This window comes from Microbispora sp. H13382 (assembly GCF_014161445.1).
Classification (GTDB): Bacteria; Actinomycetota; Actinomycetes; order Streptosporangiales; family Streptosporangiaceae; genus Microbispora.
Genome location: NZ_JABBXA010000021.1, coordinates 55,085 through 112,152, shown reverse-complemented (window position 1 = coordinate 112,152; position 57,068 = coordinate 55,085). Strand labels below are relative to the sequence as shown.

Annotated in this window: 47 protein-coding genes, 1 tRNA gene and 4 pseudogenes (2 of these 52 running past the window's edge); 26 read left to right on the top strand and 26 right to left on the bottom strand. The window is 73.4% G+C overall.

What is annotated here, in order from left to right; genetic code table 11:
* The 3 genes from HHX41_RS32275 to HHX41_RS32265 all read left to right on the top strand — a co-directional run.
* Positions 1-407, top strand: partial view of an MFS transporter gene (locus tag HHX41_RS32275; protein WP_169981586.1) — the final stretch only. 871 nt of this gene lie to the left of the window's left edge; only the last 407 of its 1,278 coding nucleotides appear in the window; the start codon falls outside the window, past its left edge; it ends in the stop codon at positions 405-407.
* 14 nt (positions 408-421) lie between these two features.
* Positions 422-1,237, top strand: a complete 816-nt coding sequence (locus HHX41_RS39900) for a cupin domain-containing protein (RefSeq protein ID WP_220504612.1) — start codon at positions 422-424, stop codon at positions 1,235-1,237.
* Positions 1,238-1,393: 156 nt separating this feature from the next.
* Complete coding sequence (locus HHX41_RS32265; RefSeq protein WP_182908962.1) at positions 1,394-2,338, top strand: aldo/keto reductase; 945 nt, start codon at positions 1,394-1,396, stop codon at positions 2,336-2,338.
* A gap of 20 nt (positions 2,339-2,358) precedes the next feature.
* Here the strand turns inward: HHX41_RS32265 and HHX41_RS32260 are convergent, their stop codons facing one another.
* From HHX41_RS32260 to HHX41_RS32250, 3 genes are read right to left on the bottom strand one after another with little or no spacing between them, the layout of a single operon-like run.
* Positions 2,359-3,051, bottom strand: a complete 693-nt coding sequence (locus tag HHX41_RS32260; protein ID WP_182908961.1) for a response regulator transcription factor — start codon at positions 3,049-3,051, stop codon at positions 2,359-2,361.
* Positions 3,052-3,067: 16 nt separating this feature from the next.
* On the bottom strand, positions 3,068-4,159 hold the full coding sequence (locus HHX41_RS32255; RefSeq protein WP_169981589.1) for a sensor histidine kinase: 1,092 nt from the start codon (positions 4,157-4,159) through the stop codon (positions 3,068-3,070).
* A 42-nt stretch (positions 4,160-4,201) separates the two neighbouring features.
* A complete protein-coding gene (locus HHX41_RS32250; protein ID WP_169981590.1) occupies positions 4,202-5,083 on the bottom strand; it encodes a UbiA family prenyltransferase in 882 nt (293 codons plus the stop codon).
* A 363-nt stretch (positions 5,084-5,446) separates the two neighbouring features.
* Between HHX41_RS32250 and leuA the strand changes: the two genes are divergently transcribed.
* The 4 genes from leuA (at position 5,447) to HHX41_RS32230 (ending at position 12,508) form a co-directional block, all read left to right on the top strand.
* Positions 5,447-7,177: a 2-isopropylmalate synthase gene (gene leuA, locus HHX41_RS32245; protein WP_169981591.1), complete on the top strand. Its 1,731-nt coding sequence runs from the start codon at positions 5,447-5,449 to the stop codon at positions 7,175-7,177.
* 92 nt (positions 7,178-7,269) lie between these two features.
* Complete coding sequence (locus HHX41_RS32240) at positions 7,270-10,068, top strand: LuxR family transcriptional regulator (RefSeq protein WP_182908960.1); 2,799 nt, start codon at positions 7,270-7,272, stop codon at positions 10,066-10,068.
* Between the two features lie 319 nt (positions 10,069-10,387).
* A complete protein-coding gene (locus HHX41_RS32235; RefSeq protein WP_182908959.1) occupies positions 10,388-11,758 on the top strand; it encodes an APC family permease in 1,371 nt (456 codons plus the stop codon).
* 108 nt (positions 11,759-11,866) lie between these two features.
* Positions 11,867-12,508 (top strand): phosphatase PAP2 family protein, encoded by a 642-nt coding sequence (locus tag HHX41_RS32230; protein ID WP_182908958.1) that lies wholly within the window; start codon positions 11,867-11,869, stop codon positions 12,506-12,508.
* Here HHX41_RS32230 and HHX41_RS32225 read toward each other — a convergent pair.
* The 5 genes and pseudogenes from HHX41_RS32225 to HHX41_RS32205 all read right to left on the bottom strand — a co-directional run bounded on the left by HHX41_RS32225 (position 12,471) and on the right by HHX41_RS32205 (position 17,860).
* Positions 12,471-13,133 carry a response regulator transcription factor gene (locus HHX41_RS32225; RefSeq protein ID WP_182908957.1) on the bottom strand — a complete coding sequence of 221 codons (663 nt, stop codon included), beginning with the start codon at positions 13,131-13,133 and terminating at the stop codon, positions 12,471-12,473. The two genes, HHX41_RS32230 and HHX41_RS32225, sit on opposite strands and share 38 nt — an antisense overlap.
* Before the next feature lie 56 nt (positions 13,134-13,189).
* A complete protein-coding gene (locus HHX41_RS32220) occupies positions 13,190-15,073 on the bottom strand; it encodes a histidine kinase (protein WP_182908956.1) in 1,884 nt (627 codons plus the stop codon).
* Positions 15,074-15,880, bottom strand: a pseudogene (locus tag HHX41_RS42450) (tyrosine-type recombinase/integrase); the annotation flags it as partial. It lies immediately after the preceding gene.
* Positions 15,881-16,192: 312 nt separating this feature from the next.
* Positions 16,193-17,461, bottom strand: a pseudogene (locus HHX41_RS42445) (RNA polymerase sigma factor); the annotation flags it as partial.
* 48 nt (positions 17,462-17,509) lie between these two features.
* Positions 17,510-17,860, bottom strand: coding sequence for a YciI family protein (locus tag HHX41_RS32205; RefSeq protein ID WP_169981597.1), 351 nt, complete (start codon positions 17,858-17,860; stop codon positions 17,510-17,512).
* 356 nt (positions 17,861-18,216) lie between these two features.
* Here HHX41_RS32205 and HHX41_RS32200 point away from each other — a divergent pair, with 356 nt between their 5' ends.
* Positions 18,217-19,113 (top strand): DUF998 domain-containing protein, encoded by an 897-nt coding sequence (locus HHX41_RS32200; RefSeq protein WP_182908955.1) that lies wholly within the window; start codon positions 18,217-18,219, stop codon positions 19,111-19,113.
* 223 nt (positions 19,114-19,336) lie between these two features.
* A complete protein-coding gene (locus tag HHX41_RS32195; RefSeq protein WP_182908954.1) occupies positions 19,337-20,068 on the top strand; it encodes a dienelactone hydrolase family protein in 732 nt (243 codons plus the stop codon).
* 81 nt (positions 20,069-20,149) lie between these two features.
* Here the strand turns inward: HHX41_RS32195 and HHX41_RS32190 are convergent, their stop codons facing one another.
* Positions 20,150-20,788, bottom strand: coding sequence for a DedA family protein (locus HHX41_RS32190; protein ID WP_182908953.1), 639 nt, complete (start codon positions 20,786-20,788; stop codon positions 20,150-20,152).
* A 145-nt stretch (positions 20,789-20,933) separates the two neighbouring features.
* On the opposite strand from HHX41_RS32190, the pseudogene HHX41_RS32185 reads away from it, so the two are divergent.
* A pseudogene (locus HHX41_RS32185) lies at positions 20,934-22,152 on the top strand (RNA-guided endonuclease InsQ/TnpB family protein); the annotation flags it as partial.
* Between the two features lie 142 nt (positions 22,153-22,294).
* On the opposite strand, the gene HHX41_RS32180 reads toward HHX41_RS32185, so the two are convergent.
* The 3 genes from HHX41_RS32180 to HHX41_RS32170 all read right to left on the bottom strand — a co-directional run bounded on the left by HHX41_RS32180 (position 22,295) and on the right by HHX41_RS32170 (position 25,171).
* Complete coding sequence (locus tag HHX41_RS32180; protein ID WP_169981601.1) at positions 22,295-22,585, bottom strand: hypothetical protein; 291 nt, start codon at positions 22,583-22,585, stop codon at positions 22,295-22,297.
* 202 nt (positions 22,586-22,787) lie between these two features.
* Entirely contained in the window at positions 22,788-24,266 is a 1,479-nt protein-coding gene (locus tag HHX41_RS32175; protein ID WP_182908952.1) for an N-acetylmuramoyl-L-alanine amidase, read from the bottom strand.
* Positions 24,267-24,271: 5 nt separating this feature from the next.
* A complete protein-coding gene (locus tag HHX41_RS32170; RefSeq protein ID WP_182908951.1) occupies positions 24,272-25,171 on the bottom strand; it encodes a M23 family metallopeptidase in 900 nt (299 codons plus the stop codon).
* Between the two features lie 100 nt (positions 25,172-25,271).
* On the opposite strand from HHX41_RS32170, the gene HHX41_RS32165 reads away from it, so the two are divergent.
* The 4 genes from HHX41_RS32165 to nrfD all read left to right on the top strand — a co-directional run bounded on the left by HHX41_RS32165 (position 25,272) and on the right by nrfD (position 33,226).
* A complete protein-coding gene (locus HHX41_RS32165; RefSeq protein ID WP_182908950.1) occupies positions 25,272-28,253 on the top strand; it encodes an AfsR/SARP family transcriptional regulator in 2,982 nt (993 codons plus the stop codon).
* A 33-nt stretch (positions 28,254-28,286) separates the two neighbouring features.
* On the top strand, positions 28,287-31,454 hold the full coding sequence (gene fdh / locus HHX41_RS32160) for a formate dehydrogenase (RefSeq protein WP_182908949.1): 3,168 nt from the start codon (positions 28,287-28,289) through the stop codon (positions 31,452-31,454).
* Complete coding sequence (locus tag HHX41_RS32155) at positions 31,447-32,193, top strand: 4Fe-4S dicluster domain-containing protein (RefSeq protein WP_182908948.1); 747 nt, start codon at positions 31,447-31,449, stop codon at positions 32,191-32,193. The genes fdh and HHX41_RS32155 overlap by 8 nt, the downstream gene beginning before the upstream one ends.
* 97 nt (positions 32,194-32,290) lie before the next feature.
* Positions 32,291-33,226, top strand: a complete 936-nt coding sequence (gene nrfD, locus HHX41_RS32150; RefSeq protein WP_259401468.1) for an NrfD/PsrC family molybdoenzyme membrane anchor subunit — start codon at positions 32,291-32,293, stop codon at positions 33,224-33,226.
* 52 nt (positions 33,227-33,278) lie between these two features.
* On the opposite strand, the gene HHX41_RS32145 is transcribed toward nrfD, so the two are convergent.
* Both HHX41_RS32145 and selD read right to left on the bottom strand, forming a co-directional pair.
* Positions 33,279-33,818, bottom strand: coding sequence for a DUF6886 family protein (locus HHX41_RS32145; RefSeq protein WP_182908947.1), 540 nt, complete (start codon positions 33,816-33,818; stop codon positions 33,279-33,281).
* An 86-nt stretch (positions 33,819-33,904) separates the two neighbouring features.
* Complete coding sequence (selD, locus tag HHX41_RS32140; protein WP_182908946.1) at positions 33,905-34,918, bottom strand: selenide, water dikinase SelD; 1,014 nt, start codon at positions 34,916-34,918, stop codon at positions 33,905-33,907.
* Positions 34,919-35,006: 88 nt separating this feature from the next.
* On the opposite strand from selD, the gene HHX41_RS32135 reads away from it, so the two are divergent.
* Together HHX41_RS32135 and HHX41_RS32130 are read left to right on the top strand one after the other, a co-directional pair.
* Positions 35,007-35,100: transfer RNA gene (locus HHX41_RS32135), tRNA-Sec, on the top strand.
* A gap of 233 nt (positions 35,101-35,333) precedes the next feature.
* Positions 35,334-36,284: a hypothetical protein gene (locus HHX41_RS32130; RefSeq protein ID WP_259401467.1), complete on the top strand. Its 951-nt coding sequence runs from the start codon at positions 35,334-35,336 to the stop codon at positions 36,282-36,284.
* Between the two features lie 86 nt (positions 36,285-36,370).
* Here HHX41_RS32130 and HHX41_RS32125 read toward each other — a convergent pair whose 3' ends face one another.
* Entirely contained in the window at positions 36,371-37,513 is a 1,143-nt protein-coding gene (locus HHX41_RS32125) for a pectinesterase family protein (protein WP_182908945.1), read from the bottom strand.
* A gap of 344 nt (positions 37,514-37,857) precedes the next feature.
* On the opposite strand from HHX41_RS32125, the gene selA reads away from it, so the two are divergent.
* Together selA and selB are read left to right on the top strand one after the other, a co-directional pair.
* The gene (gene selA / locus HHX41_RS32120) at positions 37,858-39,147 is read left to right on the top strand and encodes an L-seryl-tRNA(Sec) selenium transferase (protein WP_182908944.1); all 1,290 of its coding nucleotides are present in this window, start codon (positions 37,858-37,860) and stop codon (positions 39,145-39,147) included.
* 122 nt (positions 39,148-39,269) lie between these two features.
* Positions 39,270-41,036, top strand: coding sequence for a selenocysteine-specific translation elongation factor (gene selB / locus HHX41_RS32115; RefSeq protein ID WP_182908943.1), 1,767 nt, complete (start codon positions 39,270-39,272; stop codon positions 41,034-41,036).
* On the opposite strand, the gene HHX41_RS32110 is transcribed toward selB, so the two are convergent.
* Positions 41,028-41,435: a PPOX class F420-dependent oxidoreductase gene (locus tag HHX41_RS32110; protein WP_182908942.1), complete on the bottom strand. Its 408-nt coding sequence runs from the start codon at positions 41,433-41,435 to the stop codon at positions 41,028-41,030. The genes selB and HHX41_RS32110 overlap by 9 nt on opposite strands.
* A 69-nt stretch (positions 41,436-41,504) precedes the next feature.
* Between HHX41_RS32110 and HHX41_RS32105 the strand changes: the two genes are divergently transcribed.
* A complete protein-coding gene (locus HHX41_RS32105) occupies positions 41,505-42,122 on the top strand; it encodes a TetR/AcrR family transcriptional regulator (protein WP_182908941.1) in 618 nt (205 codons plus the stop codon).
* Positions 42,119-43,033, top strand: coding sequence for an NADP-dependent oxidoreductase (locus tag HHX41_RS32100; protein ID WP_182908940.1), 915 nt, complete (start codon positions 42,119-42,121; stop codon positions 43,031-43,033). Before HHX41_RS32105 ends, HHX41_RS32100 begins: the two co-directional genes overlap by 4 nt.
* Before the next feature lie 105 nt (positions 43,034-43,138).
* Here the strand turns inward: HHX41_RS32100 and HHX41_RS32095 are convergent, their stop codons facing one another.
* Positions 43,139-44,428 carry a deoxyribodipyrimidine photo-lyase gene (locus HHX41_RS32095; protein ID WP_182908939.1) on the bottom strand — a complete coding sequence of 430 codons (1,290 nt, stop codon included), beginning with the start codon at positions 44,426-44,428 and terminating at the stop codon, positions 43,139-43,141.
* A 69-nt stretch (positions 44,429-44,497) separates the two neighbouring features.
* Positions 44,498-45,109, bottom strand: a complete 612-nt coding sequence (locus HHX41_RS32090) for a DUF998 domain-containing protein (RefSeq protein ID WP_182908938.1) — start codon at positions 45,107-45,109, stop codon at positions 44,498-44,500.
* A 619-nt stretch (positions 45,110-45,728) separates the two neighbouring features.
* Here HHX41_RS32090 and HHX41_RS32085 point away from each other — a divergent pair.
* Genes HHX41_RS32085 through HHX41_RS32075 form a run of 3 tightly spaced genes read left to right on the top strand, consistent with a single transcriptional unit; the run spans position 45,729 to position 49,805 of the window.
* On the top strand, positions 45,729-48,026 hold the full coding sequence (locus HHX41_RS32085; RefSeq protein WP_182908937.1) for a hypothetical protein: 2,298 nt from the start codon (positions 45,729-45,731) through the stop codon (positions 48,024-48,026).
* 43 nt (positions 48,027-48,069) lie between these two features.
* Positions 48,070-49,050: a MinD/ParA family protein gene (locus HHX41_RS32080; RefSeq protein WP_169981617.1), complete on the top strand. Its 981-nt coding sequence runs from the start codon at positions 48,070-48,072 to the stop codon at positions 49,048-49,050.
* Positions 49,050-49,805: a hypothetical protein gene (locus HHX41_RS32075; RefSeq protein ID WP_182908936.1), complete on the top strand. Its 756-nt coding sequence runs from the start codon at positions 49,050-49,052 to the stop codon at positions 49,803-49,805. Before HHX41_RS32080 ends, HHX41_RS32075 begins: the two co-directional genes overlap by 1 nt.
* Before the next feature lie 345 nt (positions 49,806-50,150).
* On the opposite strand, the gene HHX41_RS32070 is transcribed toward HHX41_RS32075, so the two are convergent.
* Positions 50,151-50,480, bottom strand: a complete 330-nt coding sequence (locus tag HHX41_RS32070; RefSeq protein ID WP_182908935.1) for a hypothetical protein — start codon at positions 50,478-50,480, stop codon at positions 50,151-50,153.
* Positions 50,481-50,727: 247 nt separating this feature from the next.
* Between HHX41_RS32070 and HHX41_RS42440 the strand changes: the two are divergent.
* The 3 genes and pseudogenes from HHX41_RS42440 to HHX41_RS32055 all read left to right on the top strand — a co-directional run.
* Positions 50,728-51,162: pseudogene (locus HHX41_RS42440) on the top strand (PT domain-containing protein); the annotation flags it as partial.
* 324 nt (positions 51,163-51,486) lie between these two features.
* A complete protein-coding gene (locus HHX41_RS41225) occupies positions 51,487-51,873 on the top strand; it encodes a hypothetical protein (RefSeq protein WP_259401465.1) in 387 nt (128 codons plus the stop codon).
* Positions 51,874-51,928: 55 nt separating this feature from the next.
* Complete coding sequence (locus tag HHX41_RS32055) at positions 51,929-52,171, top strand: CDGSH iron-sulfur domain-containing protein (protein WP_259401464.1); 243 nt, start codon at positions 51,929-51,931, stop codon at positions 52,169-52,171.
* 213 nt (positions 52,172-52,384) lie between these two features.
* Here HHX41_RS32055 and HHX41_RS32050 read toward each other — a convergent pair whose 3' ends face one another.
* From HHX41_RS32050 to HHX41_RS32020, 7 genes are all read right to left on the bottom strand, one after another.
* The gene (locus HHX41_RS32050; RefSeq protein ID WP_259401463.1) at positions 52,385-53,524 is read right to left on the bottom strand and encodes a glycosyltransferase family 2 protein; all 1,140 of its coding nucleotides are present in this window, start codon (positions 53,522-53,524) and stop codon (positions 52,385-52,387) included.
* Positions 53,521-54,525 carry an iron-containing redox enzyme family protein gene (locus tag HHX41_RS32045; RefSeq protein ID WP_182908932.1) on the bottom strand — a complete coding sequence of 335 codons (1,005 nt, stop codon included), beginning with the start codon at positions 54,523-54,525 and terminating at the stop codon, positions 53,521-53,523. Before HHX41_RS32045 ends, HHX41_RS32050 begins: the two co-directional genes overlap by 4 nt.
* Positions 54,525-55,262, bottom strand: coding sequence for a class I SAM-dependent methyltransferase (locus HHX41_RS32040; protein WP_182908931.1), 738 nt, complete (start codon positions 55,260-55,262; stop codon positions 54,525-54,527). The genes HHX41_RS32045 and HHX41_RS32040 overlap by 1 nt, the downstream gene beginning before the upstream one ends.
* A gap of 40 nt (positions 55,263-55,302) precedes the next feature.
* A complete protein-coding gene (locus HHX41_RS32035) occupies positions 55,303-55,539 on the bottom strand; it encodes a hypothetical protein (protein ID WP_182908930.1) in 237 nt (78 codons plus the stop codon).
* Between the two features lie 66 nt (positions 55,540-55,605).
* A complete protein-coding gene (locus tag HHX41_RS32030; protein WP_259401462.1) occupies positions 55,606-56,022 on the bottom strand; it encodes a gas vesicle protein K in 417 nt (138 codons plus the stop codon).
* Positions 56,019-56,318, bottom strand: coding sequence for a gas vesicle protein (locus HHX41_RS32025; protein ID WP_182908929.1), 300 nt, complete (start codon positions 56,316-56,318; stop codon positions 56,019-56,021). Before HHX41_RS32025 ends, HHX41_RS32030 begins: the two co-directional genes overlap by 4 nt.
* On the bottom strand, positions 56,315-57,068 hold the 3' portion of the coding sequence (locus HHX41_RS32020; RefSeq protein ID WP_182908928.1) for a GvpL/GvpF family gas vesicle protein. The gene runs 59 nt beyond the window's last position; the window shows 754 of its 813 coding nt (coding positions 60-813); the start codon falls outside the window, past its right edge; its stop codon occupies positions 56,315-56,317. The genes HHX41_RS32025 and HHX41_RS32020 overlap by 4 nt, the downstream gene beginning before the upstream one ends.

Sequence of the window (57,068 nt, the reverse complement as noted above, 5' to 3'; positions counted from 1 at the left end):
CGCTCGTCGCGCACCTGGTGCTGCGCCGGGTGCCCGACCGCGTCCGGATGTACGCCGGGGCCGGGCTGTTCACCGCCGGATACATGGTGCTGGCCGTCAGCGACACCGGCTGGGTCCTGCTCGTGGCCGCGCTGGTGCTCACCGTGGGCGAGCTCATGGACGTGCCGGTCAGGCAGGCGCTGCTCGCCGACATGGTCCCGGCCGCGTCGCGCACCCGCTACATGGCGGTCTACAACCTCAACATCCGGGTGGCCCTGGTCGTCGCGTCGCTGTGCATCACGGTCGGCTCGGTGCTCCCGCCGTGGGGCATGGCCGCGCTGTACGGCGTCTTCGGCCTGGTGATCATCTGGCAGTACCGCGCGATCCTCACCCCCTCCGCCGCCCGCGCCGAACTCGCGCGGGTGTGACCCGGGAGAGCCCGATGAACCTGACCAGACAAGAGACCGGCACCAGGCATGAGACCGGCACCAGGCATGAGACCGGCACGAGGCACGAGGCCGGTGCGGTGCTGCGGGCGGCGGAGCTGGAGTATCGGCGCCACGGCGACTGCTTCGTCAGCCCGGTGACCGGCCCGCACGTCGGCGCGCGGCACGCCGCCGTCGAGGCGGTCCGCATCCCCGCGGGCCGCCAGTGGTCACCGCCCGGCGCGGCGGCGGCCGAGCAGATCGCGGTCGTGCTGGCCGGCGCGGGCGTCGGCACCGTCGGCTACGAGATCAGCCGGATGCGCGCCGCCTCGGCGCTGTACTCGCCCGCCGGCAGTACGTACTCCCTGTCGGCCGGCGACCGGGAGATGACCGTCTACGTCTGGAGCGCCGTGCCGTCCGAGGGCGGCCCGGCAGGCAGCGTCCGGCCCGGCACCGGCCCGGCCCGGTTCCGCTCGCTGTGGAACGGCGAGACCTGGCTGACCCCGCCTGCCGCGAACGTCCTGTTCCGGCCGGGGGCCGGCCGTGCGGGGCTCTGCCTGCGCTGCGGCATCATGCAGCCGGGGGAGACGCTCGGCGTGCGCCCGCACGAGGAGAACGAGGCGGTGTACTTCGTCTTCGAGGGTGAGGGGCAGTTCTACCTGCACGACCGGTGGGTGGACCTGGGGCCCGGCGACGGCGTCTTCGCGCCGCCGGGCGTCCGGCACGGCGCCCGCAACCCCCACTCGGGCCACCTCGCCAGCCGCTTCGTCGTGTTCGGCGGTTCCGTGGCCGGAATTCCGCCATATCTGGCCGATGATTTGCCGGATTTGTAGCACGAACGGTCGTAGCAGTGGGGAAAAATAGGGGTGGAAAATCCGCCTCGTGCAATCCGAGAGGTATCGGGTGCATCCTCGCGTTTCTCATACCTCCATTACTTCCAGCGGTGTCCACGTGAATGACGAAGCGATATCGAAGCCCTTCAAGCGGTCATGGCCACGCCGGTCGCGGGCGGCGTCATGCGGCGCGTGAGCCTGGGCGGGCAGGGACTCGTCGCCACGAGCCTCGGGCTCGGCTGCACCGCGCTGACCGGCGCCTACGGCGCTGCCGACCCCGACGAGGCGATGCGGGTCGTCCGGCGCGCGCTCGACGGCGGCGTGTCGCTGATCGACCTGACCGACGGCGGCGGCGAGGCCGAGCGCCTGGTGGGCAAGGCCGTCGCCCACCGGCGTGACGAGGCCCTGATCGCGGCCGGCCCCGGTGTGGGACCGGGCGGCTGCGTCTCGCGCCCCGAGGACCTCGGCAGGGCCTGCGACGCCTCGCTGTCCCGCCTGGGCGTCGAGCGGGTCGACCTGTTCGTGGTGGACCCCGGCGCCGGGGACGCGCAGATCGAGGAGACGATGGGGGCCGCCGGCCGTCTCCAGGACGCCGGGAAGATCGCGCACATCGGCGTCCGCGGGCTGGACGGAAAGCGGTTGCGGCGCGCGCACGCGGCGCGGCCCGTCGCCGCGGTCGCGGTGGAGTACTCCCTGTGGCGGCGCCGGGCGGAGCGTGAGCTGCTGCCGGTGGCGCGCGAGCTGGGGATGGGCGTCATCGCCGGCAGGCCGCTCGGCAGGGGCTTCCTGACCGGCAGGATCACCTCGCCGGTCCAGCTCGCCGCGGGAGACGTGCGCCGCCGCGACCCGCGCTTCTCACCGGAGAGCCTGGAGACCGAGCTTCTGCGGCTGCGCGAAGCCCAGCGGGTGGCGGCCGATATGGACATCGGTATGGGCCGGCTGGCCATCGCCTGGCTGCTGGCACAGGGCGACGACATCGTGCCGGTGCCGAGCACGCGCGACCTGGTCCATCTGGAGATGAACCTCACCGCGACCGGCATCCTGCTGCCCGAGCCGGTCAAGGCCCGCCTCGCCGGGACGTTTCCCCTGCATGACGACTGAGGATTTCCGGCGCCCGCGGGTCAGGGGACCGACCGCTGCCCCCGCAGGCCGGGGTTGGGGCGGGGCCGGGGCGCGGGCTGGTCGCGGCGCGGCGTGATGAGCGAGGCGGCCACTGCCTTGTTGACCGCGTCGATCCGGGAGACGGCGCCGAGCTTGGTGAAGATGTTGTGCAGGTGCCGCTTGATCGTCGCCTCGGTGAGCGTGAGCCGGGTGGCGATCTGGTAGTTGCTCAGCGCCTGGGCGGCCAGCTCGAGGATCTCCCGCTCTCTGTCGGTCAGCACCACCTTCGACCCGCCCCCCTGCACCTGGGCGAACGAGTCCCGCGAGACGGCGAGCACGAGCCGGTCGGGCTCGGCCCTGACGCTCCTGACGGCCGAGATCAGCTCCTGGCGGTGCACGCTCTTGAGCAGATAGCCGCGGATGCCCGCCGCCAGCAGGCGGCTGAGCAGTTGGGGGCCGTCGTACATGCTGAGGATGATGATCTGCGACTCGGGCGAGATCTGACGCATGCGGGCCACGGTCTGGGTGGCGTCGTCGCCGGGGATCTCGACGTCCAGGAGGACCACGTCGGGCCGCTCCCGCTCGACCAGGGCCACGGCCCCGTCGGAGTCGCCCGCCTCGCCGACGACCTCGAAGTCATCCTGGGCCTCCAGGATCTCGCGCAGGCCCTCACGGAACAGCGCGTGGTCGTCGATGACGGCGATAGTGATCATGTTGTCCCCGATCGGGTCATGCGGTGAGCCCTGAGAAGGGCACGTACAGTTCGACGTGCGTGCCGTGACCCGGCCTGCTCGTGATGGTGGTCGTCCCGCCGATGATCGCGGCGCGTTCCTGCATCGACAGCAGGCCCACGCCGTCCGACCGGCCGCCTCCTCCTTCCGTGAAGCCCAGGCCGTCGTCGTCCACGGACGCGCGCAGCTCGTGCGGGGCGAAGTCGACCCGGATCAGCACCTTGCTGGGGTTGCCGTGGCTGAGCGCGTTCCTGGCCGCCTCACGCAGGATGAGGAAGGACTCGTCGCGGACGGTCGGAGAGGCCCACGTCTCGTCCCCGCTGACCCGCAGCCGGATGTCCACCTCGTCCATGTCCACGGTCTCGAGGTAGTACAGCAGAGCCTTCTCCAGGCTGTTCAGCGGCTCCTGCGGGTGCAGCTCGCTGGTGACCGCGCGCAGGTTCTGCATCGTCTCCAGGATGGCCTGCTGGGCGGTCTCCACCTTGGCGGTCGCCGTCGCGGGCTTGTTCGCCCGGTGCAGGTCGTACAGCTCAAGTTGCCGGTGGGCGACGCTGAGGCCGTGCCCGAGCCGGTCGTGCAGTTCGCGGGCGATCCGGCGGCGCTCCTCGACCTGGGCCTCGTGGACCTTGTCCAGCAGGAAACTCGAGTAGCTGGCCGAGGACTCCCTGATCCGTGTCGTGATGCTGCGCTCCAGCCCCAGCACGACCAGCGTGAGCAGCCGCATCGACTCGGCGTCCCCGGGCATGCGCTCCAGCAGGCAGGTCACGACCGCCTGGAACCACACCGACGCCGCGCGGAGCGACTCGTCCGGGTGGACCCCGCTCGCCGCCCTGGTCGCCCCCACCTCCCAGGCGATGATCTTGTGGGAGTCGCCCACCCTGATGCTGCCGGACCGCAGCGTCTCCGCGACGTCGTCGAGGATCTGCTCGGCGTTCGCCAGCGCCTGCCGCAGGGCGGTCGGGTCGCGGCTGATCGGGCTGTCCAGTGCCGCCAGGTTCCGTGCGTACGCTTCCAGAATCTCGGAGCGATGCGCTTCGAGGAAAGCCTCGAAGTCCGGGACCTGCGGTCCCAGCTCTCCATCTCCCGCCAATGGACCCTCCGAGAGGAAGCGGACGAGTGCCTCCATCCTGGACTAAGCCGCACGCCCAGACAATAAGAATTGTGACACCAGCGGGAGAAGAACAGCCAAATGCACAGCGTATTGCGTCGTCATGAACGCCCGGTAGGGCAGGCGGCGGCGCACCCGGGACCCCCGGGAAAGCGGAGTAAGGGTGACGACGGCGAGCAGCGTGGCGCCGGCGAGCATCGCGGCCGGCGCCATGCCGAGCGGCACCCGCAATAGCAGCGCGACCGCGCAGAAAGCGATCGCGACGGAGGCGGCGACGGCCGACAGCAGCAGCCTGACCGGCCATTCTCCGTGGCTCACCGCGAACGAGGCGCGCCCGGCGGAGCGGTCGCCCGCGATGTCGGGCAGGTCCTTCGCCGGCGTGCCGACCAGGCCCATCCACAGCGAGGCCGCGAGGGCGAACGCGGGCAGCGCGATCGCCTCGCGCCCGGTGGGGCCGGTCCCGCAGGAGGTGTAACCCGCGCAGTAGGAGAGCAGGCCGGCCACGCCGCCGACCACGACGGTGGCGCTCGACCACCTCTTCAGCGGGAAGGGCGGCGCCGAGTAGAGGTAACCCAGCACGAGCACCGCCGTGACCAGCCAGACCATCGCTCCGCCGAGCAGCAGCGCGCCGAGCAGGGCGGCCGCGGCGGCGGTCCAGGCGACGATCAGGGCCAGGCCGGCGTCGAGGTCGCCTCGGGCGATGGGCCGGTGTGAGCCGTTCACGCGGTCCTCCCGCATGTCCGTCACCCCGTTGAAGAGGTAGACGAAGAAGATCGCGCACTGCCACACCAGGGCCCCCGCCACCAGGCGGAACGGGTCGGCGGGGGCGAGGCCGGCGTCCAGGGCCGCTCCCGCGGCGAACCGCAGGAAGAAGATGGCGAGAACGGACGGGCGCGCCTCGGTCACGCACATTCCGAGGATTCGGAAAGGCGAAATCGAAATAGCCGGGAATACCGCTCTATTGATCGACATGATCCGGAGTATGTGTCCGATTCAGGGGGTCGTTAAGGGGGTCGCCCGGGAGGTTGTACCGGATCTACAACTTTCGATACCCCTACCGATCGTCCGGGTGATCCCGGCCGCACTCTAGTTGCTTGTCTCTTGCCCCTTGACCAGCGCGCTTGTAGCTTCGGCGACGTACCGGTCAGCGAATCACCAGGAATTTCGGCGGCCTTCCGGAAGGGAGTCGGCGCGATTCGCGGACAGCTTCTCGGAAAACGGTCGGTCGCGAATTCGGTGACATGGTCGCCGATGAGAAAGGAATTCCTCATGAGCAGCTCTCCTTCCCGTTACTCGGCCTTCACCCCCGTCCGCCTGGCGGACCGGCGCTGGCCGGACCGGACGATCGAGGCCGCACCGCGATGGCTGTCCACCGACCTGCGCGACGGCAACCAGTCACTGGTCAACCCGATGAGCCCGGAGCGCAAGCTCGCGATGTTCGACCTGCTCGTACGGATGGGCTACAAGGAGATCGAGGTCGGGTTCCCGGTGGCGAGCCAGGACGACCACGACTTCGTGCGCATGCTCATCGAGGAGGACCGGATCCCCGACGACGTGCGGATCTCGGTTCTCGTGCAGGCCCGGGACGAGCTGATCCGGCGGACCGTGGAGAGCCTGGCCGGCGCGCCCCGGGCCAACATCCACCTCTACAACGCGACCGCCCCGCTCTTCCGCCGGGTCGTCTTCGGCATGACCCGCGACGAGTGCCGGGACCTCGCCGTCGAGGGCACCCGGCTGATGATGAAGTACGCCGAGGCGACCCTGGGCGACTGCGACCTCGGGTTCCAGTATTCGCCCGAGCTGTTCAACGAGACCGAGCCCGAGTTCGCGCTCGAGGTCTGCGAGGCGGTCATGGACGTGTGGCAGCCGGAGGAGGGCCGGGAGATCATCCTCAACTTCCCGACCACGGTGGAGCGGTCGCTCCCGCACGTCTTCGCCGACCAGATCGAGTGGCTCGACCGCAACCTGTCCCACCGGGAGCACGTCTGCCTGTCGATCCACCCGCACAACGACCGCGGCACCGGCGTGGCCGCCTCCGAGCTGGCGCTGCTGGCCGGCGCCCAGCGGATCGAGGGCTGCCTGTTCGGCAACGGCGAGCGGGCCGGCAACGTCTGCCTGGTCACGCTCGGCCTGAACATGTACACCCAGGGCGTCGACCCCGGCATCGACTTCTCCGACATCACCGAGATCCGCCGCACCGTCGAGTACTGCAACGAGATGCAGGTCAGCCCCCGCCACCCGTACGGCGGCGACCTCGTCTACACCGCCTTCTCCGGCTCCCACCAGGACGCCATCAAGAAGGGTTTCGACGCCCTGGCCGTGGAGGCCGCCGAGGCGGACGTCAGCGTGGACGACCTGCCGTGGCGCATGCCGTACCTGCCGCTCGACCCCAAGGACGTCGGCCGCACGTACGAGGCGGTGGTGCGCATCAACAGCCAGTCGGGCAAGGGCGGCGTGGCCTACATCCTGAGCGCCTGGCACGGGCTGAACCTGCCCAAGGCCCTGCAGGCGGAGTTCGCCCGCGTCGTGCAGGCCCACGCGGACGGCTCCGGCGGGGAGATCACCCCGGCGGTCGTCCGCGGCCTGTTCGACGAGGAGTACCTGTCGCGGACCGAGATCACCGTCCCCCTCGGGCTCGGCGGCCGGCCGCTGCAGACCACGTTGTACGTCGACGGCGCCCGCTTCGACGTCGCGGGTTCGCAGGCCGACGCCATCCGCACCCTCGGCGCCCGTCTGGCGGTCTGGAACGTGGACGTGCAGATGGTCCACCGCACCGGCGTCGAGGCCGCCGGCGGCGCGGGGGACCGGGAGGTGGCGGTCTACGCCGAGTGCGTGATCGACGGGCGGCAGGTCTGGGGCGTGGGCCTCGACCGCGACGTGGTCGCCGCGTCGTTCGCGGCCGTCCGCTCGGCGCTGGCCCGCTCGGGCGAAACGAACGCGGACGGAGCGCAGGAGCGGGCCGGCGACGCCGTTTCCCCGCGAATGTCGCTGGTCGGCTGAACGTCACTCAACTCACGATCTTTACCGAAAGTCACGGCAATTGTGAATCCGGCCGCTCGGCCGCGTATCGAACGGAATTCGGGAGGCTCATTATGGCCCTGGTGGAGCGGGAAGAGGTGTTGGCCTCCCTTGAGGACATGCTGGCCGACGCCGTCACCGGCAGAGGAAAGATCGCGATCGTCGGAGGGCCCGTCGCGACGGGCAAGACCGCACTGCTCAACACGCTCGTCGAGGACGCGCTGGAGCACGGCGCGCTGCCGCTGACCGCCACCTGCTCGCAGGCGGAGTCGGGGCTGGCGCTGGCCGTGCTGTCGCAGATCCTGCACAACGCGCCGCTCACAGCCGAGGAGGAGGAGCGGACCCGCAACCTGCTGCACGAGGGCGCCCGCTGCGCCATGTCGGCCGACCCGCTGGCCGACTACGTCGACCAGGTGGACGCCCACATCGTGCACGCCCTGTGCATGGTGCTGCTCGAACTCGCCGAGCGGCACCCGCTGATGATCGTGGTGGACGACATCCAGCACGCCGACCGCGCCTCGCAGCTCTGCCTGGCCTACCTCGCCCGCAGGCTGCGCTTCGCCCACATCCTGGCGATCTTCAGCCAGTCGGAGGAGGCGTGGAACGCCCCGTCGCTGTTCCAGACCGAGCTGCTGCGCCAGCCGCACTGCCGCCGCCTGCCGCTGTCGGCACTGTCCCGCGAGGGCGTCGAGATCATGGCGGCCGACATCGTGGGCGACGACACCGCCCGGCGGTTCGCCGCGGACTGGCACGTGGTCAGCGGCGGCAACCCGCTGCTCGTGGGCGCGCTCATCGAGGACCACCTCGCGGCGGCCGACGCCGCGGGCGCCCCGGCGGACAGCGAACCGGCGGCGGAGCCGGACGAGATCGCCGCGGGCGACGCCTACCGCCAGGCGGTGCAGTCGTGCCTGCACCGCGGGCACCCGCTCGCGGCCCGCGTCGCGCGGGGCCTGGCGGTCGCCGGCGACCCCGGCCACCTCGACCGGCTGCTCGACCTCGACGCCGGCGTCGTCGTCCAGGCGCTCAACGCGCTGCACAACGCCGGGCTGGTCGGCGCCGACCTGCACCTGCGCCACCCCCAGGCGCGCGCCGCCGTGCTCGCCGACCTCGACCGGCACGAGCGGACGGACCTGCACCGCAGGGCCGCCGAACTGGCGTACGGCCAGGGCGCCCCGGCCGCCGTGATCGCCGAGCACCTGCTGGCCGCCTCGCACAACGGGGGCCCGTGGGCCGTACCGATCCTGGAGGAGGCGGCCCGGCAGGCGCTCAGCGAGGGACGGGTCGAGCCCGCCGTCGACTACCTGCGGCTGGCCGACGGCGCGTGCACCGACGACCAGCGCCGGGCCACCATCAAGACGACGCTGGTGCGCGCGGAGTGGCGGCTCAACCCGAGCGCCCCCGCGGCCCACCTCGACGAGCTCACCGACGCCATGCACCGCGGACACCTGCGCGGCTCCGACGCGGTCGTGCTGGCCAAGGCGCTGCTGTGGCACGGCCGCTTCGACGACGCCCGCGACGTGCTCGACCACCTGGGCAGGATCGGCACGATCATGGACGCGGAGACCGTGGCCGAGATCCGCGCCGCCCGGCCGTGGCTGCGCTGCTCCTACACGCCGTTCCTGGCGCACATCCCGAGGGTCACCGACGTGAGCACGCAGGCGCCGCCGTCCGCGCCGGTCATCGGCCGGCTGGAGGCCGCCACCGCGCTCGCGGCGGTGCTGACCAAGGGCCCGCACCCGCAGACGCTGGCCGACGTGGAACGCATCCTGCGCGGCTCCCGCCTGGACGACATGTCGATGGACGCCGTCGAGTGCGCCCTGCTCGCGCTCATCTACGGCGAGCGGCCCGACCTCGCGGCGCCCTGGTGCGACCTGTTCTTCGAGGAGGCCGCCAGCCGCCGGGCCCCGAGCAGGCAGGCCCGCCTCGCGGCGCTGCGCGCCGAGATCAGCCTGCGGCAGGGCGACCTGGAGGGCGCCGAGGGCCTCGCCCAGATGGCCGTGCGGCTCATCCCGCCCACGAGCTGGGGGGTCGCGATCGGCGGGCCGCTGTCGGTGCTGCTGACGACGGTGACCGCGATGGGCCGGCTCGACGAGGCCGTGCAGCTGGTCAACCAGCCCGTGCCCGAGGCCATGCTCCAGACCAGGTACGGCCTGCACTACCTGAACGCGCGGGGCCGCTACCACCTGGCGACGGGCGACCTCGGCATGGCCCTGCGCGACTTCCAGACCTGCGGCGAGCTGATGGGCTCCTGGAGCCTCGACGCGCCGGGGCTGATCTCGTGGCGGACGGGCGCGGCCGAGGCGCTGATCGGCATGGGCCGCCCGGAGCGGGCCCGGCCGCTGCTGGACGAGCACGTGACCCGCTGCGCCCCCGGCCCGGTCCGCGCCCGGGGGATCGGGCTGCGACTGACGGCCGCCGCGAGCGAGCCACGGCAGCGTCCCCCGCTGCTGCGCCGCGCCGCCGACATGCTGCAGGCGAGCGGCGACCAGTACGAGCTGGCCCGGGCCCTGGTGGACCTGGCCGACGCCTACCAGGCGGTGGGGGAACTGCGGCGCGCCCGTACGGTCGCCAGGCAGGCGCAGCGGATCGCGGAGGAGTGCGAGGCCGTCCCGCTGGTCAACGCGCTCACCCAGGGTGGTCCCGGGCAGCCGGCCGAGCCGCCCAGGACCGAGAGCGGCTCGGGGGCGCTGAGCGAGGCCGAGCGCCGCGTGGCCTCGCTCGCCGCCGTCGGCTACACCAACCGCGAGATCGCCGACAAGCTGTACATCACGGTGAGCACGGTCGAGCAGCACCTGACCAGGATCTACCGCAAGCTCAACGTCACCCGGCGGTCGGACCTGCCCGCCAGCCTCGAGTTCAGCACCTCAGGCTGAGACGGGCGGCTGAGAGGGGCACGGCGACCCCGGCCGGCCGGTCACCCCGGCCGGCCCGTGGTGTCCCGCGAAGCGCGACGCCGGCCGGCATCCGTCCGGCCGGTCCGCGCGTTCCGGCCGCCCGCGCCGCCTGCCGCCCGTGCTCCCTTGCTGCCCGGGCTCCCTTGCTGCCCGGGCCCCCGCTGCCCGTGCTCCCTGCCGCCCGTGTTCCCCGCTGCCTGTGCCTTGGGCCGGTCCGGATCATCCGGCCGGCCGTCTCCCTGACCGGCCACGACTCCCTTGACCGGTCACGACTCCCCCGACTGGAAGGTGTACGCGAATGGCTCGGACGAGCGTCACATCCGGCGTCACCCCTGCCGTCACCCGTGCCGCCCCGCCTGGTGCCGCCCCGCCTGGTGCCGCCCCGGCGGGCCGCCTCACGGCGGCGCAGGGCACCGCCATGTACGTCGGCGCGGTGCTCGGCACGGGCGTCATCGCCCTGCCCGCGCTCGCGGCCCAGGCGGCGGGGCCGGCGTCGCTGCTGGCCTGGCTCGGCCTGGTCGTGCTGTCCGCCCCGCTGGCCGCGGCGTTCGCCGCGCTCGGCGCCCGCCACCCCGACTCCGGGGGCGTGTCGACCTACGCCCGCCTCGCCTTCGGGGACCGGGCCGCCGTCGTCGTCGGCTGGTGCTTCTACTTCGCGATACCGCCCAGCGCCGCCGCCGCGGCGCTGTTCGGCGGCGAGTACGTCGCGGCGGCGGTGGGCGGCGGAACCGGCACCGCGACGCTGACGGCGGCGGGGCTGATGGCGGTCGTGACCGTGTCGAACGCCTCCGGCCTCCGGGTGACCGGCCGGGTCCAGCTCGGGCTGGCCGGGCTGCTCGTCGCCCTGCTCGTCGTCGCCGTCGCGCTGTCGCTCCCGCACGCCGATGTGGCCAACCTCCGGCCGTTCGCCCCGAACGGCTGGGCGGCCATCGCCCCGGCGGCGGCCCTGCTGGTGTGGAGCTTCGCCGGCTGGGAGGCGATCACGCACCTCGCCGCCGACTTCCGCAGGCCCGCCAGGGACCTGCCCAGGGCCGCCGCAGCCGCCGTCGTGCTGGTCGGCGTGCTGTACCTGTCGGTCGCCTTCGCCACCGTCGCCGTCCTCGGGCCGGCCGCCGGAGCGGCGCGGGCGCCCCTCGGCGACCTGCTGGCCCTCGGCCTCGGCGGCAACGCCCGGCTGCTCGCCGCCGTGGCCGCGCTGCTGCTGACGCTCGGCGCGATGAACGCGTACTGGGCCGGGGCGGCGAAGCTCGGCGCGGCCCTCGGCCGCGACGGGGCCCTGCCCGCGTGGCTCTCCCGTGGCAGCGTCGCCGGGGAGGTGCCCCGGCGCAGCCTCGGAGTCGTCGCCGTGCTGTCCTTCCTGTCGCTCGCCGTCGTGTACGCGGCGGGGACGGGCATCCGGCCCCTGGTGCTGATGACCAACGGGTCGTTCGTGGTGGTCTACGCGATCGGCGTGGCGGCCGCCATCCGGCTGCTGCCGCGCGGCCGGGCCAGGGCCGCCGCCCTGCTCGCGCTCGTGGCGGTCGCCCTGCTGGTCGCCGCGTCGGGGGTCTACCTCGTCTGGCCGCTGCTGGTCGGCGGCACCGCTCTGGTGTACGCGCGGTTCACCCGCCGGGAGGCGGCCGTCCCGGCCGGGGTACGGAAGAAGGAGACCGTGCCGGCGGACCATTGACGAAAGTGAAGGGTCACCGGCGACTTTCCGTGAGTGCGCGCCGTGCTGTCCGGTCCCTAGGTTCGAGGGGCCGGACGGACCGGCGGAACACGGCACGGAGGGGAACCGGTGGGCACCGAGATCGAGGACGTCCCGGACATCAGCGCCGAGTGGTACCGGGAGGTCACGGCGTTCGCCCGGAACGCCCCGGAGTGGGTGCGCGACGCGGCGGAGGTCGCGACGGACGCCGTCCCCGCGATCCTCTTCGCCCTCCTCGTCTTCGGCTGGTGGCGGGCGCGGCGGGGGGACGACCGCCGGATGGCGCTCGCGCTGCTCGCGCCGGTCGCCGTGGTGGTGGCGTACCTCGCGAGCGAGGGTGTCAAGAGCCTGCTACGGCTGCGGCGCCCCTGCTGGGACCTGGCCGACGTGGTCACGGTGGCGCCCTGCCCGCCGTACGGCGACTGGTCGCTGCCGAGCAACCACGCGACCTTCGCCGCGGCGGGGGCCGTCGCGCTGGTCGCCCTGTGGCGCGGCACGGCGGTGGCGGCGCCCGTGCTCGCGCTGCTGGAGGCCTTCTCGCGGGTCTTCGTCGGCGTCCACTACCCCCACGACGTGGTGGCGGGGCTGCTGCTCGGCGCGGTGGTGGCGCCGGTGGTCCTGCTGGCCCTGCGGAACCCGGTGACCGCCCTGGTCGGTGCGATGCGGCGGCGGCCCGCGCTGACGGCGCTGCTCGCTACGACTCGCCCGTCAGCCCCGCCTCGTGGGCGATGACCGCCGCGCGCACCCGGTTGGGCACGCCCAGCTTGGCCATGATCGTGCTCACGTAGGTCTTCACGCTGCCCTCGGCGAGGTGCAGCCGGGCGGCGATGCCCGCGTTCGACAGGCCCTCGCCGACCAGGGCGAGCACCTCGCGCTCCCGGTTCGTCAGCGCCGCGACGCGCTCGCGGGCCGCGGCCGAGCGCGTCAGCCGGTCTCCGGCGAGCCCCCGGATGACCCGCGCGGCCACCGGCGGCGACAGGTACGCCCCGCCCTCGGCCGCCGCCCGGACCCCGAGGGGGAACTCGCGCGGGTCCCCGGTCTTCAGCAGGAACCCCGCGGCGCCGTCGCCCAGGGCCCGGGCGACGTAGGCGTCCTCGCCGAAGGACGTCATGATCAGTACGGCGGTGCCCGGGGCGGTTCTGCGCACCTCGGCCGCGGCGGCCAGCCCGTCCAAGCCGGGCATCCGGATGTCGACCAGCGCGACGTCGGGCCGGTGCGCCAGGACGGCGTCCACCAGCTCACGCCCGTCGGCGGCCTCGGCGACCACGTCGATGCCCGGATCCGCCGCCAGGATCGCCCGGACCCCGGCGCGGATCACCGGTTCGTCGTCGGCGAGGACCACCCGGATAACGTGCACGACCCGATGCTACGGAACCGTTGCTACCAAACCGTGGGGGAGCCTCCGGCCGCGGCTCAGGCGGGCAGGTGCGCCTTGCTCACCAGCCGGCCTCCGGCGAAGCACAGCCGGTAGAGCTCCAGCTCGCGGAACGGATCGGGATTGGTGCCGTAGTAGCGGCACCGCGCGCCCGGCGGGATCGGAGGCTCGGGCCAGGACGGGTCGTCGATCCGGGTCCTGACCGGCAGCACCGCCGCGACCTCGGACTCTGCCTGGCCGGCCCGCAGCTTCGCGAACTCGGCCGGCGGCAGGACCGAGGTGGCCGCGTCGTAGACCGTGAACCCCAGCACGAACGCCACCACGCCGGCCGCCGCGGCCAGGGCGGCCAGCGCCGCGGCCAGCCGCGTACGGCGCACCCGCCGCCGGGCCAGCGCCAGATCCAGCTCCACGGGCCGCGCTCCCGCCGGCAGGTCGTCCGCCACACCCGGGCCCGCGTCGGCGGGCCTGTCCGCGGCAACGGCGAGGTCGGTTCCCCCGGTGTCGCCTGCTCCGGGAGGGGAGAGATCCACGGCGGCGGCACGCGCGGCGGAGGGAAGGCCGGTCCGCGAGGGGGCGTCGTGGCGGGACACGTCGTGGCGGGACACGTCGTGTGGCAGACGGACGGTAAGAGTGAATCCACCGTCGGCGCGGCCGCTCCGCAGGGATCCGCCCTGCAGACGGACCCGCTCCGCGAGCGTGCGCAGCCCGTATCCGCCCGAGACGCTCGGCTGGGGTCGTCCCGTGGCCTCGTTCGCCACGGTCACCGTGGTCACCACACTCACCACGGTCTCGCCCGGTGCCTGCGCGAGCCGTACGGTGACCGGGGCGCCGGGCGCGTGCTTGGCCGCGTTGGTGAGGCCCTCCCGGACGACCCGCCGCACGGTGACGAGCGCGGGCGCGGGGATCCGCGCCTCCTCCCGCCCGCCGTGGAGCGTGACCGGCATCCCGGCGGCGGAGGCGCGCCGGACCAGTTCGCCCACGCTCTCCCCGGCCGGGCCTGCGTGCGCGACGTCCCCCTGCCCCGTGTTGCCCTGTTCCGTGCCGCCCTGTTCCGTGCCGCCCTGTTCCGTGTCCCCGTGCGCCGTGTCCCCGTGCGCCGTGTCCTCGCGTGCCGTGTCTCCGTGAGCCGTGCTCCCGTGGGGGATGTGCGCGTGTGCCGGGCCGGGACCGTCGCCGTCTCTGAGCACGGCGACGATGTCGCGCAGACGCTCCGCCGCGGCCGTGACCGCCTCGCGGGCCTCGCCCGCCGCCCGGCGGTGCGTCTCGGGCAGGCCGGCGGCGACCTCCAGAGCGCCGATCCGCAGCGCGACCAGGCTCAGGTCGTGACCGAGCAGGTCGTGCATGTCCCTCGCGATGGCGGCCCGCTCGCGCAGCCTCGCCTGCTCGGCGAGCATGCGCCGCTCGCGCTCCAGATGCCCGGCGCGTTCCCAGCCCGCCCTGGTCAGGGCCAGGCTCTGGTGCCGGGCGTGGCCCGCGAGCCAGGGGACGAGGCCGAACAGCCCGATCCCCGTGACGGCGAAGAACCACGCGCCCAGATCCCACTGGGCCGTGAGAAGCCACCGTACGAGCGGGACGACGGCGGCGGCGATCACAGCGGCGGCGGACAGGCCGAGCAGGGCGGGCCGGGTGCGGGCCATGCGCACCCCGGCCAGGTAGCTCATCACCACCAGGGCCGGGAAGAAGACGGTGGGGTCGCCCCGTACGGCCACCGAGCCCGCCCACAGAGCGGCCGTCACGAGCATCGCCCCCAGCGGCCGGGGCCGGGCGAGCGCGACGGCGGCGCCGATCGCCGCCAGCCCGGCGATCACCTCCGGCCAGGTGTAGCTGTCGGCCAGGGTGTGGGTGAGGCCCGCCCACACCGCCGGCACGCCGAGGACCGCCCACAGCAGGACGTCCTTGAGATATGCCGCTTTCCTCCCCACTCAGGCAACGGTATCCGCAGGTCGCGGGACCCGGACGAATCCGTGCAGGCTCCGGGCGCTGGCGTGGCCGGACAGGGACATCAGCATCGGCGCGGACCAGCCGTCCTCGCCGAGATGCGCCAGGCGCGAGTGGCGCAGGCGGTGGAGCGTGTAGCCGCCGCCTTCCGGGTCGAGGTCCCTGGTGGCCCGTTTGAACAGGTACTCCGCCCGTTCGTACGACAGGCGGCCACGGCCGGTGTGCGGGCAGAGGTCGGCCACCGCCGGCATGCGGCCCGGCCCGGGTCTGCGGTCGGCGAGGAACAGCGGTCCCCGGCGGCGGTCCCCGACGAGGAGGGGCAGGAGCGCCGCCGTCCCGGACTGCCAGCGCAGCCAGTGTCCCCTGGTCCTCACCTCGCCGCGCATGCCGGGCAGGTCGAGGTCCTCCACGTCGAGCGAGAGCGCCCATTCGGCCGGGGCCGCGCTCTCGTACAGCAGCAGCCACAGCGTGCGCTCGCGCAGCGGGGTCTCCGGCCGCTCCCACAGGCCCCGCAGCAGCGACCGGTCGATGGGACGGGTGCGGGCGCGGGGTTCGGGCCGCCGGTCGAGCGGGGCGGCGAGGCTGGCGGCGGCCCAGCCGTGCTCGGCCGCCCACGAGGCGAACGACCGCAGCGCCGCGCGGTGGCGGTTCCAGGTCGCGCCCGCGGCCGTACCCCAGGCGGCGGCGAAGACCTCGGCGGCCAGGTGGGACGTCATGTCCCGCAGCGGGATGTCCTCGCCGAGGTGCCGGCACAGTCGTGACAGGGTCTGGTTGTAGGAGCGGACGGTGTCGGCGCTCAGACCGGGACGCGCGAGGAAGAGCCTCATGGCGGCGCCGAGCGTGACGCCCGCATCCGCCGCCCGCCGGCCTCCGGTCCGCCCGCCCGGAGTGGCGGCGGGTGTGACGCGCTTCGCGGAGTCCGCCCGCCCGGCGGCCCTGGGCGGCTGACCGGCGGTCTCCGCGGGGCCGCCCTCCCCGGCCTCCGCGGTGTCCCCGGACTTCCCGGCCTTTGCGGCATTCACGGTCTCCGCGGGTCCGGCCTGCCCGGTCCGACCGGCATTCACGGCCTTCACGGCCTTTGCGGTGTTCGCGCGTCCGGCCTCCTCGGCGCAGGTCGCGGCGCGGCGCAGCAGCACCGCCCGTTCCGCGGCGTTGCGGGTGAGGGACGCCGCGCGGTCGAACTCCGCCCGGGCCTCGCCGTGCCGCCCGAGCCGGGCCAGCAGGTCCCCGCGTACGGCGGGCAGCAGGTGATACCCCTTCAGCGCCGGTTCCCCGGTCAGCGTCTCCACCAGCGTGAGACCGGCGCGCGGCCCGTAGGCCATGGCGAGCGCGACCGCGCGGTTGAGCTGGACGACGGGTGTGGGCAGCACCCTCACGAGGGCCTCGTAGAGCGCCGCGATCTGCGGCCAGTCGGTCTCCTCCGGCGTGGCGGCCCGCGCGTGGCAGGCCGCGATGGCCGCCTGCAGCACGTACGGGCCGAGGGGGGCGCCGGCCTCCCGGGCGCGCAGCAGCGCCGCGAAGCCGCGCCGGATGAGCAGCGGGTCCCAGCGCCCGCGGCTCTGCTCGTGCAGCGGTACGGGCTCTCCTGACGGGCCGGTGCGCGCGGCCGAGCGCGACTGCTGCAACTCCATCAGCGCGACCAGGCCGTGCACCTCGGCCTCGTCCGGGGTCAGCTCGGCCAGGACGCGGCCCAGGCGCAGCGCCTCCAGGCAGAGGGACGGGCGCATCAGGTCGTCGCCCGCCGTGGCCGAGTATCCCTCGTTGAACACCAGATAGATCACTTCGAGCACCGACGACAGCCGGGCCGCCCGTTCCGGCCCCGACGGAACCTCGAAGGGGACGTGCGCGTCGGCGAGCGCCCGCTTGGCCCGCACGATCCGCTGGGCGACGGCGCTCTCGGAGACGAGAAAGGCCCGCGCGATCTCGTCGGTGCGCAGGCCGCCGATCAGTCGCAGCGTGAGCGCCACCCGGGCCTCGGTGGACAGCACCGGATGACAGGAGACGAACATCAGCCGCAGGACGTCGTCGCCGACCTCCCCGTCGAGCGCGCCCAGAACGTCGTCCACGTCCCGGGCGCCGTCGTCCACGCTGGTGACGAGATCGTGGGCGAGCCGCTCCTGACCGCGGTCGCGCCGCTCCTCCCGGCGCAGGTGGTCGACGGCGCGCCGCTTGGCGATGGTCATGAGCCAGGCGCCCGGGTTGTCCGGGACGCCCGCCTCCGGCCACTGTTCCAGTGCGGCGAGGACCGCGTCCTGGGCCAGTTCCTCCGCCAGGCCGACGTCGCCGACCATCCGGACGAGGCCGGCGACGATCCTCGCGGACTCCATCTTCCAGACCGCGTCGACGACGGCATGGGCGTCCAGGGACGTCATCGGTCGATGACAGCACCGGCCCGCCCGCCGCGCAACCCGGCGCGTACGTCAGCGGGGGCCGGGGCCGGGAGCGTCCTCGGGGCCGAACACCCGCTGGACCGTGCCCTCGCCGTCGCCGACGATCCGCCAGAAGCGGCGGGCCAGTTCCACGGCCTCCTCGCGGGACCGAGCCTCGATCAGGGCGAAGCTGACGATCGCCTCCTTGGCCTCGGTGAAGGGGCCGTCCGTCACGGTGATCTCGCCTGCGGAGGAGACCATCCGCACGCCGCCCGGCTCCAGCCCGCCCGTGGCCAGCAGCACGCCGGCCCTGGTCATCTCCTCGATGAAGGCGCCCATCTCGGCCATCATCGCCGCGTCCGGGTTCGGGTCGGTGCCCTTGGTGGTCATCAGAAACCGCATCGGTCGTTCTCCTTCTTCCTGATCCTGTGGCCGGCGGGAGCCGGTCGCCGGTTCCCGCCGTCACCTACACGTCGTACGGGAGGGGCCGTTATCGACGGACTCCGATCCTGGCACGCCCTGACCAGGGCCTTCGCCGGGATGTGACAGGGAATGCGCATGTGACAGGGAATGCGCGTCACCGGCTCGCGCCGCAGGTGGGCGGGGGAGAGCAGGGGGCGGACGTGACAGGTGGTCGAAGCGCGCGGCGGCCGTTCGACGCGTAAGCGAGGCCGGACGACGTACCGGCCGGGACACCGAAGCCGGGACGGCGAAGACCCAACACCGGCGAAGACCGAACACCGACGAAGGGAACGGCCATGACCACCACGCAGCCCACCGCTCAGCCCGCCCTCCAGCCCGCCCTCCAGCCCACCACGCAGCCCACCACGCAGCCCACCGCTCAGCCCGACGCCCAGCTCCCCGCTCAGTCCGCCGCTCGGCCCACCGCCGGCCGGGCCGCGACCGCCACCGGCCGTCGCGCGGTGCGGGTGACCGGCGGCGTCACCGCGCCGGCGGGGACGGATTCCCGCGGCGGCGACGGCGGCACGGCGGTCGCGCGGCGCGGCGCGGCGGCCTCGACGAGGTCGACGCGTGCGCTGCTCACCTGCGCCGTGCTCACCACGCCCGTCTTCGGGATCGTCTCGCTGGCGCAGGCGTTCACGCGGGAGGGGTTCGACCTGCTCCGTCACCCGCTGAGCATGCTGAGCACCGGCGACCTCGGCTGGCTGCAGATCGGCACCTTCTGGATCACCGCCGTCCTGACGGTCGCCGGGGCGATCGGACTGCGCAGGGCCATGCGCGGCACCCCCGGAGGGACCTGGGCGCCCCGGCTGCTGCTCGTCGAGGGCGCGGGACTCGCGGCGGCCGGGGTCTTCGTCATGGACCCGGGGGACGGCTTCCCCGCGGGCACCCCGCTGGGAGCCCCGGCCGGGATGAGCTGGCACGCGATGCTGCACATGGCGGCCGGGTCGGTGGCCTTCACCGCGCTCATCGCGGCCTGCTTCGTCCTCGGCCGCCACTTCGCCCGCGCGGGGCGGGGCGGGCACGCCGTCGCCTACCGTCTCAGCGGCCTGGCCCTGCTGCTCGGCAACGCCTGGGCCATGTCCGGCGGCCGGGCCGGCTCCCTCACCCTGTGCGTCGGCGTGCTGGTCGCCATGGCCTGGGTCTCGGTGGCCGCCGCGGTCAGGCGCGCGGACCTCGCCCAGGGACGCTGACCACCTCGGCAAGGAAGCCGCCGGAGCCGTACGCGGGCCGGCCGATGCCGGCGGGTGGGAAATCACTGGGAGCTCCGCGCGGTCCGGTGATACGTTCGGCGTCGCCGTGCGCCGCTGCGACCCGAGGAGGTGAGACCGATCAACGCTGTGACAGGTCGGGGCTCCCTCCGTCGCATGGTCTAGGGAGCGCCCGAAGAAGGCATCCCGAAAGGCGTGGAACGCTTTGCGCTTCATCTCCCAGACGTCGTCGGACGGCGTCACCGAACAGCTGTTCGTCCTCGGCGAGACCCCCGGTGTGCTGTGGACGCCGGAAGGCGCCGCCGGGGCTCGGCCCCTGATCCTGATGGGCCATGGCGGCGGGCAGCACAAGAAGGCCCCGGGCATCGTGGCCCGCGCGCGCCGCTTCGTCACCGAGGGCGGTTTCGCGGTCGTCGCGGTCGACGCGCCGGGCCACGGCGATCGGCCGAGAACCGAGGAGTTCGCCCGGGTCGTGGCCGAGCTGCGGGCCGGCATGGTCGCGGGTGGGGACGTCGCCCCGCGACTCGCCGCCATGCACACGTTCCTGGCCGGCCAGGCCGTCCCGGAATGGCAGGCGGTCCTGACCGCGGTGCGGGAACTCGACGTCGTCGGCGCCGGCCCCGTGGGCTACTGGGGGGTGTCGATGGGCTGCGGGCTCGGCCTCCCCTTCGTCGCCGCGGAACCCCGGGTCCGCGCGGCGGTGCTGGGCCTGCACGGCGTGGACGGGCTGGCCGAGGCCGCCGCCCGGGTCACCGTCCCGGTGCGGTTCCTGCTCCAGTGGGACGACGACCAGGTGCCCCGGGCCCGGGGCCTGGCGCTGTTCGACGCTCTGGGATCGGCCGACAAGACGCTGCACGCCAACCCCGGCAAGCACGGGGAGATCCCCGAGTTCGAGACCGGTAGCTCGCTGCGGTTCTTCACACGGCATCTGGGTTAGCGCGGGCCGCCTGGTGATCCGCGACGCGCCGGCCGGGTCTCGTGCCCGGCCGGCGCGCCGGCCCGCGCGGGTAGCGGCCGGTCAGCGGACGTCGCGGTGCTGGCCGCGCCGTTCTCGCAGCCGTACGGCCACGAACCGGACGACGACGAGCACGACGGCCGCCACGACGACCTTGGACACGATGCCCGTGTACTCCTCGACGAGGTGCCAGTTCTCGCCGAGCAGGTAACCCGCCAGCACGAACACGGTGTTCCAGATCAGGCTGCCGAGCGTGGTGAACAGGAGGAAGGTGCCGATCGGCATGCGTTCCACGCCGGCGGGGACCGATATCAGGCTGCGGACAACCGGGATCATCCGCCCGAAGAACACCGCCTTCACACCGTGCCGGTCGAACCACGCCTCCGCCTTCTCGACGTCGGCGGTCTTGACCAGCGGCAGGCGCCGCGCGAGGGCCAGCGTGCGCTCCCGGCCGAGCAGGGCGCCCACGCAGTACAGCGCGAGCGCGCCCACGACGGAGCCCACCGTCGTCCACAGGAGGGCGGCGACCAGGCTCATGTCCCCGCGCGACGCGGTGAACCCCGCCAGCGGCAGGATGATCTCGCTGGGCAGCGGCGGGAACAGGTTCTCCAGGGCGATCGCGACACCGGCGCCCGGCGCGCCCAGGCTTTCGGTGAGCTCCATCGCCCACCCGGCGATCCCTCCGATTTCTGGCGTGTTCATGAGAGAAACGTCCGAGGAAACCCCCGCTTTCAGGTGGGGGAGGAATCGGGCTCCCTTCGGAGTAGGGCAGGGGTAGGTGTTTCGACGCCAGGCTGTACGAACAAACGTGCGGTCCTGACCGTGATCGAGTGGCATGATGTGCGGCATGGCGCGGATCGTGAAGCGGGCCTACAAGTACCGCTTCTATCCGACTCCCGAGCAGGCCGGTGAGCTTGCCCGGACGTTCGGGTGTGTGCGCCTGGTCTACAACAAGGCTCTGGAGGAGCGGGACCCGCGCCTACGCCCACGAGGGTCGCCGCGTCTCCTACGTGGAGTCCTCGGCCATGCTTACGGCGTGGAAGCGTACGGAGGAGCTGGCGTTCCTGGGCGAGGTGTCCAGCGTTCCGTTGCAGCAAGCCCTGCGGCATCTGCAGGCGGCGTTCGCGAGCTTCTTCGCCCAGCGGGCCAAATATCCCACGTTCAAGTCGCGCAAGAAGTCGCGGGCGTCGGCGGAGTACACCCGCAGCGCGTTCCGCTGGCGTGAGGGCCGGCTGTGGCTGGCGAAGATGGACGGCCCGCTGGACATCGTGTGGTCGCGTCCGCTGCCGGAAGGCGCGGAGCCGTCCACGGTGACCGTCTCCCGGGATGCGGCCGGGCGGTGGTTCGTGTCCCTCCTCGTGGAGGAGGAAATCCCGCCCATGGCTCCCATCGAGCACGCGGTGGGTGTGGACGCGGGAATCACCAGCCTGCTCGCCCTGTCCCGCCCGATCGACGGTCTGACCGGCGAGGACGGCAAGGTCGCCATCCCCCGGCTTGAGCGGGTCGACCGCAAGCGCCTGGCCAGGGCGCAGCGGGCGCTGTCCCGCAAAGTCAAGGGGTCGAACAACCGGGCCAAGGCCCGGCTGCGGGTCGCCCGCGTGTACGCGCGGATCAGCGACCGCCGCCGGGATTTCCTGCACAAGCTTTCGACTCGGCTCGTCCGTGAGAACCAAACGGTCGTGATCGAGGACCTGACCGTCCGCACCATGGTCCGCAACCACTGCCTCGCCCGGGCGATCTCCGACGCCTCCTGGCGACACCTGCGGTCCATGCTGGAGTACAAAGCGCAGTGGTACGGGCGGGAGTTGCTGGTTGTGGACCGGTGGTTCCCCTCCTCCAAGCTGTGCTCGGCCTGCGGGGTGCTGGCCGATTCGATGCCGCTGAACGTCCGGACCTGGCGATGCGCCTGCGGCGCGGTCCACGATCGGGACGTCAACGCCGCCACGAACATCCTCGCCGCCGGGCTGGCGGAGAGGTGAAACGCCTGTGGAGCCGGTGTAAGACCTCAACGAGAATCCTCTCGGACGGGGCGACCGGCGGTGAAGCAGGAAGCCCGACCGGCGACGGTTGGAATCCCCCTCGTTCACGAGGGGGAGGATGTCAAGGGAGTGACACTAGAAGCCGGCCGAAGGGCCGTACGGTCGTCCACAGGCTGTGGACAGCCGGCGCCGGTCTCGCCGGCCGGAGAACGCCTGCCGCCCGTACGCCCTAGCGGTCGTCCTTCGGCGTCTGGGTGAGCACCTGGTCGGCGGTCGCCGTCACCACCGCCGCGGCCGCCGAGATGTCCCTGACCTGCTCGGCGGGCAGGGCCCGAAGCACCTTCTCCAGCCCCTCGAGGTCCGCCTGGTAGGCGGCCGCCATCGCCGCCTGGGCCTTGGCGGTGCGCTGTGCCTGCTCCATCGCCTTGCTGAGGGCGCGGCCGGCGCGTTCGACGGCTCTGGCCGCCTCGATGGCCGCTTTCTCAAGATTTCTCGCCCACTCGGGCGGCTGGTCGCTCATCGATGTCCTCTGTGTGAGGGTGGGTCCCGCGGGCATGAGCCGCCCACGAAGAGTGCTGGATCAGGCCCTTAATGCCCGTCCTGCGGGCTCTACACCCCACGGAGCCCAAGCTCTCAGAAATCTCCCAGCTCCGGTGCGAGGGCCCCCGCGCGGTGCGGCGCGCGAGGGCCCAGAACATGCTCCCGGCACGTGCAGGAAGCGGTCAGCCGCAGTGCTCGAAGGGGCTGTCGTAGCCGGACGACCCGGCCCTGCCGCCCCACTTCACGCACTTGCCGGCCGCGGCCGCCCGTACCGGTCCGGCGTAGTAGCCGTAGTCGCCGGAGTCGGTCACCCGGCTCCTGCCCTGGACCTCCAGGTACGCGCTGGTCGCCGTGGCCGTGCCCAGTGACGTCTTCTTGAGCGTGACCACGCAGTTGTTGCCGTCGCCGGAGTTGTAGAGCAGGTAGACCGTGCCCGCCGTGCCGAGGGCGGCCGAGTCGATCACCGAGTAGCCGGCGCCGCACACCTGCTCGGGCGTGTACGGGTTGCCGGTCCCGCCGCCGCCCGTGACGTACTGCATGTACTTGTTCCAGTCCCAGTGCGGCCCGGGATCGGTGTGGTCGCTCCCGGGGACCTGGTTGTGCCCCACGATGTGCGACCGGTCCTTGGGGATGCCGTACCGGGTGGCGATGGAGCGGACGAGGGCGGCCGACGAGCGGTACATCGCGTCGGTGAACCAGGACGCGTCGTCCACGTAGCCCTCGTGCTCGATGCCCACCGAGTGGTGGTTGTAGTCGGAGTTGCCCGCGTGCCAGGCCCGGTCCTTCTCCCGCACCATCTGGGTGACCGCGCCGTCGGAGGACCGTACGACGTAGTGCGCCGACACCTGGGCGGCGGGATTCTGGAACCAGGAGATCGTCCCGGCGTACGAGCCCTGCGTGACGTGGATGACGATGCGGTCGATCGAGTCGCTCGCCGGCCGGTTCGACACCGCGTAGTTGGCGCCGCTGGCCGCCACCCACGTCGCGCCGGGGTAGTCGACGGCCGCCGCGGCGAGCGTGCGGTTCTCCGGCCGGTCCAGGTCGCGGGCGCCCGCGAGGGCTCCCCGGTCCGGGGCGACCGGGCGGGCGGCGACGGTGATCGTCTCGCCCGCCGGAGTCCGCGCGGTGAACCCGGCCGACAGCAGGTCGTAGACGGCGTCCGCGTACAGCCGGGCGACCTCGGGCGTGCTCGCCCCGCCGTACCGCGCGACGGCGGTGTACCAGCGTCCGGCGTCGGCGCGGGCGGCGGCGTCCAGGCCCAGGGCGTCGGCCCTGGCGCGCAGCACGGCCGCCGCGCCCGCGACGTTGGCCGCGTCGTCGGTTCTGAGCGAGGCGACCGGCGCGCCGGTGAGCCGCGCCGCCTCCTCCAGGGTGTGCGCCGTGGGGTTGCTGACCAGGTGCGCCACGCCGTAGCCGCCACTCGCGCTCGGCCGGCCGTCGTGGCCGTCGAGGTGGGTCTCGGCGTAGGCGAGCGCGACGAGCAGGTCGCGGGGGACGCCGTGGTCCGCCGCCGCCCGCGTGAAGGCGGCGGCGAGCGGACCTTCGGCGGCCGAGGCCGGCCCGGCCGGGACGAGCCCGGCCAGGCACAGCAGGAACGTCACGACGCCGGCGGCGGTCAGGGCCGTACGCCGGGACACGCGGACGACCAGGGGTTCGGTCATGACGGTCAGCCGCAGTGCTCGAAGGGGCTGTCGTAGCTGGACGAGCCCGCCTTGCCGCCCCACTTGACGCAGGTGTCGGCGGCCGATGCGCGGACCGGTCCGGCGTAGTAGCCGTAGTTGCCGGAGTCGGTCACCCGGCTCCTGCCCTGGACCTCCAGGTAGGCGCTGGTCGCCGTGGCGGTCCCGAGGGAGGTCTTCTTCATCGTGACCACGCAGTTGTTGCCGTTGCCCGAGTTGTAGAGCAGGTAGACCGTGCCCGCCGTGCCGAGGGCGGCCGAGTCGATCACGGAGTAGCCGCTGCCGCAGACCTCCTGCGGGGTGTAGGGGTTGGCCGAGCCGCCGCCGCAGTTGTGCGAGGTCACGGTCTGCGCCGGATAGCCGAAGGTGACCCCGTTGAAGACCGCCTTCTGGATGTTGGCGGGGTAGGACGTGTCGGTCGTGCGGACCTCGTAGTGCAGGTGCGGCGCGATGTTGTTGCCGGGCTTGCTGGTGTTGCCGACCTCGCCGATCTTCTGGCCCTGGGAGACCTGCGCCCCCTGGCTCACCGACCGGACGCGCAGGTGGGCGTAGTAGGTGGACCACCCACCGCCGTGGTCGATCTTCACGAGGTTGCCGAAGCCGTTGGCCGAGCCCTGGTGGGCCGAGATCACGACCGTGCCGGCCGCCGCCGCCACGACCGTGTCGCCGAGGTCCGCGTCGGCCGTGCCGCCCCGGTTGAAGTCGATCTCGTACGACTGGTGCGCGCTGCTGGCGCTCGAGTTGCCGGTCCACACCTGGCCGCAGGGGAACGGCATCTGGAAGTCCGGGCGCGGACCCGCCGCGGAGGCCGCCGGGGCGGTGGCGGCGCCGAACGCGAGGCCGAGGACCACCGCGAGGCCCGCCGTGACAAGCGATTTGAGTCTCATGACCAAAAAGAGTCGGAATCCGGCGCACAAAAATCATCAAGAGTCGGTACAAAGGGTGGGCGAGTCATGGCGAACCGGTCCTTCGAGGAGCAACGCGGTCATGACAGTCGATCAGCCCATGTTCAGCGTGCTCGGTCCGCTGGAGGTCCGCCTGCCGGGGGCGTCACCACGGCTCGGCGGCCCGAAACCCCGCATGCTCCTGGCCACCCTCCTCCTCCACGCCGGCCACACGGTCGGCGGCGGCGAGCTCGCCGAGGTGCTGTGGCCGGACCATCCGCCGCGCTCGACCGCGGCCAACCTCCGCACGTACGCGAGCGCCCTGCGCGCGGAGCTCGGGCGGACCCCGGCCCGCATCCGGGCCGTCGGCGCGGGGTACGCGATCGAGCTGCCGCCGCAGGAGCTCGACCTGCTGCTGTTCGAGGAGCGGGTGACCGCCGCGCGGGAGTGCCGGGCGCGGGGGCGGCCGGACGAGGCGGCGGAACTGCTGGCGCGGGCGCTCGCGCTGTGGCAGGGCGTCCCGCTGGCCGACCTGCCCGGCAGCCCGCTGTGGGATCGCCGGCTCGACCGGCTCGCCCAGGCCCGGCTGCGCGCCGCCGAGGACCTGGTCGAGCTGCGCATGGCGGCCGGGGAGTACGGCGAGGCGGCCGGGGAGCTGCGCGCCCTGCTCGCCGACCACCCGTTCCGCGAGGACCTGTGGCGCCGGCTCATGCTGGCCCTGCACTGGTCGGGGCGGCAGGGCGAGGCGTTGCACGCCTTCACGGCGATCCGCGAGCAGCTCGTGAACGAGCTCGGCATCGAGCCGGGGCCCGAGCTGCGCCGGGCCCACGAGGCCGTGCTCGCCGGGGAGCCGCCCCCGCGACCGCCCGCCCCGCCCGGTTTCCTCGCCGCCCCCGCGTTTCCGGCCGCTCCGGGTTCTCCCGGCGCCGCGTGGTCTCCCGGTGAGTCCTGTTCGCCCGCCGGCCCGCCGGATCCGTCCGCCGCGCCGGTGGCCGGCAGAGCCCTCGTCGTGCCGCGTCAGCTGCCGCCCGATTTGGTGGACTTCACCGGGCGGGCCGCCGAGGTCGCGGCGCTGTCCCGGGCGCTCGCCCCCGGCGGGGTCGCGGTCGTCACCGGGCCGCCTGGCGTCGGCAAGACCGCGCTCGCGGTGCGGTGCGCGCACGCCGTCCGCGAGGCGTACCCCCACGGCCAGCTCTTCCTGTCGCTGGGCGGCACCGCGCCGCCCGACGGCGCCGCCGGGTCGCCGGCCGGGCCGGGGGAGCTGCTGGCCGAGGCGCTGCGCGCGCTGGGCGCGGCCGAGCCGCTGCCGCCCACCGTCCACGAGCGCGCCGCGCTCTACCGCACGTTGCTCGCCGAACGGCCGATGCTCGTCGTGCTCGACGACGCGGCCGGAGCCGCCCAGGTGCGGCCGCTGCTGCCGGGCGGCGCCAGTGCCGTCGTCGTGACCGGCAGGCGCCGCATCACCGAGCTGCCCGGCGCCGCGCGGATCGACCTGGACGTCCTGCCGCAGGCCGAGGGGCTGCGGCTGCTGACGGCCATCGTCGGCGCGGAGCGGCTGAGGCGGGAGCCGGAGGAGGCCGCCGCCATCGTGCGGGCCTGCGGCCGGCTGCCGCTCGCGATCCGGGTGGCCGGGGCCCGGCTGGCGGCCCGCCCCGGCTGGTCCCCGGCCGTGCTGCGCCGGCGGCTCGACGACGAGACGGTCAGGCTGACCGAGCTGCGCGCCGGCGACCTGGAGGTGCGGGAGTCCTTCGACCGCAGCTACCGCCTGCTGCCGGACGACGCCGCGCGCGCGTTCCGCGCGCTCGGCCTGCTCGGCACCCGGCCGCTGCCCGGCTGGGTGGTCGACGCCGTGCTCGACCGGCACCGCAGCGACGACGTGACCGACGTGCTGGTCGACGCGAACCTGCTGCGCCCGGTCGGGACCGACCCCCTCGGTCAGCCCCGCTACCGGCTGCCCGACCTGCTGCGCGTCGACGCCAGGGACAAGGCGGGGGAGGTGGACATGCCCGCGCTGGCGCGCGTGCTGGCGGGCTGGACGGCCGCCGCCGAACACGCCACGGCCCGGTTGCCCACCACGGTCTTCCGCCTGGCCTCGCCCGCCGCCCGGCGCTGGCGGCTGCCCGAGGACGCCCTGCGCCGGGTGGCCGCCGATCCGGTCTCCTGGTTCGGCGCCGAGCACGAAACCCTCGTCGAGGCCGTACGGCTGGCCGCGCAGGCAGGGCTGGCCGCGCAGGCGGGGCTGGCCGGCGCCGCCTGGGGCCTGGCGGCGGCGCTCGTGCCGTACTTCGACCTGCGCTGCCACCTCGGCGTCTGGGAGGAGACCCACCACGTCGCCCTGGAGGCGGCCCGCTCCGCCGGAGACCGGGCGGGTGAGGCCGCGATGCTGCGGGGGCTCGGCCAGGTGGCCCTCTACCGGGACAGGTACGCCCAGGCGGCAGGCATGTTCCGCCGCTCCCGGGTGATCTTCCGTACGCTCGGGGACGTCAGGGGCGAGGCCGTGTCGGTCTGCGGGCTGGGCGCGGTCGGCCAGTTCCGGGGCGATCCGGCCGCCGCGTCCCGGCACTTCCGCAGGGCCCTCGGGATGTTCGTGTCGCTGGAGGACCGGTCGGGCGAGGCGTACGCGCGGCAGGCGCTCGGGCGCACCTGCCTGAGCACGGGCGACCTGACCGGCGCCGCCGACTGGCTCGGCGGCGCGCTGCGCATGGCGCGGGAGCTCGGCGACGCCCACCGGGAGGGCTGCGTGTCGCTGCAGATGGGCCGCCTGCACGACCTCGCGGGTGAGACCGGCAGGGCGATGCGCGCCCAGGGCCGCGCGCTGACGATATTCGAGGGGTTCGGCGACCGGCACTGCGCGGCGTACGCGATGCAGGGCCTCGGCGGGCTGCAGGCGGCCAGGGGCGACTGGCGGCACGGCTCGGCCAGGCTGGAGAGCTCGCTGGCGATCTTTCGGCAGCTCGGCGACCGAAGCGGGGAGGCCGCCACGCGCCGGCTGCTCGGCGAACTGCACCGTTCGTCGGGACGCCGCGCCCTCGCCCGCGGCTATCTGCGGGCGGTCACCTCTCGCCGAACCGGCGAATTCCCATGATTAGGGCGCGGCGGCAGGGGCAGGACAGGCGTCGTGGGTGGTGGATGGCTCTCCCGCTGGCCGGTGATCCGGCAGCTCAAGGGAGAGGACGGCAGAGGGCGGGCGGCGCGCTCGGCGCGTACGGACGCCCTGCGGCCCCGGGTCGAGGACGCCGAGACCGTCGCCCGTTCCGTCTGCCCGTACTGCGCCGTGGGCTGCGGCCAGCTCGTCTACGTCAAGGACGGCAAGGTCACCCAGATCGAGGGCGACCCCGGCTCGCCGATCTCCCGCGGGCGGCTCTGCCCGAAGGGATCGGCCAGCAAGCAGCTCGTCACCCACCCCGGCCGCCAGACGAAGGTCCTCTACCGCAGGCCGTACGGCACCGAGTGGGAGCCGCTCGACCTCGAGACCGCGATGGACATGATCGCCGACCGGGTCGTGCGGACCCGGCGCGAGACCTGGCAGCAGACGCACGAGGGGCAGGAGGTCAGGAGGACTCTGGGCATCGCCGGCCTGGGCGGGGCGACGCTCGACAACGAAGAGAACTACCTGATGAAGAAGCTCTACACCGCCCTCGGCGCGATCCAGGTCGAGAACCAGGCGCGCATATGACACTCCTCCACCGTCCCCGGTCTGGGGACCAGCTTCGGGCGTGGGGGCGCGACCCAGTACCAGCAGGACCTGGCCAACGCTGACTGCATCGTCATCCAGGGCTCCAACATGGCCGAGTGCCATCCGGTGGGGTACCAGTGGGTGATGGAGGCGCGCGAGCGCGGCGCGAAGGTCTTCCACATCGACCCGCGCTTCAGCCGGACCAGCGCGACTGTGGACAGGTACCTGGCGATCCGCGCCGGCACCGACATCGTGCTGCTCGGCGCGCTGATCAACCACGTGCTGTCGAACGGGCTCGACTTCCGGGAGTACGTCCTCGCGTACACGAACGCCGCGACCCTGGTGAACAGGGACTTCCGCGACACCGAGGACCTCGACGGCCTGTTCTCCGGCTTCGACGAGGAGACCGGCAGGTACGACCCGTCGACCTGGGCGTACGAGGGCGACGTGCCCGAGGAGGAGGAGCTGACCGAGGGCGGCAAGCGCCACGCCGAGGCGGCGGGGTCCGACTCCTACGGCGCGCGCGGCGCGGGCGCCAGCGCGACGCCGCCCGAGGATCCGACGCTGACCGACCCGCGGTGCGTGTACCAGATCCTCAAGCGGCACTACTCGCGCTACACGCCCGAGATGGTCGAGGAGCTGTGCGGCATCCCGCGGGAGCAGTTCGACGAGCTGGCCGAGGCGATCACCGCCAACTCGGGCCGGGAGCGGACCACGGCGTGGGTGTACTCGGTCGGCTGGACGCAGCACTCGGTCGGCGTGCAGTACATCAGGGCCGCCTCGATCCTGCAGCTCCTGCTGGGCAACATGGGCCGGCCCGGCGGCGGCATCATGGCGCTGCGCGGGCACGCGAGCATCCAGGGCTCCACCGACATCCCGACGCTGTTCAACCTGCTGCCGGGATACATCGCGATGCCGCACGCCCACCGGCACGACGGCCTCGACCACTATCTGGAGCGGGAGGGCGCCGACACCGGCTGGTGGGGCAACCGGCGGGCGTACGTCGTCAGCCTGCTCAAGGCGTGGTGGGGCGACGCGGCGACGGAGGCCAACGACTACTGCTTCGACTACCTGCCGCGCCTCACCGGCGACCACGGCCACTACGCGACGGTCATGGGCCAGATCGACGGCACGGTCAAGGGCTACTTCGTCGTGGGGGAGAACCCGGCCGTCGGCTCGGCCAACGGCAAGGCGCAGCGGCTGGGCCTGGCCAACCTCGACTGGCTGGTGGTCCGCGACCTCGTGCTGGTCGAGACCGCGACGTTCTGGAAGGACGCGCCCGAGATCGAGACGGGCGAGCTGCGGACCGAGGAGATCGGCACCGAGGTCTTCTTCATGCCGGCCGCGAGCCACGTGGAGAAGGAGGGCACCTTCACCAACACCCAGCGGCTGCTGCAGTGGCGGGAGAAGGCCCTCGATCCGCCGGGCGACTGCCGCAGCGACCTGTGGTTCTACTACCACCTCGGCAAGCGGGTCAGGCAGCGGCTCGGCGACGACGAGATCGACCGGCCGGTCATGGAGCTGACCTGGGACTACCCGGAGATCGGCGCGCAGCGCGACCCCGACGCCGGGGCCGTCCTGCGCGAGATCAACGGCACGGCCGCCGACGGCCGCCTGCTGGCGTCGCTGCGCGAACTGAAGCCCGACGGCTCGACGAGCTGCGGCTGCTGGATCTACTGCGGGGTGTACGCCGACGGGGTCAACATGGCGGCCCGGCGCAAGCCGCACACCGAGCAGGGACCGGTCGCGCTCGAATGGGGCTGGGCCTGGCCGGCGAACCGGCGCATCCTCTACAACCGTGCCTCGGCCGACCCGCAGGGCCGCCCGTGGAGCGAGCGGAAGAAGTACGTCTACTGGGACGGCACCAGGTGGACCGGACCCGACGTGCCGGACTTCGAGGAGGACAAGGCGCCCGGCTACCGGCCGCCCGAGGGGGCCAAGGCCGAGCACGCGCTGGCCGGCACCGACCCGTTCATCATGCAGTCGGACGGCAGGGGCTGGCTCTACGTGCCGTCCGGACTGTCGGACGGCCCGCTGCCCACCCACTACGAGCCGCACGAGTCGCCGGTGCGCAACGCGTTGTACGGGCAGCAGTCCAACCCCGCCCGTCGCACCGTCGACCGGCCGGAGAACCCGTACAACCCCGCGCTGTCGCCCCGGTTCCCGTACGTCTACACCACGAGCCGGCTCACCGAGCACCACACGACGGGCGCCATGAGCAGGCCCCTGCCGTACCTCGCGGAGCTCCAGCCGGAGGCGTTCTGCGAGGTGTCGCGGGAGATGGCCGAGGAGATCGGGCTGGACAACGGCGGCTGGGCGACGATCGTCACCACGCGCACCGCGATCGAGTTGCGGGTGCTCGTGACCGGCCGGGTGCGCCCGCTGCGCCTGAACGGCAAGGTCGTCCACCAGATCGTCATGCCGTACCACTGGGGATACAGCAGCGGCGGGGTCGTCACCGGGGACGTCGTCAACGACCTGCCGTCGATCGTGCTCGACCCGAACGTCTACATCCAGGAGAGCAAGGCCGGCACCTGCGACGTCCTGCCGGGGCGGCGCCCGCGCGGCAGGGCGCTGCTCGACCTGATCGAGAGGTATCGCGATGGCTGAGCGGATGGGCTTCTTCACCGACACGACCATCTGCATCGGCTGCAAGGCCTGCGAGGTGGCCTGCAAGGAGTGGAACGACGTGCCCGACGACGGGTTCGTGTTCCGGGCCACGTCCTACGACAACACCGGCGCACTCGGCGCGAGCACCTGGCGGCACGTCGCGTTCGTCGAGCAGGACGGCCGCTGGCTGATGATGTCGGACGTGTGCAAGCACTGCACGCACGCCGCCTGCCTCGACGTCTGCCCCACCGGCGCGTTGTTCCGCACCGAGTTCGACACCGTCGTCGTCCAGTCCGACGTCTGTAACGGCTGCGGCTACTGCGTCCCGGCCTGCCCGTACGGTGTGATCGACCGCAGACAGGACGACGGCCGGGCCTGGAAGTGCACGCTCTGCTACGACCGGCTGCGCGGTGGCATGGAGCCCGCCTGCGCCAAGGCGTGCCCGACGAAGTCGATCCAGTTCGGGCCGCTGGACGAGTTGCGGGAGCGGGCCGAGGCGCGGGTCGAGCGGCTGCACGCAGAGGGCGTGACCGAGGCCCGGCTGTACGGCGAGAACCCGGACAACGGAGTGGGCGGCACGGGCGCGTTCTTCCTCCTGCTCGACGAGCCGGAGACGTACGGCCTGCCGCCGGATCCCGTGGTGACCACGCGCGACCTGCCCGCGATGTGGCGCTGGGCGGGCGGCGCGGCGCTCGCCCTCGCCGCCGGCGTCGCCGCCTGCTTCCTGGGACGACGCTGATGCGCGGGCCACGGCGGCGGACGCCGGGCCGGCGGGCTGCCCGCGGTGTCGCGGACGTGACCGGGACGTGCACGAACACTGTTGCGGGGAGGGCCTGATGCCGAGGCGCCGGGACGAGATGGTGCCGGACGCCGAGTTCCGGTCCTACTACGGTCAGCCGGTCATCAAGCAGCCCATCTGGCACGAGCCGCACATGCCGACGTACCTCTACCTGGGCGGGATGTCCGGCGCGGCGTCCGCGATGGCGGCGGCCGCGCGTCTGACCGGCCGCGATCGGCTCGAACTCGCCGCCCGGATGGCCGCCTTCGCCGGGGGAACCGCCGGCGCGGCCTTCCTCGTGGCCGAGCTGGGCAGGCCGATGCGTTTCCTCAACATGATGCGGGTGTTCAAGCCCAGCTCCCCGATGAGCGTCGGGTCCTGGACGCTGGCCGCGCAGGGCGGGCTGACGTCGGTCGCGGTCGGCTCGGCGGTGACCGGGGTCCTTCCCGCGGTGGGCGACGCCGCGACGCTCGCGAGCGGCCTGAGCGGCGTGGCCATGGCCACCTACACGGCCGTCCTGCTGGCCGACACGGCGGTCCCCGCCTGGCACGAGGCGCTGCGCGAGCTGCCGTTCCTGTTCGCCGGGAGCGCGCTCGCCTCGGCGGGCGCGGCCGTCATGCTGACCACGCCGAGGGCACAGGCCGGGCCGGCTCGCGCGGCCGCGGCGGCGGGCGCGATGGCCGAGGTCGTCGCGGGTGGGCTGATGGAGCGCCGCCTCGGGCTCGTCGGCGAGCCGTACCGGCAGGGCAGGGCGGGCAGGCTCATGCGGGCGTCTCGTGTGCTCACGCTGGGCGGCGGCCTGCTCGCCACGGTCGCCGGGCGCAGCCGGGCCCTCACCGCGCTGTCCGGGCTCGCCATCACCGCCGGGGCCCTGTGCACCAGGTTCGGCGTGCTGGAGGCGGGCCGCGTCTCGGCCAAGGATCCCAGGTACACCGTCGTCCCCCAGCGGGAGCGGGTGGACGCCGGCCGCCCCGCCTCCGTCCCCGGTCGCTAGCCGGCGGGCCTGCGTGCCGTGGGCAGGGCGGCGCGCTCTTGTCAGAGCCGCGTCAGGCAGGTCGGGGGCGGGCGTTGCGGAGGCGGATGCCGCTCCAGCCCAGGGAACTGTCGATCACCGAGTCCCAGAACGGCCACAGGTTGTCCAGGAGCCTGAGCTGTATGCCGGCCTCCTCGTGCAGCCGCAGCAGGTCGCCGACGGGTTCGGGCGGGCCGAGAGGCTCGACCGGGCCGGTCGCGACCACCGCGTTCGGCACCGGCTCGCCGAACGGGACGAACTTCTCCGCCGGGAAGCGGTAGGCGTACAAGCGGACGGTCAGGAACGCCTCCAGCCAGCCGTACTCGATGGCGTGGACCCGCTCGCCGCAGCCCGGGCCGATGATGCGTTCCCGGTCGTCGTCCGTGGTCGCCGGGGTCGTCCAGGCCATGGCGCGCGGACATTGGCGGGGAAACCAGTAGTCGGGGCAGCGCTCGGCCGTGACCGCCCAGACGTACGCCTCCGGCTGCCGGGCGGTGGCCGCCACATGCGGGACGAACCGCGTGATCCCGGGGTCCTCGGAGAAATGCAGCACTTCACCGGGCTCAGGTCGCATGTCCCGGGTCTACCACGTGGCCGCCGCCCTCGCCGATACCCCGCACCGCTCGGAGAATCACGGGCGAGCGTGGGCGACGGGCGGCGTCAGGCGAGCCGGATCGCGGCGGCCTCCGCCGGGACGAGTTCGCCGACGACGGGCGCGCCGGGGACCTCGCCGGCGACCAGCAGGCCGCCCGAGGTCTGGGCGTCGGCCAGCAGGAGCAGATCCTCCTCCGCGTACCCCGCCGGGGCGAGGTGGGGCCGCACCCACTCCAGGTTGCGGCGTGTGCCGCCGCTGACGTAGCCGTCGTGGACCGCCTGCCGCGCCCCCTCCAGGTAGGGCACGGCCGCCACGTCGACCACCGCGGTGACGCCGCTGGCCCTGGCCAGCTTGTACAGGTGGCCCAGCAGGCCGAAGCCGGTCACGTCGGTCGCGCACCGGGCCCCGGCCGCCAGCGCCGCCCGGGAGGCGTCCCGGTTGAGCGTCGTCATCACCTCGATCGCCTGCGGGAACACCTCGCCGGTCGCCTTGTGCCTGGTGTTGAGCACGCCGACGCCGAGCGGTTTGGTGAGGGAGATCGGCACGCCGGTCCGGCCGGCGTCGATGCGCAGCAGCCGGTCCGGGTCGGCTAGGCCGGTGACCGCCATGCCGTACTTCGGCTCGGGGTCGTCCACGCTGTGACCGCCCGCGACGTGGCAGCCCGCCGCCCGCGCCACGTCGAGGCCGCCGCGCAGCACCTCCCTGGCGAGGTCCATGGGCAGCGTCTCCCTGGGCCAGCCCAGCAGGTTCACCGCCACGACCGGTTCGCCGCCGACCGCGTACACGTCGGAGAGCGCGTTGGTGGCCGCGATCCGTCCCCAGTCGTACGGGTCGTCCACGACGGGGGTGAAGAAGTCCGCCGTGGCGACGACCGCCCGGCCGCCCTCGATCCTGACCACGGCCGCGTCGTCGCCGTCGTCCAGCCCGATGACGAGTTCGTTCGCGTACGCCGACGGGTCCGGAGCCACGAGCCCGGCCACGATGCGCTCCAGCTCGCCCGGCGGAATCTTGCAGGCGCAGCCGCCTCCGTGCGCCTGCTGGGTCAGCCGGATCCCGGCCCGCTCCGCCGTCTCGGTCATGCCGCCCCCGCTCCGGGTCGTCGTTCGTCCGCCACGCCGCACCGGGGCGTCGGCAGGTCCCTACCCCGTTCCGGCTAGGTTTCTCCCTGGAGGTGTGTGGGCGCCTGGTGGCCCCCGCGGTCTTCAAAACCGACGAGGCCGAGGTCCTCGGCCTGGCGGGTTCGATTCCCGTCCACCTCCGCTCACCTACGTCAAGCCTCCGGCCCCGCCACCGGGAATCCTGCATTCGCCCAGCTCAGGTTGGGTGAGCAGTCATGGCAGTGGTAGATCTGCCGCAAGGTTCGTGGTGGATCTGCCGGACAGGAGAAACGTTTTGCTTAGGCCGGAATAGTCATCGCTTCTGACCGAAATCCGTGACACCGAGCCGAGCGAGACGGCCGTCACTTTCCGCAATGTCCTGCTAACGTTCCGTGGCATGCCGTCCCCCCTGCATGACACGCTCAACCTGCTGTTCCGGCACAGGCCGGAGTTCGCCGTGGAGATGCTGCGCGACCACCTTGGCGTCGACGTGCCCGACGGGCTTCCGGTGCAGGTCGCGAGCAACGACTTGAACGACCGCCCGTCCATCGATCTACGGCCGGATGTCGTGATCACAGTCGGGCCCCGGCATTCTCCACTTCACGCGATCGTGGTGGAGATCCAGCAGAGGGAGGAACCGGGCAAGCTGTCGGCGTTGCCTCGATACGCCGCCGCCCTGTGGCTGCAGTTGGCCTGCCCGATCACCGTGCTGATGATCTGTCCGGGGGCTCGTACCGCGAAATGGGCGGCGGCGCCGATCCGTACCAGCCTGCCCGGCTACACCTTGACCTGCCAGGTGATCGGTCCGGATCAGATCCCGCCTGTCACCGATGCGATGGAAGCGGCGGCCCATCCGGAGTTGGCCGCGTTGTCGGTGATGGCCCACGGTGAATATCCGCCGGTGATGGAGGCGTTCGTGGCTGCGCTGCGACACCTACCCGATGAACACGCACCGCAATACTATGAATACGCATACCGACTCGCTTCGCAGGCCGCCAGACACGTCATGGAGAGAATCATGGAAACCACCACTTGGCCGGTCTACAGCCCCTTCGCCCGGCAGCATTATGGGAAGGGTCTCGAAGCCGGTCTCGAAGCCGGTCGCGAGGAGGGGCGCGAGGAGGGGCGCGAGGAAGGTCGGAGACGGGGACGGGCAGAGGGTGAAGCGAGGGCGGTGCTGACCGTCCTGGAGGCCCGGGGGATCGCTGTTTCCGGCTCCGACCGTGCCTTCATCGAGGCGTGCACCGACCTGGGACTGCTCGATGAATGGATGCGGCGTGCCGTGACCGTCACCCGCACCGACGACCTGTTCGTCGAGCCGCGAGAGTCCGAGCAGTCCGACGGCTGAGGCGCTCGGCCGGTGGGCGCAGGGCCGCTCTGGGGGTGGTGACTGCGAAGTGACCGGTCGCCGCCCTCCGATGCGTCAACGCGGGGTCAGCGGGTGATCGGACGAGGGAGCAGGGCGGGGCCGGGGCGCCAGTCGCCGAGGTAGTTCCCGGGGGTGTGCTCGACGGCCTGCTCGGGGGTGAGCCGCGGCCGGTTCTCGGGGACGGGGACCGCGGCGCCCGGGCCGGTGTTGCGGAACTCGGCGAACCGTGCGTCCTGCCAGTGATACCCCGAGCTCATGTCCACGTACGGCGTGGCCGCGTCGATCGAGGGCCCGATCCAGGTCTCGCGTACGACCAGTGACGGGAGGGCGGTCGGGTCGCTGCTGGGCCGCCAGGGCCGGGCCAGGCCGAAGGACGCGTCGGCCGCCGTCCCGTCGATCACGCAGCGCACCGCCAGGTAGCCGTGGGGGTTGGCGGCCGCCGTGCTCGGCGCGAACACGAAGCCGTACGGACGGAACGTCACGTCCCTGGCCAGAGTGGTCAGCTCGCACCGCTCGAAGACGGCGGTCGCGCGGCCGAAGACGAAGTCGACGTCCCCCTCGATGTGGCACTCGCGGTAGTACTGCCGGGCGAAGGACGCCAGGGTGCGGGTGTCGGCATACAACGTGTCCTGGTGGCCGAGGAACCGGCACCTCTCGAAGTACGACCGGTCGCCCATGACCTTCGCCGCCACCGCCTGGGTGCCCGTGATCTCCGGGTGGCCGGCCCGCAGCCAGTCGTTGGCGAACGTGACGTGGGCGGCGGTGAAGCCGTCGGCCTGGATCGTGGTGGTGGCGCTGCCGCTGGTGCCGTACGTGCCGCCCTCCGGCTTGGGCGTGCCGGCCGCGTTGCCGTAGACGATCACGACGTTGCGCGCGTCGCCGGTCGCGCCGAGGAAGCACAGGCCGGTCTTGGCCTGCGGCACGAGGACGGTCTCCCGGTATGTCCCGGCCGCGATCACGAGGGTCCAGCCCTCGGCCGGCGAGTCCGGGGTCGCGTCGACGGCCGCCTGAACGGTGATGTGGTCCCCTCGGCCCTGGGCGTCCACGTAGAGCGTCCGCGTGTTCAGCCGGCGGCGGGGCGAGCCGTACCGGCCGAAGAGGGGCACGTGGGCGGCGCGCGCGGGTGACGCGACCGTGAAACCGAGGATCGCGGCGGCGGCGCCGGTCAGCGCCTGCCGCCGGCTGATGTGGGGGGTGAGGGACGACATGATGACTCCTGTGGTCACATATATGAACTTCTTCCTCACATGAGAACACCAGCACCGTAAGATCCGCCTCCGGTCATGTCAATGACGCGTCGTGGCCCGAGTCGCAAGACGATGTCAAGTGATCTCCAAGCCGGATCGGACAGCATTGCCGTCTCCCGCCAGGGAGGAAAGGACCCCGACGAGATCGAGGTCCTGAACTGCGCCGACCGGTGGCACAGACGACGTCTCCCGTCCGCTGCCAGAGCCGACAAGCCGGCGCGCCGTCGTGCCCCCGGTCGGCGCGCCCGACGGCGCACGGCTCCGCCCTGCGGGGCGGGCCGTGCGCCGTCGCTGTAATTTGAAGTGTGGATCCACGGAGGCGGGTGCCGCGCACCGACGCCCTGCTGGCCGATCCGCGGCTGGCCGCCGCCATCGGGCGGCTCGGCCGCCCGGTGGTCAAGGACGCGGTCGCGCGGGCGCAGCAGCGGGTACGGCAGGGCGAGATCGAACCGGAGGACGTCGCCGGCGTCGCGCTGGCGGCGCTGCCGCGTCACGCCACGAGCCTGCGTCCTGTGCTCAACATGACCGGCGTGCTGCTCCACACGAACCTGGGCCGTGCGCCGCTGTCCCCGGCCGCCGTCGAGGCGGTGACGGTGGCGGCGGGGGCGACGGACGTGGAGTTCGACCTGGCCACGGGGGCCCGGGCCCGCCGCGGACGCGGCGCGGTCGAGGCGCTCGCGCGGGCCGTGCCCGCCGCCGAGGGCGTGCACGTGGTCAACAACAACGCGGCCGCCCTCGTGCTGGCCGCCACCGCGCTCGCCGCCGGACGGGAGATCGTGATCAGCAGGGGCGAGCTGGTCGAGATCGGCGACGGTTTCCGCATTCCCGACCTGCTCGTGTCCACCGGCGCGCGGCTGCGCGAGGTGGGCACGACAAACCGCACGGCCCTGGCCGACTACCGCGACGTGATCGGGCCGCAGACGGGGTTCGTGCTCAAGGTCCACCCGTCGAACTTCCGCGTCGAGGGCTTCACCGGTTCGGTCGAGGTGGCCGAGCTGACCGGGCTGGGCGTGCCCGTGGTCGTCGACATCGGGTCCGGCCTGCTCGACCGTGATCCGCTGCTGCCCGAGGAGCCCGACGCGACGAGCGTGCTGCGGGCCGGTGCCGACCTGGTCACCGCGAGCGGCGACAAGCTGCTCGGGGGCCCGCAGGCCGGCCTCCTGCTCGGCCGCCGCGACCTCGTCGAACGACTCGGACGGCACCCGCTCGCGCGGGCGCTGCGCGTGGACAAGCTGACGCTGGCCGCGCTCGAGGCGACGCTGCGCGGCCCGGAGCCCCCCGTACGACAGGCTCTCCACGCCGATCCGCTCATCCTCCGCGAGCGGGCCGAGGCGCTGGCGAAGGCGATGTGCCAGGCGCGCGTGGATGCCGTGGCCGTGCCCGCGGACGCGACCGTGGGCGGGGGCGGGGCCCCCGGCGTGCGCCTGCCGAGCGTGGCCGTGAGCCTGCCGGAGCGGCTGGCCGTACCGCTGCGGCGGGGCGAGCCGCCGGTCGTCGGCCGGGTCGAGGGCGGCCGCCTGCTGCTCGACCTGCGCGCCGTGCCGCCGGAGCGGGACGGCGAGGTCCTGGAGGCCGTCCTTGGAGCGGCCGGCTGATGGCCCCCGCCGCCCACGCCCGGCGGTGCGCGCTGAAGCACCCGCAGCAGGTGGCCGGCGACCGGCGGGCGCGCTCCCTCCGGTGCCGTTTGGCCGCCGTACGCGTACTCGGGGAGGGATGAATGCACGTCGTGGCCACGGCGGGGCACGTCGATCACGGCAAGTCGACGCTGGTGCGTGCGCTGACCGGGATGGAGCCCGACCGGCTGGAGGAGGAGCGGCGGCGCGGCCTCACGATCGAGCTGGGCTACGCCTGGACGGCCCTGCCCTCCGGGGAGCGGGTGGCGTTCGTCGACGTGCCCGGGCACGAGCGGTTCCTCGGCACGATGCTCGCCGGGGTCGGCCCGGTGCCCGCCGTGATGTTCGTCGTCGCCGCCGACGAGGGGTGGATGCCCCAGTCGGAGGAGCACCTGGCGGCGCTGCGCACCCTCGGCGTACGGCACGGCCTGCTCGCCGTCACCCGCGCGGACCTCGCCGACCCCGCGCCCGCGCTGAAGGACGCGCGTGACCGGCTGGCGGAGGCCGGGCTGGGCCCGGCGGAGGCCCTGGCGGTGAGCGGGCGCACGGGCGAGGGCCTGGACGGGCTGCGCGCCGCCCTCGACCGGCTGGTGGCGGCGCTGCCCGCGCCCGATCCGCACGCCCCCGTGCGACTGTGGATCGACCGGGCGTTCAGCGTGCGCGGCAGCGGGACCGTCGTGACCGGCACGCTGCCCGCCGGTCGCGTCGAGGCCGGCGACGAACTGGAGCTGGACGGCGAGCCGGTGCGGGTGCGCGCCCTTGAGTCGCTGAAGGAGCACGTCGAGTCGGTCACCGGGGTCGCGAGGGTGGCGCTCAACCTGCGCGGGCGGGTCGCGCCGGAACGCGGGCGCGCCCTCGTCACACCCGGCGCCTGGACGACGACGGACCTGGCCGACGTGCGCGTGACGATGGCGGCGGGCGCCCGCGGGCCGCTTCCCGCGCGGCTCACCGCCCACATCGGCTCGGCGTCGGTGCCGTGCGAGGTGCGTTCGCTCGGGCCGGAGGCGGCCCGGCTGCGCCTGGCCCGGCCGCTTCCCCTGCATCTGGGAGACGCGCTGCTGCTGCGGGACCCGGGCCGCGGGCACGGCGAGCCGCGGGTGCTCGCGCGGGCGACCGTGCTCGACGTGCGGCCTCCGGAGCTGCTCCGCCGGGGGGCGGCCAGGGAGCGGGCCAGGGCGCTGGCGGACGCGTCGGCGGACGCGGTCTCCCTCCTGCGTACGCACCTGCTGCTGCGCGAGGGCGAGCTGGTCGCGATGGGCTGCCCGCCCGGGGGACGGCCGGTGGCCGCCGGCTGGCACGCCGATCCCGATCACTGGTCGGCGCTGTCCGCCCGGCTCCCGGAGGTCGTACGGCGCTACGCCGCCGATCACCCGCTGGAGCCCGGGATGCCGGTGGAGGCCGCCCGCCACGAGCTCGGCCTGCCCGACCGCAGGCTCGTGACGGCGCTCGTACGGCCGCCGCTGGCGGTGGCCGACGGGCGGATCGGCGCGACGGGCGGCGTCCCGACGGGGACCGCGGGGCTGCCCGCTCCGGTCGCCCGCGCGGTGCGGACCCTGCTGGACGACCTGGCCAGGGCCCCCTTCCAGGCGCCGGAGGCCGGGCGGCTGGCCGAGCTGGGGCTCGGGCCACGCGAGCTCGCCGCCGCCGTACGCGCCGGGACGCTGCTGCGCGTCGCCGACGGCGTGGTCCTCGCGCCCGGGGCCGACGCGCGGGCGGCGGCGCTGCTGGCCCGGCTGCCGCAGCCGTTCACGGTCAGCCAGGCCAGGAGCGCGCTCGGCACCAGCCGCCGGGTCGCGGTGCCGCTGCTGGAGCACCTCGATCGCAGGGGCCTCACCGAGCGGGTGGACGAGGTTCGCCGCCGGTCAACGTGAGGGGACGTCGCGCTTGCCGGAGGCGGGGTTGCCGGGGTCGACCCCGAAGCTGATGATCCGCTTCGGGTGCACGCGGATGATCGGGCCGGGCGTCGGGGCCACCGAGTCGGCGGGCTCGGCGATCGCCTCGCCCCACCCGCGAATCTCCAGGCAGCGCACCTGCCAGGGGTCGACGGACGGGACGTCGTCCACGACGAAGGCCACCTTGCCGTTGGCCAGCACGTTGCGGAACTTGCGGCTGGCCGCCATGTCGCGCCCGCCGATGTCGATCGTCCGCAGCTCACGGTTGTAGCGGAACCCGACCGGGCTCACCTGGAGCGTGCCGTCCGGTTGGAGTGTGGCCAGCCGCCCGATCCGCTGACTGTCGAGGTACTCGATTTCGCGCTCCGTGAAGATCATGGCCTCATGATAATCAAATAGTTGATTGATATTTGTCACTCAACCATTTGATTGGCTAGGGTGCGGCGTATGGCTTCACCAGCACGGCGCGCACCACAGGAGCGTGGCAAGGCGGCCGAACAGACCCGCGAGCGGATCCTCAAGGCGGCGGTCGAGGAGTTCGGCGCGAAGGGCTACGCCGGAGCCCGGACGGCCGCCATCGCGGCCAGGGCCGGGGTCAACCAGCAGCTCATCTCGTACTACTTCGGCGGCAAGCAGGGGCTCGTCGAGGAGTTGCGCCGCAGGTGGGCGCGGGCGCAGGAGAGCAGGACGCCGCCGGCCGCGACGTACGCCGAGAGCGTGGCGGCCCACCTCGACGCGACGCTGGACAACCCGGACTGGTCCCGGCTGGTCATCTGGCAGGCGCTGGGCGACGGCCCGGGCGCCGACAGCGACGACGAGTGGGCGCAGGCGCAGCGGGCCCGGCTGCGCGAGGCCGTCGAGCGGACCCGCAGGCGCCAGGAGGAGGGCGAGATCACCGGCGAGCTGGACGCGGAGTTCGTCCTTCTGGTCGCCTACGCCCTGGCCTTCGCGCCCATCGCGCTGCCCCGGATGGTCGAGGGGATCGTCGGCGCCGGCCCGCTGTCGAAGGAATACCGCGAGTGGGTCGCCGGCCAGCTCGCCACGATGACGAGGAGACGCTCATGAGCAGGACGGTCGTGTTCTCCGCCTACGGCGGCCCGGAGGTGCTGCGTGTCGTCGACCTGGCCCCGGACGAGCCCAGCGCGGGGACGATCAGGGTCCAGGTGAGGGCGGCGGGCGTGCAGCCGTTCGACGCGCTGTTCCGCGGCGGGGGAGCCCACGCCTACGTGCCGGCGACGTTCCCGCAGCGGCTGGGCAACGAGTTCGCGGGCGTGGTCGACGCCGTCGGGGAGGGCGTCACGGGTGTGGCCGCCGGCGACGAGGTCGTCGGCTGGGCGATGCTGGCGTCGTACGCCGAGCACGTCGTCGTCCCGCCGGACCAGGTGGTGCGCAAGCCCGCGTCGATGCCGTGGCCGGAGGCCGGAGTGCTGTCCGCGTCGGGGCAGACCGCCGACACCGCGCTGGAGAAGCTGCGGGTCGGCGCAGGGGACACCGTCCTCGTGCACGCGGCGGCCGGCGGGGTGGGCACGTTCGCCGTGCAGATCGCCCGGGCGCTCGGGGCGACGGTCGTCGGCACCGCGAGCGAACGCAACCACGCCTACCTGCGCGACCTCGGCGCGATCCCGGTGGCGTACGGCGAGGGGCTGGCCGAGCGGGTGCGGGCGGCCGCCCCGGACGGCGTGGACGCCGCGCTCGACGCGGCCGGGACCGTGGAGGCGCTGGAGGTCTCGGCGGCGCTCGTGGCCGACCGCACGCGCGTCGGCACCATCGCCTACCAGCCCGCCGCCGACCGGATCGGCGTCCAGCGGCTCGGCACCGAGCGCTCGGCGGCCCGGCTCGGCCGGTTGACCGCGTTGTACGAGAAGGGCGACCTGAAGGTGAGGATCCAGGAGGCGATCCCGGTCGAGGAGGCGGCGCGGGCGCACACCCTGATCGAGTCCGGCCACACCGCCGGCAAGCGCGTCCTGGTCTTCTGAGCAGACCCCATCGAGCTCGCGCGTCGTCGCCGGCCACCTGCCGGCCGCGGACGCGGGGCCGCCCCGACGCCGCACACGCGGGCGGGGAGGAAGCGTCCGGCGGGGTCAGCCTATGAGCTCGCCGCCGAGAGGTGAGGCGGGGTAGCCGGAGACCCCGCCGCGGGCCTTCCACGGCTCGTGGACCAGGCCGCCGGGAAGGGACGCCAGCTCGGGGACGTAGCGCCGCACGTACTCGCCCTCGGGGTCGAACTTCTTCGCCTGCCGGAGGGGGTTGAGCTTGCGGTAGGGCCGGGTGTCGTTTCCCGTTCCGGCGACCCACTGCCAGTTGCCGCAGTTGTTCGGCATGTCGCCGTCGAGCAGCCATTCGGCGAAGTGCTCGAGCCCGGCCCGCCAGTCGATCCCGAGCCGCTTGGTCAGGTAGGAGCCGGTCACCAGGCGCACCCGGTTGTGCATCCAGCCCTCGGCGAGAAGCTGGCGCATGCCCGCGTCCACGATGGGGACCCCGGTCAGGCCCTCCCGCCAGGCGGCCTCCGCCTCCTCGTCGCGCCGCCACTCCACGTTCCCCGGCCGGTAGTCGCGCCGGCCCATCTCGGGGAAGGCGTTCACCACCTGGTAGTGGAAGTCGCGCCAGCACAACTGCCTGACGTACTCCTCGCCGCCCGGCCGTTCGCAGGAGCGGTCCACCACCTCCACGGGCGACACGCAGCCGAAGTGGAGATAGGCGCTGAGCATCGAGGTGCGTCCCGCCATCCGGTCGCGCGTGTCGGCGTAGGCGGCAAGGCCGTCGCCCACCCACTGCCGCAGCCGCCGCCGCGCCTCGCTCTCCCCGCCGCGCACGATCCCGTACGGCTCGGGGGACGCCTCGGGGAGGACGCCGGGGTCGATGCCGGGCGGCAGGCGCATGGGGTGGGGCGCGCCGAGGACCGGCCGTTTCGCGGTGCCCGACCAGGCCCGCCAGTACGGCGAGAAGACCCGGTAGTGGCTCCCGCTGCCGGGTCGCAGTGCGCCGGGGGGCACCACGGTCACACCGGGGAAGAGCCGGAACTCCAGCCGGTGGGCCCGGCACTCGTCCGCGAGGCGCCGCTCCCGGCGCCGTGCCAGCGGGCTGACGTCCTCACTCGCCCAGATCGCCGACGCGCCCGCATCTCCGGCCGCGCGTACGGCCTGCGCCACGGGGTCGCCGTGCCGTACGACGAGGTCGCCGCCGAGCGAGCGCAGGGACGACCGCAGGTCGTGGAGCGACGCGTGGAGGAAGTCGCGGCGGTGCCGGGCCGCGATCGCGGAGTCGAACACGAACAACGGAACGACATGCCGGGCCACGGCACACGCCTCGCAGAGCGCCGGGTGATCGTGAATTCGCAGGTCCCGGTTGAACAGCACGACGACGGTCTCCACGCACGTCTCTTCGTGGTTCCCGGCACCGGTGGTTGCGGGTGGGCGGGTAGATCACGGTGATCGTGACGATCAGGCGCGCAGGGTGTGTACGGCGAGAACCGCAAGCCAGGTCCAGGCGATGGTGACCGAGACGCGCTGGATCAGTCCGCCCACATCGACCAGGCGTTCCTTCTGGGCGAAAGCGGCGGTTGCCAGCGTCATCGTCGCGGCGAAGAGCACACCGCTCGCAACCGAATAGATCGCCCATCCACGCGCGCCCGACCAGGCGAACACGAAGCAGGCCGCGGTCAGTGCCACGAACCCGACCATGGAGAAGAGGGAGTGGAGAATTCCCTGCCGGGTGCTGTGCTCAAGCCGGTCGGGAGTTCCGGGAGGAAAGCCGCTCACCGGATCCGTGGGGAAGATTCCCCCAGAGAGCATGCCGATCGCCCAGACGCCGACCAGAAGTGCGCCCCAGTGTGAGGGTCCGGCACGCCAGAGGCCCACGGCGAAGGCCAGGGAAAGTAGGCCCGCGACGAAGAAATTGGCTGTCTGGGTCCATCCGCGGTCGCCGATGGCGAGGGAGCTGACCGGATGGCGTAGCGGTCTGTAGTGGGCGCGTGCGGCGCCTTCGGTGAGGTACACGACAGTGAAGAGGGGGCCCACCACCAACCCGCAGGCGAGCAGCAGTCGATCAACCATGACGTCAACGTAGGTAGACGCCGACACGAGCGTCAATCCGAATTGGCACGTGCCGGACTGCCTCGCGCCGGGAAATCGCGGAGATCACGTTTCCGTGACCTTCGGCGGCTGTTCCGGGCGACCGCGGCGGAGCTGCTTCACGCCGAGACCGGGCGTGTGCGTGCTGTAATGCCGAAAAAGCATCGAACGCTGGTTATTCCCCGGAGATATGAAGGCTATTCACATCGGATGTGTCTATCGGATGGACGGGGAAAGACGGACGTGGGAACCCGTGCGCCACTGGACGCGCTCGATGCGTGAAAAGAGAATGAAACGCCAGGTCATCCAGCTGTCGGGACGGTCGAGCCAGGTGGAATCCGGCACTTCTCCAGACAAGCGGAGAGAAGGTAACGGGCACCTGTTCTGGGCCCCTTTCGGATGACCATATCGGTGTTATTTGCGGCTTATCCTCAACTCGTGATTTCTATGGTTCTTTTCCTTCCCAACACATCGCAGTCAGTCTAAGATCTCGTTCTATGTATCGGTATGCATCAAGATTTCCTGTTAGGCAAGTGCGACGCCTAAGTCACAGTGATGCTCTGGCCGAACATGCCGCCGTCGCCACCCTCACCCTGTTCCGGTGCGCATGAACCCGCCCCCCGGGGATGTGACGCTCGACCCCGGCCGGGGGATGGCATGGGTGGACGAGCACGGCGCCCACCTCGTCGACTACGCCTCCTGCCACCTCGAGCCCGCCCCCATGCTCGCGGCGGTGATCGCCGCGCTGGAGTCGTGCGGCGCCCGCGAACTGCCCGGGAACGTTTCAGACCGGGCCTGGCTGCTGTCCGCGCTGCGCCGTGAGTGCGCCACCGGCCCGGGGCGGGGCTTCCTGCCCGGGCCCGGTTCCGGCGGACCCGACCCCCGGGCGGTGCGGCGCGCCTGGAGCCTGGCGGATCCCCTGGGCGCCGAGGCGCTGCGCCTGCTCTACCGCCACGAACTCCCGCTGCGGGACCTCGTGTACGTGCTCGCCCTGCCGGTCAAGGAGGCCGGCAGGCTCATCGCGCGTACCCAGGACGTGGTGGAGATCCTCGTGAGCGGCCTGGACGGCCTCGCCCGGGGCCGTCCGATCTGCCCGGAGCTCGGTCCGCTGGCCGCCGCCGTCTTCCCCGACGAGCACGGCGAGGCGGCAGACTTCGGGGCCGCACGTACGGCGCTGCTCCGGCACATCGTGACCTGCGTGGTGTGCAAGCGGCCCATCAACATCCGATACACCGTTCCGCAGATTCTCTCCCGTCCCCCGGTCGCCGACCTCACGGCCGAGACCAGGCAGCGACTCTTGGACGCGCTGAACAGGGCCGCCCCCGCCCGGGCGGAGCGGCCGGCACACAGGCCCCCCTCGTCGTTCGGCATGCCGCTCGCCGCTCCCGTGAACACCGCCCCCGCCCCGGCCGCACGGCAGGAACGCCCGTCGGCGTCCGTCCCGCCGCCCCGGACGGTTGCCCCGGTGACCCCGACGCCACCGGTGCCGCCGCTGGTGCCACCCGACTCCGGTCTGTCGACGGCCGGGCCCCGTGAGCAGCCCGGCCCGCCGTCCCGGGACGACACGGCGGACCGGGCGGACAGGGGGGATCGGGAGCACACGGGGCCCGGCCGCCTGGCCCCGCCCTCGCCACCGGGAACGGCGCGTCCCACCGGCGCTCCCTCCGGCGCGTCTTCCGGCGCCTCTTCCGGCGCTCCGGCCGGCCCCGAACTGCCGGAGCGTCCGGTGCGGGCCATCTCCCAGGAGGACACCCAGCCGGGCCTGGCGTGGCCGCCGAGGACGTCGAAGGCACGCGCCGCGCAACGGCCCGCGCCGTCCTCCGCGCCGTCCTCCGGGTCGCCGGAGGCCGCCGCGACCGGGACGACCGGGGAGGCGCCCCCGGCCCTCGGACCGGCCGACGCACTGCCGCCGGGGCAGGACACGCCTCTGTACAACGCGCTGCTCTCGCAGATCAGGGCCAGGGAGGCCCTGGCGCGCGCCGCCGAGGCCGTTCCCGCCCCAGCCGACCGCGCCCCAGCCGATCGCGCCGGCGTCGGCAACGTCGCGGACGCGCCGGGGGAGACGGACCTCCCCGGCAGGCCGCTCGCCGGTGCGCAGATCAGGGTCGTCGAGGTGCTGGCGCGGGTCGGCTCGCTGTTACGGGCGACCGCCCTGCGGATCGTCATCGTCGTCGTCGCGGGAGCGGCGGGAACCGTGACGGGGATCAACCTCTTCGCTCCCGCCCCCCAGTCCCAGAAAGGGTCGCTGGAGGCGCACGTCGCGCAGACGTCCGCGAACCCCTCGGCAGTCGGCGCGGCAGCCGGTGCCGCGACAGGCGCCGCGGCGGCGGGCGGGGCCGCGGCGGGTACGGCCTCGGGCCCGCCGCACGCCACGGTGACCGCGACCGCCGCGACCGGAGACGCCGCGGAGCCCGGAGGACAGAACCCGGCCGGGGGTGGCACGACCGGCGGCGCCGCGACCGGAGGTGCCGCACAGCCCGGCGGAGACAGCGGGGCCGGGGGCACCGCACAGGCGGGTGGGCAGAACGCGGCCGGGGACGCCGCGAAGCCCGCCGGACAGGGCGCCGCTCAGGACACCCCCCTCTCCCCGGGCACCTTCCTGATGGGGGCCTGGGGTGTTCAGGCGCCGTCCGCCATCACCCTCGACGCGTTCGGGAGAGGGACCCTCACTCTCTCGACAACCTCAGGAAAGCCCGTGAAATGGCGGATTTCGGCTCCCGGCCTGGTGGTCGAGCCGTCCAGCGGAACGCTCAAGCCCGGGCACACCGACGTGCTCACCGTGCGCGCGCTGCGCGTCCGCTACTGGTGCGGGGTCCCCTCGCCCGTGGCGGCGCCGCTCGAACTGCACGGCCCGAAGGGCAAGAAAGGCACCGCCACCGTGCGATGGAGCACCTGCTGATCGCCGCCCCCGTTTCCTCCCGTCCTCGGTGAAAGGACCCGACATGACCGAGATTCACACTTCGGTGCCTACTCCCGCCGAGCAGTTCCCGGAGAGCGTGCCTCTCACGGCCGAACATCTGTTGACCAACCGCCGTGTGGAGCCCACCGGCGGGTGGCGGCGGCTCGTCTACCAGCTCTCCGGCGGCCGGATCATCCCCTCGGAGTCGGCGGCGGAGATGGAGCGCCGCACGCTCATCGCGCATGCCCAGACGCCCGTCGCCAGCGGTCACCACAGGATCGCGGTCATGAGCCTCAAGGGCGGGGTGGGGAAGACCACGACGACGGCGGCGCTGGGCAACACGCTCGCCTCGCTGCGGGGCGACCGGGTGATCGCAATCGACGCCAACCCCGACCGGGGGACGCTCGGCATCAAGGTCAAGTCGGAGACCGCGGCGACCATCCGGACCCTCCTGGCCGAGGCGCCGCACATCGTGCGGTACGCCGACGCCCGCGCGTTCACCTCGCAGTCGTCCGCGCGGCTGGAGGTGCTCGCCTCCGACACCGACCCGGCCGTCAGCGAGGCGTTCAACGCGGAGGACTACCGCACGGTCGCCAATCTGATCGAGCGCTACTACTCCATCTGCATCACCGACTGCGGCACCGGGCTCCTGCACGGCGCCATGGGTGCCACCCTGGAGCTCGCCGACCAGATCGTGCTGGTCACCATGGTCGCGGTGGACGGCGCGAGCTCGGCCGCCGCGACCCTCGACTGGCTCACCGCCCACGGCCACGGCCACCTCGTCAAGAACGCCATCGTCGTGCTGAACGCGGTCGAGCCCAAGTCGCACGTCGACGTCGACCTGCTCGAACGCCACTTCGCCGGGCGTTGCCGCACGGTGGTGCGGGTGCCGTTCGACCCGCACCTGAAAGAGGGCGCGGAGGTCGACCTCGCCCGGCTGCGGCCCACCACCCGCGGCGCGTACCTGCGTCTCGCCGCGGCGGCCGGGCAGGCGTTCGGGCAGCGGCCGGACCGGAGCAAGTAGTGGGACCGGTCATCCCCGATCCGGCGCTCGACTGGGACCTGGGACCACCGCGCCGGTGGGATCCCCGGCACCTGGTCGTCGCCATCGCGGGGGTCGTCACCGTGATCGCCGTCGCGGTGATCGTGCTGCAGACGCGGCAGGCGGAGGCGCCGCCGGCCACGGCGGTGCGCGTCGCGGCGCCGACCGTCGCGCTGGCGGCGCCCGCCGGGCACGAGGGCGACGGAGGCTACCCCGTCGGCTTCCCCCACAACGAGATCGGGGCGGCGTCCGCAGCGGCCGCCGCGTTGGAGGCCGCCTGGACGCTCGACGTCGGCCAGGCCGAACAGGCGGCCGCGCTGTACGCCCCGCCGGACCAGCGTAAGGAGGCACGCGAGGGTGCGCGCGATGCCGTACGCGGCTGGCGGGAGACCCTCGGCCTTCCCCCGGAAGGCGACCTCCCCGCCGGGGCGGCGCTGCGGACGCAGACGATCGGCGTCCAATGGAAGGTCCGCTCCGAGGACCAGGTGCAGGTCTCCGTCCTGGTCCAGGTGACTGCGACCACGGGCGCTGGCGCCACCGGCCCCGTCTACTCCAGCCCCTACGCCATGAGCCTGCTCATGGCGTGGAAACCCGATATACGCGGCGCGGACAAGGGCGACTGGGTCAACATCCCCGATCCGACGCCTCCGTCCGTGCCCGCAGCCGCTCTCCCAGGGACGCCCGAGTTCGCCGCGGCGGGCTGGAAGTCCCTCATCGGTCCCCGGCCCACTCCCTAGATCGAGGAAGAGCCTCTCAATGACCCCCCGAATGTCCACCCGGCGCGCCACCCTGGTCTCCGGCCTGCTCCTGGCCGCGGTCTCCGCCACAGGCGGCGCCGTGGCCGCGCAGCCCTGGGCCGCGGTGGCCGAGCCCGGCTGGGACGCCCCTCCACCGGTAGAGGGCGCCGGTCCCATGGCCGCGCCCACCTCCAACGACTCCGCGGACTCCGCGGAGTCCTCGTCGTCCTCCTCGGATTCCGCGTCGGTTTCCTCCGCGGGCGGTTCCGGGCACGCGCCGGACCAGGCCGCGCCCGACACGCAGACGGTGAACAAGGCAGGCCCCGGTTCGTCAGGTACGGCCCATCACTCGTCGGCCGGCACCGCCGGCGTGTCGGGTACGCCGCAGGACTCGTCCGGCGGTCCGGATGGTCCGTCCGGTTCGGCCCACGACTCCTCGGCCGACGCCGCCAACGCCCCCGCCAATGCACCCGACAGTGCCTCCAACAGTTCCTCCAACAGTGCCTCCAACAGTGCCTCCAACAGTGCCGGGAACGCACCGGGTGACGGCGCGAAGGCATCGAACGACGCGGGGAACGGACCCGGCGTCGGCGCGAACGCGCCGGGCGGCGCCGGGACGGACTCCCAAACGGCGAACAAGACCGGCCCCGATTCCTCCGGTGACTCGTCCGGCACCGCCCACGACTCCGCCGGTGGTCCCGACGGCCCCTCGGGGAAGTCGCACGACTCCGGCGGATCTGCCGGCGTCCCCCTGGGCGCCGGTTCTGACGGCACCTCCACCCGGGACCGGACGGCCCAGGAGTCACGCGATCGGGACGCCGGCGGCCGCAGCCGCGTCAGGGATGACCGGACGGCTCGCGACCCACGTGATCACCACCGTGACCCTCGCCGCACCAGAGAAGACCGGCCGGGCAGCGGTCCCATGACGAAGGCCCAGCCGGCACCGAGCGGACAGGGAAAGCCGGGGCCGAACGGCGGGCCGGGCACCGCCTCGACTCCGCAGCCGACGGCCCCGGCCGGCGGCGCCGCTACGGCGACTCCCGGCCAGAGCGGTCAGGGGGCACCGGCGCCGACCGCGAGCAGCGGGCCCACCGCGACCGCGACCCCCGCACCGGCCGGGAGCGGCGCTCCCACGTCCACACCGAGCGGGGCTACCGCTACGGAGGCGCCGCAGGCCACCCCGGCGGCGACCGTCTCGGTGAGCGTCTCGCCCGACCCGGGCGCCACGGCGAGCACCCAGCCGAGCCCCACGGCCACGGAGAAGCCGACCGGCAAACCCACGGACAAGCCGACCGGCAAACCCACGGACAAGCCGACCGGCAAACCCACGGACAAGCCCACGGGGAAGCCCACCGACAAACCGACGCAGAAGCCGACAGCCAAGTCCACGCCGCAGCCGAAGCCCACGGCCAAGCCGACGCACAGGCCGCCGCAGCAGCCGCCGCAGCCCCGGGCGAGCGCGGCCGTCACCTCGACCGCGCTCCCCACCACCGCCCCGCCCACCAACCGGCCCACTACCCCGCCCGCCGTCCCCACGGCGGCGGGTTCGGCGCCCGGAACCGCGACATCGGCGCGGACGGCCTTCCCGGCCGTGACGCCGACGACGGAGGTCACGGTCGTGCCGGCGCTTCCGGACGACTCGACGTGGGTGACCCCCGTGCCGTCGCTCAACGGTCGTGCCGTGGCGGCGCCTCCGGCGGGCGCACAGCCGCCGGCCGCACCCCTCGTGATACCGGGATACCTGCCGCTGCCGCCGCTGGTCGCCCACACGCAGCACCGGTGCGGAGACGACGGCACGACCGGCTGCTGGAGCCTGGCGCCCTGGCGGAGCCGTACGTCCGGGCACTCGCACGCCCTCCCCGGCGGCGAACAGGCGGGCGGCACGGCGACGCCGCGATGGGCCTTCGCCCCACCGAGCGTCAAGGCGGACGTGCCCAGCCCGTCGGGCGTACCCGGCGCGATCAGAGCGCCGTTCGCCGGATCGGTGTTCGCGGCGCAGGAACCGGCCGTGGACCGGGCCGGGTGCTGGGCCTTCAGTCCTTCCGCACACTGCGCGCGATGGGACTGACCGTCCATCGCTGACCAGGTGTTACGCCGTCACCGTCCCGGGCAGGCTGCTCCGCATGGAGCACATGGCGGAGGACCCGGCCACGGTGACGGCGGTCACCGTGACGCCCTGCGAGGACGGCCCGCTGCTGGTGCGCGGGCCGTTCACGCTGACGACGCAGGACGGGCGGCGCATCGACCCGGGCAGGGCCACGGTCGCGCTGTGCCGCTGCGGCCGGTCCTCGGCCAAGCCGTTCTGCGACGGCTCTCACAAGGTGGTCGGCTTCCGGGCGACGAGCGAACCCGACCCGCCCGCCTGACGAAAGCCGGGATCGAGGGAGCGGAGCGGAAGGGAGCGAGGACCGCAGCGAAGGTCCAGCGGAGCGGACTTCGCGAGGACCGGAGGTTCCTTCCGGCGCAGTGACCGGGGCCCGCCCAAGGCTCGTAGTCGTCAGGCATCTGGCCAAGGTCCGCGTCATCGGTTGCATCGCCCGAGGTCGTGGCGGACGATCAGGCCCAAGGCATGGACGGCATTACGAAAGCACGCCGGTCGGGGTCGTCGGGGCGGGTGCGCGGCGGCGGAGCCGGCGCGTCGAGTGGGCGGCGGTGCGCAGGCGTCGTCCGGCGTACGGCACGCCGCCGAGCAGGAGCCTGGCGGTCAGGGCCGCCCAGCTGCAGGTGGCGCGTTCGAGGACCCAGACCGGGGCGAACAGGCTGGAGGTGGCGGGGAAGACCCGGCGGCCCCCGGCGCGGCGGCGTCCGATTTCGGCCAGGGCCACCACCGCCGCGGCGCCCGCTGCGACCAACTCGGGCCGGCGCCGCCACAGAGCCATACCCACGCAGGGAAGGACGGCGAGGAAGGCCGCCATCCGGGCGGGCTGTGCGAGGTCGTCGTACGCCTGCCGGATCCGCTGGGACCAGAACCGGCGGGTGTCGGGCGGCAGACGCCGCACGTAGAGGTCGAGCGGGCGGACCTCGCGGCCGCCGTGGGCGCGGACGGTGCGGATGAGCTCCAGGTTCTCGAACAGCACGTCGCCGTCGTAGCCGCCCATCTTCTCGAACGTCGAGCGGCGCACGCCGAAGGTCCCCGGATAGTCCGCGCCGAGGCCGCGGTTGAGCAGGGTGCGGGCGCTGTCCCAGCGGGCGTGCCAGGGGAGCGGGTGGAAGTGGTTCTGCGGGCGGACGAGGTCGGCGTGGCCGAGCAGGGTGTGGACCCGGGCCAGTGCGTCCGCGTCGTAGCGCACGTCGTCGTCGGCGATGACGACGTGCTCGTTCCGGACGCGGCGCATGCCACTCAGCACCCCTGCCACCTTGCCGTTCGCGACCGTGAGGTCGTCGTCGGGCCGCACGTGTTCGGCGATGCCGCGCCACTCACGCGCGTGCCGTTCGAACAGCGGGGACGGTGAGCCGTCGATCACGACGATCCGGGCATGCCGGGCAAGGCCGCGCAGATAACCGGTCAGCTCCGCGAGTCCCGCGTCGTCGTTCCAGCGCAGGGGCAGCACGTAGTCGATCTCCGGCGTGACCTGGCCCGGTTCTGAGGTGACGGAGGCGGACGGCGGCACGAGGCGGCGTGGTGCGGGCGGACGGCGGCTGAGCGCGGTGGCGGGGTCGTCGCCTGGGCGGTCGAGCGTGGTCATCGGGTTGTCGCCTGGGCGGTCGAGCGTGGTCATCGGGTTGTCGCCTCGGCGTCCGCGCGCCACAGGGAGGTGCGTCCTTCCCGCCAGCGGCCCAGCAGGTGCTCCGCGAAGAGCCGGTCGAGGGTGAGCGCGCAGGCGGCGCCGTACAGGATGTCCCCGGCCAGGCCGGCATGCTCGGCGGCGAACGCGCCGCACAAGTCGTGCACGGCGATCTGCTCGTGTACGGCGTCGGCCTGCACGTGCTCGTCGTAGTAGCGGCGTACGCCGGCGTCCCCGCCCAGCCGCCGCAGGCCCTGGCTGTAGCGGCGGTTGGGGGTCGACGAGGTCATCTCGAACGCCGCGAGGTGCCCGAGGAGGGCGGCCCGGTGGCGGCGGTGCAGCCCGAACAGCGACATGACGTTGCTGATCGCCAGCGTCACACCGGGAACGCCGACGAGGTAGGCGCCGTAGGCGTCGTCGAGGCCGAGTCCCCGCATGGTCGCGCGGAACAGTTCGGAGTGCATGCGTTCCGGCCTGCCCCCGCCGTACTCGTCGGACTGGATCTCCACGAGCGCCGCCTTCGGCCGGCCGAGCAGGCGCGGGATGCCCCAGGTATGCGGGTCGGCCTCCTTGAGCTGGTAGATCGAGCGGTGGATCACGAACTCGCGGAACTGCTCCGCGTCGGCTCCGGCCCGCATGAACGCCGACAGCGAGGGACCGTCGTCGGCCGCCACCAGCGCCGCCAGGGCGCGGGGCACCTCCCGCGGCGGCGGTGCGGGCGGGCGGGGCACGCGCCGGGCCAGCCATCGCTCGAACCAGCGTTCCAGGCGCTCCCGCAGGGCCAGCACCGACGGGTTCCACTCCCAGCGGTCGTCGACGCCGTCGAAGGCCTGGTAGTGCAGCTCGTAACAGACGAACAGCGCGAGGTGGGCGTCCTCGTCGTCGAACGGGCCGCCGTACGGGACGCTGGGCGGCGGGGCGAAAGCGTGCGGCGGCCGGGCCAGCTCCGTGAAGAGCCGCTCGGTCAGCGGGCCTCGGGGCGCGGGCAACTGCATCAGCTCTCCAGCAGGCGGTAGACGGACACGTGGGCGCGGCTGTCGTCGGTGAACGGAGCGCCGGACCAGTCGGCCCAGCGGTGCTCCCGCTCCATCCCGGCGAGGCGGGCCATGAGATCCAGCTCGCACGGCCAGGCGTAGCGGTGGTCGGCCGGCAACAGCCGCAGGCCGTCCGCGGTCATCCGCAGTTTCGTGGTGTGCATGAACTGCTCGGCCGGGCTCAGCCGGGCGGCCTCGACGACGACCTCGTCCTCGCCGAGCGCCAGCAGCCGCAGCGCCGTCCTGTCCTGGAAGGCCGCCGGGTCCGGCACCCAGGTCTCGATCACGAAGCGCCCCCCGGGCCGCAGATGGGCCGCCGCGTTGCGGAAGCACCGCACCTGGGCGTCCTGCGAGGGCAGCGCGAAGACGGTGTTGAAGGCCAGCAGGACGAGCGCGAACCGTCCCTCGACGCTCACCTCGGAGAAGTCGCCCACGGTCACCGGGATGCGTTCTCCGCCGGGCTTGCCCCGCAGGACCGCCACCATGTCGGGAGACCCGTCGACGCCCGCCACGGTCAGGCCGCGGGCGGCGATGGGGAGCGCCAGCCTGCCGGTGCCGATCCCGAACTCCAGGACGGGCCCTCCCCGGGCCAGCCGGAAGACCTGCTCGACCGCCGGTCCGGTGGGCACGTGCTCCACCATCTCGTCGTAGATGTCCGCGATGGTCCGCCCGTACGCGGCCGCATCGAACTCCCCCATACGTTCCCCCCGGTGTCACAGGGGCCGCCCGGCCGCCCTGTCACGCCCCCAGCTCGCGGGCCACCGTGTCGAGCCGGTCCGCGAGCTCGCCGAGCCGCAGGTCGTCCACCGGGCCGTCCCCCACCAGGCTCCTCAGGTCGCGCCGGCTGGCGATCACCAGGCCCTCGGCCCGCTCCTCCGGCACGACCTCGCACCGTCCGCCCACCAGCACCAGCGTCGCGTCGGGCGACGGCGACTCCAGCAGCGCACGGACCTCGTCCCGGCCGACGACACTCATGACGACTCCTCCGCCCCGATCGATTCCCTGCGCCTACCCCTGCGACCTGGTCGTACACGCCGCCGGTCACGGCGCGTCGGTGGGCAGCAACGTGCCGAGGGGTCCCAGGTCGAGGTTGAGCTCGGACGGCGAGACGTCGAACCGCTCGCACAGCTCGGTCATGGCCTCCTCCAGGCGCATCAGCGTCAGGCCCAGCGTCTCGACCTGCTCGTCCGACAGGTCGCCCTGGTCCATCCGCCGGATGGCCTGCCGTTCCACGAGCTGGCGCACCAGCTCGACGAGCGTCAGCACCAGGCGGCTCAGGTCGCGCCGCACCGCCTCCGGGTCGGTGTTCAGCCGCCAGGGGCCCGCCCTCGCGGTCTCCGCGCCGGCCGTGCCGTCCGTGCCGTCCATGCGGTCCGCCCCGGTTGGCACGCCCATCCGCCACGGTCCCTCCGCGGTGTCCCACGCTCCGTTCCTGGTCTCACCACCGGCGCCGGTCATCCTCGTTCCCCCTCCTGCCGGGGCCGATATCGCCCGTTCTCCGCGTCCGGCCGGCCGAGCGGGTCGAACGGCTCGGTGCCGCGTACGGAGCCGAGCAGCGCCCGCAGGGAGATGCGGACGAGGTCGATGTCGGCGATCGACAGCACGATGTCGCCGGTGATCACCACGCCGCCCGCGAGCAGCCGGTCGAGCAGGTCGACGAGCGCCACGCGCTCGGGCGGCAGGCGGCCCCCGGCGGCGAGAGAGGTGTCCCTCTGCCGCTCCGGCAGGTACGCCGGGATGCCGCCGGGCGTCATCGCACACCTCCGGCCCGGCCGGCCCCGAGGTCGACCGAGGTGAAGGAGTAGGGCGCCCACGGGCCGGTGAGCTCGACGTCCAGGAACCGGTCGCGGAAACCGCCGAGCACGGCGGCGAACTCCTCCTCGCGGGCCGGATCCACCAGATAGGCGCCGTTGAGCACCATCGCCTCGCTCCGCCCGGACAACTGGGGGTCCTGCGGGCGGTGGCGAAGGCTCGCCACCGCGAACCGTCCCAGTTCGGCGTGCAGGTCCTCGGCCCGCTCGGCCGCCGCGCGCCACAGGTCCTCTCTGCCGCGCAGGTTCTCCTTCTTCCGACGCAGGTACGCCATGCCGGGGCTGTCGCCGCCGGCCGTGGTCGTGGCCGGAGGCACCGGCGCGGGCTGCGGCGTCTGCCTGCGCAGGTACGCCTTGACGCCCCACTCCCGCCGCCCCGCGACCCGCGACAGGATCTCGGCGAAGTCGTCGTGCCGCCGGTCGAGCAGGTCACGGACCTGCTCCTCGCCGGTGTAGACGGTCACGAGGCGCACGGGGGCCGTCGGCCCGGCCGCCGCCAGTGCCTCGACGACCCGGTGGTGGGCGCGGGCGACTCCCTCCACCCAGTCGAGGTCCTCCAGCGACCGGCGCAGCGGTTCCTCTCCGAACCGGTCGAGGGGCACGTCGCTGACATGGGCCACGAGCCCGCCGTGGGAAAGGGGCCGGACCGGCCCGTCCAGCACGCCACGCAGGTCACGAGGAGGCTCCCCACCC

Excerpts from the sequence above, each read along its gene's own strand:
- HHX41_RS39900 (WP_220504612.1), top strand. The coding sequence starts at position 422 with ATGAACCTGACCAGACAAGAGACCGGCACCAGGCATGAGACCGGCACC.
- HHX41_RS32265 (WP_182908962.1), top strand. The coding sequence starts at position 1,394 with ATGGCCACGCCGGTCGCGGGCGGCGTCATGCGGCGCGTGAGCCTGGGC.
- HHX41_RS32260 (WP_182908961.1), bottom strand. The coding sequence starts at position 3,051 with ATGATCACTATCGCCGTCATCGACGACCACGCGCTGTTCCGTGAGGGC.
- leuA (WP_169981591.1), top strand. The coding sequence starts at position 5,447 with ATGAGCAGCTCTCCTTCCCGTTACTCGGCCTTCACCCCCGTCCGCCTG.
- HHX41_RS32240 (WP_182908960.1), top strand. The coding sequence starts at position 7,270 with ATGGCCCTGGTGGAGCGGGAAGAGGTGTTGGCCTCCCTTGAGGACATG.
- HHX41_RS32235 (WP_182908959.1), top strand. The coding sequence starts at position 10,388 with ATGGCTCGGACGAGCGTCACATCCGGCGTCACCCCTGCCGTCACCCGT.
- HHX41_RS32205 (WP_169981597.1), bottom strand. The coding sequence starts at position 17,860 with ATGCGGTTTCTGATGACCACCAAGGGCACCGACCCGAACCCGGACGCG.
- HHX41_RS32200 (WP_182908955.1), top strand. The coding sequence starts at position 18,217 with ATGACCACCACGCAGCCCACCGCTCAGCCCGCCCTCCAGCCCGCCCTC.
- HHX41_RS32190 (WP_182908953.1), bottom strand. The coding sequence starts at position 20,788 with ATGAACACGCCAGAAATCGGAGGGATCGCCGGGTGGGCGATGGAGCTC.
- HHX41_RS32180 (WP_169981601.1), bottom strand. The coding sequence starts at position 22,585 with ATGAGCGACCAGCCGCCCGAGTGGGCGAGAAATCTTGAGAAAGCGGCC.
- HHX41_RS32175 (WP_182908952.1), bottom strand. The coding sequence starts at position 24,266 with ATGACCGAACCCCTGGTCGTCCGCGTGTCCCGGCGTACGGCCCTGACC.
- HHX41_RS32170 (WP_182908951.1), bottom strand. The coding sequence starts at position 25,171 with ATGAGACTCAAATCGCTTGTCACGGCGGGCCTCGCGGTGGTCCTCGGC.
- HHX41_RS32165 (WP_182908950.1), top strand. The coding sequence starts at position 25,272 with ATGACAGTCGATCAGCCCATGTTCAGCGTGCTCGGTCCGCTGGAGGTC.
- HHX41_RS32155 (WP_182908948.1), top strand. The coding sequence starts at position 31,447 with ATGGCTGAGCGGATGGGCTTCTTCACCGACACGACCATCTGCATCGGC.
- nrfD (WP_259401468.1), top strand. The coding sequence starts at position 32,291 with ATGCCGAGGCGCCGGGACGAGATGGTGCCGGACGCCGAGTTCCGGTCC.
- HHX41_RS32145 (WP_182908947.1), bottom strand. The coding sequence starts at position 33,818 with ATGCGACCTGAGCCCGGTGAAGTGCTGCATTTCTCCGAGGACCCCGGG.
- selD (WP_182908946.1), bottom strand. The coding sequence starts at position 34,918 with ATGACCGAGACGGCGGAGCGGGCCGGGATCCGGCTGACCCAGCAGGCG.
- HHX41_RS32130 (WP_259401467.1), top strand. The coding sequence starts at position 35,334 with ATGCCGTCCCCCCTGCATGACACGCTCAACCTGCTGTTCCGGCACAGG.
- HHX41_RS32125 (WP_182908945.1), bottom strand. The coding sequence starts at position 37,513 with ATGTCGTCCCTCACCCCCCACATCAGCCGGCGGCAGGCGCTGACCGGC.
- selB (WP_182908943.1), top strand. The coding sequence starts at position 39,270 with ATGCACGTCGTGGCCACGGCGGGGCACGTCGATCACGGCAAGTCGACG.
- HHX41_RS32110 (WP_182908942.1), bottom strand. The coding sequence starts at position 41,435 with ATGATCTTCACGGAGCGCGAAATCGAGTACCTCGACAGTCAGCGGATC.
- HHX41_RS32105 (WP_182908941.1), top strand. The coding sequence starts at position 41,505 with ATGGCTTCACCAGCACGGCGCGCACCACAGGAGCGTGGCAAGGCGGCC.
- HHX41_RS32100 (WP_182908940.1), top strand. The coding sequence starts at position 42,119 with ATGAGCAGGACGGTCGTGTTCTCCGCCTACGGCGGCCCGGAGGTGCTG.
- HHX41_RS32090 (WP_182908938.1), bottom strand. The coding sequence starts at position 45,109 with ATGGTTGATCGACTGCTGCTCGCCTGCGGGTTGGTGGTGGGCCCCCTC.
- HHX41_RS32080 (WP_169981617.1), top strand. The coding sequence starts at position 48,070 with ATGACCGAGATTCACACTTCGGTGCCTACTCCCGCCGAGCAGTTCCCG.
- HHX41_RS32055 (WP_259401464.1), top strand. The coding sequence starts at position 51,929 with ATGGAGCACATGGCGGAGGACCCGGCCACGGTGACGGCGGTCACCGTG.
- HHX41_RS32050 (WP_259401463.1), bottom strand. The coding sequence starts at position 53,524 with ATGACCACGCTCGACCGCCCAGGCGACAACCCGATGACCACGCTCGAC.
- HHX41_RS32045 (WP_182908932.1), bottom strand. The coding sequence starts at position 54,525 with ATGCAGTTGCCCGCGCCCCGAGGCCCGCTGACCGAGCGGCTCTTCACG.
- HHX41_RS32040 (WP_182908931.1), bottom strand. The coding sequence starts at position 55,262 with ATGGGGGAGTTCGATGCGGCCGCGTACGGGCGGACCATCGCGGACATC.
- HHX41_RS32035 (WP_182908930.1), bottom strand. The coding sequence starts at position 55,539 with ATGAGTGTCGTCGGCCGGGACGAGGTCCGTGCGCTGCTGGAGTCGCCG.
- HHX41_RS32030 (WP_259401462.1), bottom strand. The coding sequence starts at position 56,022 with ATGACCGGCGCCGGTGGTGAGACCAGGAACGGAGCGTGGGACACCGCG.
- HHX41_RS32025 (WP_182908929.1), bottom strand. The coding sequence starts at position 56,318 with ATGACGCCCGGCGGCATCCCGGCGTACCTGCCGGAGCGGCAGAGGGAC.